42 protein-coding genes (1 of these 42 cut by a window edge) are annotated in these 45,163 nt (G+C 69.0%); 7 read left to right on the forward strand and 35 right to left on the reverse strand.

Annotated features, from left to right (window positions below):
- The 19 genes from FSY98_RS16320 to FSY98_RS16410 form a co-directional block, all read right to left on the reverse strand.
- Window positions 1–1,144, reverse strand: partial view of a dihydroorotase gene (locus tag FSY98_RS16320; protein ID WP_144877662.1) — the 5' portion only. Its footprint begins 161 nt before the window's first position; only the first 1,144 of its 1,305 coding nucleotides appear in the window; the start codon lies at window positions 1,142–1,144; the stop codon falls past the left edge of the window.
- Window positions 1,141–2,106, reverse strand: coding sequence for an aspartate carbamoyltransferase catalytic subunit (locus FSY98_RS16325; RefSeq protein WP_144877663.1), 966 nt, complete (start codon window positions 2,104–2,106; stop codon window positions 1,141–1,143). Before FSY98_RS16325 ends, FSY98_RS16320 begins: the two co-directional genes overlap by 4 nt.
- Window positions 2,103–2,633, reverse strand: a complete 531-nt coding sequence (gene pyrR / locus FSY98_RS16330; RefSeq protein WP_144877664.1) for a bifunctional pyr operon transcriptional regulator/uracil phosphoribosyltransferase PyrR — start codon at window positions 2,631–2,633, stop codon at window positions 2,103–2,105. Before pyrR ends, FSY98_RS16325 begins: the two co-directional genes overlap by 4 nt.
- An 82-nt stretch (window positions 2,634–2,715) precedes the next feature.
- A complete protein-coding gene (locus tag FSY98_RS16335; RefSeq protein ID WP_144877665.1) occupies window positions 2,716–4,293 on the reverse strand; it encodes a Rieske 2Fe-2S domain-containing protein in 1,578 nt (525 codons plus the stop codon).
- Between the two features lie 74 nt (window positions 4,294–4,367).
- Window positions 4,368–7,295: a DEAD/DEAH box helicase gene (locus FSY98_RS16340; protein WP_144877666.1), complete on the reverse strand. Its 2,928-nt coding sequence runs from the start codon at window positions 7,293–7,295 to the stop codon at window positions 4,368–4,370.
- Between the two features lie 55 nt (window positions 7,296–7,350).
- Window positions 7,351–7,761, reverse strand: coding sequence for a transcription antitermination factor NusB (gene nusB / locus FSY98_RS16345; RefSeq protein WP_144877667.1), 411 nt, complete (start codon window positions 7,759–7,761; stop codon window positions 7,351–7,353).
- A 3-nt stretch (window positions 7,762–7,764) separates the two neighbouring features.
- Window positions 7,765–8,325, reverse strand: a complete 561-nt coding sequence (efp, locus tag FSY98_RS16350) for an elongation factor P (RefSeq protein WP_144877668.1) — start codon at window positions 8,323–8,325, stop codon at window positions 7,765–7,767.
- 73 nt (window positions 8,326–8,398) lie between these two features.
- The gene (gene aroQ, locus FSY98_RS16355; RefSeq protein ID WP_144877669.1) at window positions 8,399–8,836 is read right to left on the reverse strand and encodes a type II 3-dehydroquinate dehydratase; all 438 of its coding nucleotides are present in this window, start codon (window positions 8,834–8,836) and stop codon (window positions 8,399–8,401) included.
- Window positions 8,833–9,921 (reverse strand): 3-dehydroquinate synthase, encoded by a 1,089-nt coding sequence (gene aroB, locus FSY98_RS16360; protein WP_144877670.1) that lies wholly within the window; start codon window positions 9,919–9,921, stop codon window positions 8,833–8,835. The genes aroQ and aroB overlap by 4 nt, the downstream gene beginning before the upstream one ends.
- Entirely contained in the window at window positions 9,918–10,436 is a 519-nt protein-coding gene (locus FSY98_RS16365; protein ID WP_144877671.1) for a shikimate kinase, read from the reverse strand. Before FSY98_RS16365 ends, aroB begins: the two co-directional genes overlap by 4 nt.
- A complete protein-coding gene (aroC, locus tag FSY98_RS16370) occupies window positions 10,420–11,649 on the reverse strand; it encodes a chorismate synthase (protein WP_144877672.1) in 1,230 nt (409 codons plus the stop codon). The genes FSY98_RS16365 and aroC overlap by 17 nt, the downstream gene beginning before the upstream one ends.
- A 48-nt stretch (window positions 11,650–11,697) precedes the next feature.
- Window positions 11,698–12,516: a shikimate dehydrogenase gene (locus FSY98_RS16375; protein WP_260857549.1), complete on the reverse strand. Its 819-nt coding sequence runs from the start codon at window positions 12,514–12,516 to the stop codon at window positions 11,698–11,700.
- 5 nt (window positions 12,517–12,521) lie between these two features.
- Complete coding sequence (gene mltG, locus FSY98_RS16380; RefSeq protein ID WP_144877673.1) at window positions 12,522–14,039, reverse strand: endolytic transglycosylase MltG; 1,518 nt, start codon at window positions 14,037–14,039, stop codon at window positions 12,522–12,524.
- A 2-nt stretch (window positions 14,040–14,041) separates the two neighbouring features.
- Window positions 14,042–14,515 carry a Holliday junction resolvase RuvX gene (gene ruvX / locus FSY98_RS16385; protein WP_144877674.1) on the reverse strand — a complete coding sequence of 158 codons (474 nt, stop codon included), beginning with the start codon at window positions 14,513–14,515 and terminating at the stop codon, window positions 14,042–14,044.
- The gene (gene alaS, locus FSY98_RS16390; protein WP_144877675.1) at window positions 14,512–17,172 is read right to left on the reverse strand and encodes an alanine--tRNA ligase; all 2,661 of its coding nucleotides are present in this window, start codon (window positions 17,170–17,172) and stop codon (window positions 14,512–14,514) included. Before alaS ends, ruvX begins: the two co-directional genes overlap by 4 nt.
- 73 nt (window positions 17,173–17,245) lie before the next feature.
- Entirely contained in the window at window positions 17,246–17,434 is a 189-nt protein-coding gene (locus FSY98_RS16395; RefSeq protein WP_144877676.1) for a hypothetical protein, read from the reverse strand.
- Window positions 17,435–17,540: 106 nt separating this feature from the next.
- Window positions 17,541–18,170 carry a 30S ribosomal protein S4 gene (gene rpsD, locus FSY98_RS16400; RefSeq protein ID WP_096716119.1) on the reverse strand — a complete coding sequence of 210 codons (630 nt, stop codon included), beginning with the start codon at window positions 18,168–18,170 and terminating at the stop codon, window positions 17,541–17,543.
- 160 nt (window positions 18,171–18,330) lie between these two features.
- Window positions 18,331–19,653, reverse strand: a complete 1,323-nt coding sequence (locus FSY98_RS16405; protein WP_144877787.1) for a replication-associated recombination protein A — start codon at window positions 19,651–19,653, stop codon at window positions 18,331–18,333.
- An 82-nt stretch (window positions 19,654–19,735) separates the two neighbouring features.
- Window positions 19,736–20,599: a CAP domain-containing protein gene (locus FSY98_RS16410; protein ID WP_144877677.1), complete on the reverse strand. Its 864-nt coding sequence runs from the start codon at window positions 20,597–20,599 to the stop codon at window positions 19,736–19,738.
- Between the two features lie 191 nt (window positions 20,600–20,790).
- Between FSY98_RS16410 and FSY98_RS16415 the strand changes: the two genes are divergently transcribed.
- From FSY98_RS16415 to FSY98_RS16425, 3 genes are all read left to right on the forward strand, one after another.
- Window positions 20,791–21,096 (forward strand): hypothetical protein, encoded by a 306-nt coding sequence (locus tag FSY98_RS16415; protein WP_144877678.1) that lies wholly within the window; start codon window positions 20,791–20,793, stop codon window positions 21,094–21,096.
- A 91-nt stretch (window positions 21,097–21,187) separates the two neighbouring features.
- Complete coding sequence (locus FSY98_RS16420) at window positions 21,188–22,543, forward strand: DUF349 domain-containing protein (protein ID WP_260857550.1); 1,356 nt, start codon at window positions 21,188–21,190, stop codon at window positions 22,541–22,543.
- A gap of 61 nt (window positions 22,544–22,604) precedes the next feature.
- Window positions 22,605–23,156, forward strand: coding sequence for a hypothetical protein (locus FSY98_RS16425; RefSeq protein ID WP_144877679.1), 552 nt, complete (start codon window positions 22,605–22,607; stop codon window positions 23,154–23,156).
- Here the strand turns inward: FSY98_RS16425 and FSY98_RS16430 are convergent.
- The 11 genes from FSY98_RS16430 to pdxS form a co-directional block, all read right to left on the reverse strand.
- On the reverse strand, window positions 23,143–25,392 hold the full coding sequence (locus FSY98_RS16430; RefSeq protein WP_144877680.1) for a bifunctional (p)ppGpp synthetase/guanosine-3',5'-bis(diphosphate) 3'-pyrophosphohydrolase: 2,250 nt from the start codon (window positions 25,390–25,392) through the stop codon (window positions 23,143–23,145). The genes FSY98_RS16425 and FSY98_RS16430 overlap by 14 nt on opposite strands.
- Before the next feature lie 68 nt (window positions 25,393–25,460).
- Window positions 25,461–26,450, reverse strand: a complete 990-nt coding sequence (gene secF, locus FSY98_RS16435) for a protein translocase subunit SecF (RefSeq protein ID WP_144877681.1) — start codon at window positions 26,448–26,450, stop codon at window positions 25,461–25,463.
- Entirely contained in the window at window positions 26,450–28,180 is a 1,731-nt protein-coding gene (gene secD / locus FSY98_RS16440; protein ID WP_144877682.1) for a protein translocase subunit SecD, read from the reverse strand. The genes secF and secD overlap by 1 nt, the downstream gene beginning before the upstream one ends.
- Before the next feature lie 52 nt (window positions 28,181–28,232).
- The gene (gene yajC / locus FSY98_RS16445; protein WP_313955887.1) at window positions 28,233–28,649 is read right to left on the reverse strand and encodes a preprotein translocase subunit YajC; all 417 of its coding nucleotides are present in this window, start codon (window positions 28,647–28,649) and stop codon (window positions 28,233–28,235) included.
- Window positions 28,650–28,722: 73 nt separating this feature from the next.
- Window positions 28,723–29,748 (reverse strand): Holliday junction branch migration DNA helicase RuvB, encoded by a 1,026-nt coding sequence (gene ruvB, locus FSY98_RS16450; protein WP_144877683.1) that lies wholly within the window; start codon window positions 29,746–29,748, stop codon window positions 28,723–28,725.
- Entirely contained in the window at window positions 29,741–30,346 is a 606-nt protein-coding gene (gene ruvA, locus FSY98_RS16455) for a Holliday junction branch migration protein RuvA (RefSeq protein ID WP_144877684.1), read from the reverse strand. Before ruvA ends, ruvB begins: the two co-directional genes overlap by 8 nt.
- A 9-nt stretch (window positions 30,347–30,355) precedes the next feature.
- Entirely contained in the window at window positions 30,356–30,937 is a 582-nt protein-coding gene (gene ruvC / locus FSY98_RS16460) for a crossover junction endodeoxyribonuclease RuvC (protein ID WP_144877685.1), read from the reverse strand.
- Window positions 30,938–30,982: 45 nt separating this feature from the next.
- A complete protein-coding gene (locus tag FSY98_RS16465) occupies window positions 30,983–31,744 on the reverse strand; it encodes a YebC/PmpR family DNA-binding transcriptional regulator (protein ID WP_144877686.1) in 762 nt (253 codons plus the stop codon).
- A 133-nt stretch (window positions 31,745–31,877) separates the two neighbouring features.
- Window positions 31,878–32,483, reverse strand: a complete 606-nt coding sequence (locus tag FSY98_RS16470) for a hypothetical protein (protein WP_144877687.1) — start codon at window positions 32,481–32,483, stop codon at window positions 31,878–31,880.
- A 32-nt stretch (window positions 32,484–32,515) separates the two neighbouring features.
- Window positions 32,516–33,109, reverse strand: a complete 594-nt coding sequence (gene pdxT / locus FSY98_RS16475) for a pyridoxal 5'-phosphate synthase glutaminase subunit PdxT (RefSeq protein ID WP_260857551.1) — start codon at window positions 33,107–33,109, stop codon at window positions 32,516–32,518.
- Window positions 33,099–33,992, reverse strand: coding sequence for a pyridoxal 5'-phosphate synthase lyase subunit PdxS (pdxS, locus tag FSY98_RS16480; RefSeq protein ID WP_144877689.1), 894 nt, complete (start codon window positions 33,990–33,992; stop codon window positions 33,099–33,101). Before pdxS ends, pdxT begins: the two co-directional genes overlap by 11 nt.
- Before the next feature lie 80 nt (window positions 33,993–34,072).
- On the opposite strand from pdxS, the gene FSY98_RS16485 reads away from it, so the two are divergent.
- Together FSY98_RS16485 and pdxY are read left to right on the forward strand one after the other, a co-directional pair.
- Window positions 34,073–35,380, forward strand: coding sequence for an aminotransferase class I/II-fold pyridoxal phosphate-dependent enzyme (locus tag FSY98_RS16485; RefSeq protein ID WP_144877690.1), 1,308 nt, complete (start codon window positions 34,073–34,075; stop codon window positions 35,378–35,380).
- 49 nt (window positions 35,381–35,429) lie between these two features.
- Window positions 35,430–36,281, forward strand: a complete 852-nt coding sequence (gene pdxY, locus FSY98_RS16490; RefSeq protein ID WP_144877691.1) for a pyridoxal kinase PdxY — start codon at window positions 35,430–35,432, stop codon at window positions 36,279–36,281.
- Between the two features lie 75 nt (window positions 36,282–36,356).
- Here the strand turns inward: pdxY and FSY98_RS16495 are convergent, their stop codons facing one another.
- From FSY98_RS16495 to FSY98_RS16505, 3 genes are all read right to left on the reverse strand, one after another.
- Window positions 36,357–36,905, reverse strand: a complete 549-nt coding sequence (locus FSY98_RS16495; RefSeq protein WP_144877692.1) for an HIT domain-containing protein — start codon at window positions 36,903–36,905, stop codon at window positions 36,357–36,359.
- On the reverse strand, window positions 36,902–38,830 hold the full coding sequence (thrS, locus tag FSY98_RS16500; protein WP_260857561.1) for a threonine--tRNA ligase: 1,929 nt from the start codon (window positions 38,828–38,830) through the stop codon (window positions 36,902–36,904). Before thrS ends, FSY98_RS16495 begins: the two co-directional genes overlap by 4 nt.
- Before the next feature lie 121 nt (window positions 38,831–38,951).
- Window positions 38,952–39,311, reverse strand: a complete 360-nt coding sequence (locus FSY98_RS16505; protein WP_144877694.1) for a YnfA family protein — start codon at window positions 39,309–39,311, stop codon at window positions 38,952–38,954.
- A gap of 22 nt (window positions 39,312–39,333) precedes the next feature.
- Between FSY98_RS16505 and FSY98_RS16510 the strand changes: the two genes are divergently transcribed.
- Together FSY98_RS16510 and FSY98_RS16515 are read left to right on the forward strand one after the other, a co-directional pair.
- Window positions 39,334–39,783, forward strand: coding sequence for a hypothetical protein (locus FSY98_RS16510; protein ID WP_260857552.1), 450 nt, complete (start codon window positions 39,334–39,336; stop codon window positions 39,781–39,783).
- A 12-nt stretch (window positions 39,784–39,795) separates the two neighbouring features.
- Window positions 39,796–41,142, forward strand: a complete 1,347-nt coding sequence (locus tag FSY98_RS16515) for a deoxyribodipyrimidine photo-lyase (RefSeq protein WP_144877695.1) — start codon at window positions 39,796–39,798, stop codon at window positions 41,140–41,142.
- Window positions 41,143–41,167: 25 nt separating this feature from the next.
- On the opposite strand, the gene FSY98_RS16520 is transcribed toward FSY98_RS16515, so the two are convergent.
- Together FSY98_RS16520 and FSY98_RS16525 are read right to left on the reverse strand one after the other, a co-directional pair.
- Window positions 41,168–41,650: a hypothetical protein gene (locus tag FSY98_RS16520; RefSeq protein WP_222119179.1), complete on the reverse strand. Its 483-nt coding sequence runs from the start codon at window positions 41,648–41,650 to the stop codon at window positions 41,168–41,170.
- Window positions 41,651–41,675: 25 nt separating this feature from the next.
- Complete coding sequence (locus tag FSY98_RS16525; RefSeq protein ID WP_222119180.1) at window positions 41,676–45,044, reverse strand: hypothetical protein; 3,369 nt, start codon at window positions 45,042–45,044, stop codon at window positions 41,676–41,678.
- Between the last annotated feature and the right edge of the window lie 119 nt (window positions 45,045–45,163).

The following is a 45,163-nucleotide window of genomic DNA, read 5'->3' on the forward strand; positions in this document are numbered from 1 at the left end:
CGTACAGGGTGATCTGTGCGGGTGCTCCCACCTCGAGCGGCGTGCCGTGTCCGGCGAGGCGGCCGATGCGGGCGGGCGCGGCGCTCATGACGCGCGCGACGTCGCTCCAGCCGATCAGTCCGGTCTGCACCATCGACTGGTGCACGACGCGCAGAGCGCTCTCGAGACCCACCATGCCGTTCGCCGCCGCCTGCCACTCGCACGCCTTGTGCTCGCTCGGATGCGGAGCGTGGTCGGTCGCGACGATGTCGATCGTGCCGTCGGCGAGTCCCTCGCGCACCGCGAGCACGTCCTCCTCGCGGCGGAGCGGCGGATTCACCTTGTACCGCGCGTCGTAGCCTCGCACCAGCTCGTCGGTGAGGAGCAGGTGGTGCGGCGTGACCTCGGCCGTCACCGCGATCCCCCGCTTCTTCGCCCACCGGATGATGTCGACGGATCCCGCTGTCGACAGGTGGCAGACGTGCAGCCTCGATCCGACGTGCTCGGCGAGCAGCACGTCGCGGGCGATGATCGACTCCTCCGCGACGGCCGGCCACCCGGCCAGTCCCAGTTCTGCGGAGACGGTGCCCTCGTTCATCTGGGCGCCCTCGGTCAGACGGGGGTCCTGCGCGTGCTGCGCGATCACGCCGTCGAACGACTTCACGTACTCGAGGGCGCGTCGCATGATGAGCGGGTCGAACACGCAGAAGCCGTCGTCGCTGAACACCCGCACCCTGGCGCGTGACGTCGCCATGGCTCCGAGCTCTGCGAGCCGCTCGCCCTTCTGCCCCACGGTGACCGCGCCGATGGGCTGCACTGTGGCGTAGCCGGCGGCCTCGCCGAGCGCGAGCTCCTGCTCGACGACGCCGGCCGTGTCGGCGACCGGCGAGGTGTTCGGCATCGCGAAGACGGCCGTGAACCCGCCGGCCGCAGCGGCCCGCGTGCCGGTGAGGATCGTCTCGGAGGCCTCGTAGCCCGGCTCACGGAGGTGGGTGTGCAGATCGACGAGGCCGGGCAGGGCGACCAGCCCGGACGCATCGATGACGCGAGCGCCCGAACGCTGCAGTCCGGAGCCGATCTCGGCGATCCGCCCGTCCTGCACGATGATGTCGGCGCTCTCGGCGCCGAGAAGTTCTGCGCCGGTGATGACGAGGGTCTCGCTCACAGGTCTCCCCCTCGTTCGTCGTCTCTTTCGCCCGCAAGGAGCAGGTACAGCACTGCCATCCGGATGGACACCCCGTTCGTGACCTGCTCCAGCACGGTGGAGCGCGGCGAATCGGCGGCCTCGGAGGAGATCTCCAACCCGCGGTTCATGGGTCCGGGATGCATGACAATGCTATCGTCCGGCAGAGCGGCAACGCGCCGTGCATCGAGCCCCCACCGGCGGGAATACTCCCGCTCAGTCGGGAAATACGCGGCATTCATCCGCTCCAGCTGGATTCGCAGCATCATGACCGCATCCGGCTCGGCGGCCAGCGCCTCGTCGAGGTCGTAGACGACCCGCACCGGCCACAACGACACGTTCTGCGGCACGAGAGTCGGGGGCGACACGAGCGTCACCTCGGCGCCGAGAGTTGTGAGCAGCCAGACGTTCGACCGTGCGACGCGGGAGTGCAGCACGTCGCCCACGATCACGACGTGGATGCCCGACAGATCGCGCCCGCGGCTCTCAGCGCCGAAACGGCGTTTGCGGATGGTGAACGCATCGAGCAGCGCCTGAGTCGGATGCTCGTGCGTGCCGTCGCCGGCGTTCACGACTCCGGCGGAGATCCAGCCGCTCGTCGCGAGCGTCTGCGGGGCGCCGGAGGCGTGGTGCCGGATGACGACGGCATCCGCGCCCATGGCCTGCAGCGTCTGCGCGGTGTCCTTCAGGCTCTCGCCCTTCGAGACGCTCGACCCCTTGGCGGCGAAGTTGATCACGTCGGCGGAGAGACGCTTGGCCGCAGCCTCGAACGAGATCCGGGTGCGGGTCGAGTCCTCGAAGAAGAGGTTCACGACGGTCTTGCCGCGCAGGGTCGGGAGCTTCTTGACTTCGCGCGACTGCGTGTCGGACATGTCCTCCGCGACGTCGAGGATGCGAAGGGCGGTCGCGCGGTCGAGGGTGCGGGTGTCGAGCAGATGCCTCATGCCTCGATCGTCACCTCCTCGGCGCCGTCGTATTCGCGCAGGCGCACGTTCACGCGCTCCTGACGCGACGACGGGATGTTCTTGCCGACGAAGTCCGGTCGGACGGGCAGCTCACGATGCCCGCGGTCCACGAGGATCGCGAGGCGGACGGCAGCCGGACGCCCGATCGACTGCAGGGCGTCGAGGGCGGCGCGGATGCTGCGGCCGGAGAACAGCACGTCGTCGACGAGCACGACGGTGCGGCCGTCGACGCCCCCGGCGGGGATGTCCGTCGGATGGGGAGACCGGGTCGGGTGCTTCGCCAGGTCGTCGCGGAACAGCGTGACGTCGAGAGCCCCGACGGGCACCGACGTCTGAGCGATCTCGTCGATCAGACGGGCGAGGCGCTGGGCGAGAGCCACCCCGCGGGTCGGAATGCCCAGCAGGACGAGGTCCTCCGCTCCCCGATTCGACTCGAGGATCTCATGCGCGATGCGGGTCAATGCCCGCGTGATATCGGCGTCGTGCAGCACGGTTCGTGCGCCCATCAGCCGCTCCCTTCTCCGCCTCACAGGACGGTGTTAAAGGTTGCTTGCCCCTCCACCCTATCGGAGGCGACGGGTCCGTCTCTCAGCTGGCCTCTCGATAGACGGCGTCGGTGACCTCGTCGATCTTCTTCGAACGGATCGGGTGACCGGTGGTCGAAAGGCACCGACCGGTCTTCAGGTCCCACTTCCAGTCGTGCATGCTGCACGTGAGGATGCCGTCCTCGTCGACCTTTCCGGTCTTCGTGAGGTCGGCCCGGAGATGCGGGCAGCGCCTCTGCACGACCCAGTCGCCGATCTCGGCGTCCTCCGTCTGATCGGTCTGCTCCTGGTACCAGTTCTCCACGTACTCGATGCGGTCGACCGACAGGCACTTGAGGAACGTCGTGAGGAACTCGTTGAACTTGCCGCTGCGCCCCACCTGGAACTGCATCGAGAGGAAGATCGAGTTCGACCAGTCGATCTCGCGGTCGCGGATGTTCGTCGAGACGAGGTCGGCGGGGATCGTGTACCAGTAGATGCACTCCTCGCCTGCGTACTCACGGACCTTGGCGCGCGGGAAGTCCACCACCATGTCGAGGTCGCCGATCCGGAATCGGACGTTCCCGCCGACCCCGAGCCGGATCGTGCGCGACTTCTTCAGCAGCGGCTCCCACCACGCCTTGAGCTCCTCCAGCATCTCCTGCGCCGGCATCACCTCCGCTCGGGAGGCCTCCTCGTCGCGGATCTCCTGCTGACGGGTGGCGCGCTGCTCCTCGAGGTAGTCCCACTTCTCATCGAAGATGTGCGCGAGCTCGGCCTCGGTGTAGAGGGTCTGCTCGGTCGTGACCGCGCCGTTCTCGACGGTCACGAGGGTGCCCGGCACGAAGAGCTGACCGTCGTACTGGGGCGTCAACTCGCGCATGTGGGCGAGGAACTGCTTCTGATCCGTGAAGATCGATTCGCCGTTGCGTCCGACCCCGTTGAAGTCGAACAGGTCGTCGCGCAGGAACATGGGCGGCCCGGCCATCGGGAAGACATGCGGGGCGTCGACCTTCTCGATGTAGTACATCGCCCGCTTGTTCTGCGCGTCGCGCTTCAGCTTCGCGAAGTTCTGCTTGGCGTCCATCGGCAGGTCGTAGACCATCGGCCACCAGATGGCGCCGGACACCTGGGTGAAGTACGCGTCCGGCTTGCCGAAGTGCAGCAGCTTCTCGAGGTCGAGCGGGTGCGAGTCGTTCTGGTTCAGCACCGACCCCGTACCGTCGTCGACGCTCAGCGAGGAGTCACCGATGGGCCCGTCGCTCGGGGCTCGGAGCGGCGTGATCATGATCTTCAGCTCACCGCGCTCGATGATCTCACCGGCCGGGGCATAGGTGATGTTCGTGTAGCCGAGGGCACGGATGTCGCGCTCGAGGTCGTCGATGGGGTACTCCGGAAGGAGTACCTCGATGTCTTTCCGGATGTACCGCTCGAGCAGCTTCGGGTCGAAGTGGTCACGGTGCCGGTGCGAGATGTAGAGGAAGTCGGCGTCGCGACCGAAGCGCTCCCAGTCGAGCCCCCGATTGTCGGGGAACGGGAACCACGAGCCGAAGAAGGAGGGTCCGAGCACGGGGTCGCAGATGATGTTCCCGCCCGCCGTCTCGATGAACATCCCGGCGTGGCCGAGTCCCGTGATCCGCATGCATTCCTCCTGAGGTCAACCGTTCGATTCTACCGAGAGCCTCCTGTACGACCGCGGTGACCGGCCGGAGGAAATCACGGAGCGTCGAAGAGACCGCGGATGTCGTCTGCGGTGAGGGTCTTCGCGAAGAGCTCGTCATCGTCGAGCACCGCTGAGAAGAGGCGGGCCTTGCGGCGCTGCAGTTCGAGCACCTTCTCCTCGATCGTGCCGGCCGAGATCATGCGGTAGACCATGACCTGCTCGGTCTGGCCGATGCGGTGCGTGCGGTCGATGGCCTGCTCCTCGGCAGCCGGGTTCCACCACGGGTCGAGCAGGAAGACGTAGTCGGCCTGGGTCAGGGTGAGGCCGAATCCCCCCGCCTTCAGGCTGATGAGGAACACCGGCTGATCCCCCGACGCGAATCCGTCGACGACCTCCTGCCTCCGGCGGGTCGATCCGTCCAGCCGTGCGAAGGGCACGGACTCCCGCTCGAGCCGGTCGGCGGCGAGATCGAGGAACGAGGTGAACTGGCTGAACACCAGCGCGCGGTGCCCCTCGGCCTGCAACTCCGCGATCCGTTCGACCAGCACGTCGAGCTTCGGTGAACCGATCCGGCTGTCCCTCTCATCGATCAGACCGGGAGCGAGGCTCAGCATGCGCAGGAGGGTGAGGGAGCGGAAGACGATGAATCGATTCCTGTCCAGGTCCTGCAGCAGACCGAGCACCTTCTGGCGCTCGCGCTGGAGCACGACGTCGTAGACCGCGCGGTGTGCGGGGCTGAGCTCGATCTCGAGCACCTGCTCCTGCTTCGCCGGGAGTTCGGGGGCGACGGACTCCTTGGTGCGGCGAAGCACGAGCGGCCGGATGCGCCTCCGCAGCTGATCCAGCCGGCGACGTCGGTAGTCGCCGCCCTCGGCGTTCTCCGGCACCTTGCCCTGTTCGATCGGCTGGATGTAGCGCTCCCGGAAGGCACGGGCCGACGCGAACAGACCCGGCGCGGTCAGCGCGAGCAGCGCCCACAGCTCCGACAGGCTGTTCTCCAGCGGCGTGCCGGTGACGGCGTACGTCACGTCCGCGCGGAATCCGGCCACAGCGCGATGCAGTCTGGTCGCCGGATTCTTCACGAACTGCGCTTCGTCGAGGACGAGCGCGGCCCAGCTGACCCCGCCGAACTGCTCCTCGTCGAGCCGCGCCACGGCGTACGAGGTCACGACGAGGTCGGCGGCGGCGGCGATCCGGTCGAGCGATCCTCCTCCGCGCGTCGCCGCTGTGGCCTCGACCGCGGCGACCCGCAGTTCCGGGGCGAAGCGCGACGCCTCGGAGCGCCAGGCGCCGATGACCGAGGTCGGCGCGATCACCAGGAAGGGACGCGTCTCCCCCGAATCCTTGGCATGCTGCACGAGCGACAGGATCTGCAGGGTCTTGCCGAGGCCCATGTCGTCGGCGAGGATTCCGCCGAGGCGATGCGCCCAGAGGAAGGCGAGCCACTCGAAGCCCTGCTGCTGGTACGGCCGGAGGGTCGCCGTCAGCGCTGCGGGCGCCGGCGCCGTGGGGACCCCGGCGGCGTCGCGGAGCGCCTCGGCGGCCGCCCGCCACGAGACGGCGGGGATCGCCTCGTCGGCGAGGTCCTCGAAGTCCTCCCAGAGGGCGAGCTGATGCCGGTTGATCCGCAGGCCCGTCTCCCACTCGTCGAGCTCGCTCGCCTCGTCGATCAGGTCGCGCAGGCGTCCCAGTGCGGGATGAGCGAGCGAGAAATAGCCGCCGTCGGCGAGCAGCAGCTTCTTCCGTCCCTTGCTGAGCGCCGAGAACAGCGGCTCGAAAGGGATGCTGCGGCCGTCGATGCGCACGAGCACACCCAGGTCGAACCAGTCGGCGTCCGTGGACTCCACCGTCGTGACGGTGATCTCCGGCTCGCCGCTCAACTCGTTGTAGGTCTTGCGGCGCCCGGACGACTCCGCGCGCACGCCGGCGGCTTCGAGAGCCGGAACGACGTGGGTGGCGAACTCCGCCGCATCGATGTCGTGCAGCGTCCCACTCGGGGCGAACGGGATCGCGGACGACGTCGACCACGCCGCGTCGATCGTGGCGAGGAGAAGCCGCTCGGCCTCGGGATCGCGCACGGCATCGGCAGTGGACGAGACCGGGAATCGTCCGAAGGCGGCGTAGTCCCACTCGACCGCGTAGCGGATGCTGTCCCCGCGGAGGTACGCGACGGTCACCACCGCGGCGGGTGCGGGCAACTCCGGCGGACTGAAACCTCCCTCACCGCGGACGTCGACGCTCCGGGCGAGCAGCGGATACGCGTCGCGGACGAACGCGCGCTCGTCCGCAGCAGGCACGACGAGCGCGCCCGTTGCTCCGAGCAGCGGGATCACGGAGGGTGCCAGCGTCGTGGCTCCGACGCGCACCGTCATCCGGCTGCCCACGACTGATGCTGTGTACACCCCCGTACGCCCGATCGCTCTGGCATCGGCCGCGGGGACGACGACATCGTCGAGAGAGACCTCGGCGTCGAGGCGCAGATCACCCGCCTCGTCTCGGCGGAGCCGAGCAGACACGGCGGCCCGCTCTGCGAGGTCGACCGTCACATCCTTCTGCGTCGAGACCAGCTCGATGCCGTGCGCTCCTGCCGCCCGCAGATGGGTCCACAGGAGCGGGGACTCGACGTGGTCGAGGATGAGCCAGTCCCCCGACGCACCCGACAGCAGGGAATCGCGAGAGATGTTGAGCAGATCGGCGAACCAGCGGGACGACGAGGCCGGGAACTGCGAGCCCGGTCGTCGGACCGCGTCCCACGAGGCCTGCCCCTGGATCCAGGCTCCGGTGGCCTCGCTGCGCACGAGGGGGCGGACACCGAGCAGGATCTCTCCCTCGCGCTTGACGACGTCGCGTGGTGTCGCCGCCCTCTGCGGGCGCGCCGACCATGTTCCGCGGGCGTCGCGCAGGCGCAGCTCGATCCCCAACGCGAGCGGGCTCCGGCCGCCGCTGTCCTTCGCGGGGAGAAGAGACCGCCAGTCGTTCATCGGGTCATCGTCTCCCAGGCCTCCGACACGGATGCCGCGGTGTGGCACAGCGCGCTCAGGCCGCGCGGGCCACCCGGGCGAGCACGCCGTGCACGAACGCTCCCGAATCGTCGGTCGAGAACTCCTTGGCGAGCTCCACGGCCTCGTCGATGGCTACGGCGGTGGGTACCTGGTCGTTGAACAGGATCTCCCAGACGCCGATCCGAAGCAGCGCACGATCGACGGCCGGCATCCGCTCCAGCTTCCAGTCGCGGCTGTGGGTGGTGATGTGCTCGTCGATCTCGTCGCGGTGATCGATGATGCCGTCGACGACCTCGCGGGCATAGAGCCATGACGCCTCACGCGCAGGCTCGCTGGCAGCGCGCGAGGCTTCGGCGGCGAGCGTCACGGCAAGATCGTCGCCGCGGACGTCGGACGAGAACAGGATGTCGAGTGCGCGCTTGCGCGCCTTCGTACGGGCGCTCACGCCTTACTTCTCGCGGCCGAGGTAGTCACCGGTACGGGTGTCGACCTTGACCTTCGTGCCGGCCTCGACGAAGAGCGGGACCTGGATCTCGTAGCCGGTCTCGAGCGTGGCCGGCTTGGTGCCCGCCGACGAGCGGTCGCCCTGCAGGCCCGGCTCCGTGTACGTGATCTCGAGGATCACCGAGGCAGGCAGGTCGAGGTAGAGCGGGTTGCCGTTGTTGAGCGCGATCGTGACCTGCTGGTTCTCGAGCAGGAAGTTCTTCGCGTCGCCGACCGTGGCCGAGCCGACCGTGATCTGGTCGAAGTCGGTCTGGTCCATGAAGACGTAGCCGTCGCCGTCGGTGTACAGGTACGTGTAGTCGCGGCGGTCGACGTTCTCGATCTCGATCTTCGCGCCGGCGTTGTACGTGCGGTCGACGACCTTTCCGGACACGACGTTCTTGAGCTTGGTGCGCACGAAGGCACCGCCCTTGCCCGGCTTCACGTGCTGGAACTCGATGACGCTCCAGAGCTGTCCATCGATGCTGAGGACGACGCCGTTCTTGATGTCTGCGGTAGATGCCATGCGCGGGAGTTCCGTTTCGTGAGTCCATGGGGCCGCTCACACCCGAGGAGACCGGGGCGGCCGACAGTCGATTCTACGGGATGAGCGCGGCGAGCTGTCGCACGGCGGTCTCGTAGCCCGACACCCCTTCCCCGATGACGCGCACGGCGGCCACGTCGTGGAGGTACGAGTGGTGACGGAACTCCTCCCTGGCGTACACGTCGGAGATGTGCACCTCGGCGAACGGGAGCGCCACGCCCGTGAGCGCGTCGCGCAGCGACACCGAGGTATGGGTGAGCCCGCCGGGGTTGATGACGATCGCTTCGCAGTCGTCCCGTGCGGCGTGGATCGCGTCGATCAGCACGCCCTCATGGTTGCTCTGGATCGAGCGGACATCGAAACCGTGGGCGGATGCCGCGTCCCGCGTGAGCGCGACGACGTCGGCGAGCGTCGCCGTGCCGTACACCTCGGGTTCCCGCGTGCCGAGCAGGTTCAGGTTCGGACCGTTGACCAGAAGGATGCGCCGGGTCACGCGCCGACCTCCTGATAGGCGGCGAACAGGAGCGACTCGTCCGGCGCCTGCAGCACGGTCGGCTTGGCGATGTCATCGAGCAGGATGAAGCGCAGCATCCCGCCCCGGCTCTTCTTGTCGCGCTGCATCGTCGCGAGCAGCTGCGACCAGGCGCCCGCGCGATAGGAGGTCGGGAGGCCCAGGGATTCGAGGACCGAGCGGTGGCGTTCGGCTGCCGCGTCGGACAGGCGACCGGCGAGGCGCGACAACTCGGCGGCGTACAGCATCCCGACCGAGATCGCCGCACCGTGACGCCAGCGGTAGCGCTCGGCGTGCTCGATCGCGTGGCCGAGCGTGTGGCCGTAGTTGAGGATCTCGCGCTGACCGGCCTCGCGGAAGTCGTCGGAGACGACCTGCGCCTTCATCCCGATCGCCAGCTCCACCGCGCGTCGGAACTCCTCGGTGGTGGTGTCGACGGCGCGCTGCGGGTCGGCCTCGACGATGTCCAGGATCTCCGGAGCCCAGATGAACCCGGCCTTCACCACCTCGGCGAATCCGGCGGTGGCTTCGTTGGGGCTCAGGCTCCCGAGCTCGTCGAGGTCTCCGATCACGGCACGCGGCGCCCAGAACGCTCCGACGAGGTTCTTGCCCTCGGCGGTGTTGATGCCGGTCTTTCCGCCGACCGACGCGTCGACCAGACCGAGCACGGTCGTCGGGACCTGCACGACCTGTACGCCGCGCAGCCAGGTGGCGGCGACGAATCCGGCCAGATCGGTCACCGCTCCACCGCCGTACCCGATCACGGCGTCGGTGCGTGTGAAGTCGGCCTGACCCATCACCTGCCAGCAGAACGCCGCGACCTCGATGCGCTTGCCCTGCTCGGCATCCGGCACCTCGGCGAGCAGCACCTCGCGCTGGCCGTTCGCGGTGTCGGCGAGCAGACGGTCGCGAAGGTCAGCCGCCCTTGCGGCGAGTGTCGGCGGGTGCACCACCAGCACCTTGCGCACGCCGGGCTCCAGAGCCTCCGACACCCGGTCGAGGATGCCGCGTCCGATCGCGATGTCGTACGGGGTCTCCCCCGTCACGCTGATGGTCGTCGTGCTCATTCCAGTCCTCTCCTCCACGCGGCGATCTCCTCCGCGATCCGCTGCATCGGTCGACGCGACGTGTCGAACGTCGCGGATGCCACTTCCTCGTACCAGCCCCGTCGTTCCTCGAAGATGCGCGACCATGCGCTCACGGGGTCTTCTCCCGCGAGCAGGGGGCGCCCTCCCCCGCCGAGCCGGTGCGCCACCGCCTCCGGCGACACCATCAGGAAGACCACCGGATGCTCCCGCAACAGCTCGCGCGTGTCGGCATCCGTGACAGCCCCGCCGCCGAGCGACACGACGCCGCCCTCGGCGAGGGCCGTCGCGACCGCGTCGCGTTCCACCTCGCGGAAACGGGACTCGCCGAACTGGGCGAAGATCTCCGGGATCGGACCGTGCGCACTCACGACGCGCTTGTCGGTGTCGACGAAGGGCACGCCCAGTATGCGCGCCGCCCGACGACCCACGCTGGTCTTGCCGGCGGCCATGGGGCCGACCAGCACCAGCGTCAGCGGATCAGCCTCGCTCGTCATGCGCGATGAGCGCCGCCTCGGATGCCGGAGACGTTCGGAGCTCAGAGGGGATGGCGGCGAGGTAGGACGCGAGGTTGCGACGGGTCTCGCCGACGCTGTCACCACCGAACTTCTCGAGCACGGCGCGGGCGATCTCGACCGCGACCATCGCCTCCGCGACGACCCCCGCGGCGGGGACCGCGCAGACGTCGGAACGCTGGTGGTGCGCCGTGGCGTCCTCTCCGGTGGCGACGTCGATCGTCCGCAGGGCGTGCGGCACGGTGGCGATCGGCTTCATGCCGGCGCGCACGCGCAGGACGGTGCCCGTCGACATGCCTCCCTCCGTACCGCCGGCGCGGTCGGAGCCACGGGTGATCCCGTCGCCGGTCGCGAACAGTTCGTCATGGGCGGCGGAACCGCGACGGCGGGTGGTCTCGAAGCCGTCCCCGACCTCGACCCCCTTTATCGCCTGGATGCTCATGAGCGCCTGCGCGAGGCGGGCGTCGAGGCGGCGGTCCCAGTGCACGTGCGACCCGAGCCCCGGCGGCAGACCGTAGGCGAGCACCTCGACGATGCCGCCGAGGGTGTCGCCGTCCTTCTTCGCGTCGTCGACCTCGGCGACCATGCGCTCCGAGGTGGCGGCGTCGAAGCAGCGGAGCGGGTCGGCGTCCAGTGCGTCGACGTCGTCCGGAGTGGGCAGGGCCGCGTCCTCGGGAACCCGCACCGGGCCGATCGACAGCGTGTGGCTGACGAGGCGGATGCCGAGCTCGCCGAGGAACGACCGGGCGATGGCGCCCAGCGCCACCCGGGCAGCCGTCTCACGCGCGCTGGCGCGCTCGAGGATCGGCCGCGCCTCGTCGAAGTCGTACTTCTGCATCCCCACCAGGTCGGCGTGACCCGGTCGCGGACGCGTGAGAGGGGCGCTGCGGCCGCGCGACCTGTCGGTGAGCTCGACCGGCTCGGGGTTCATGACCTCGATCCACTTCGGCCACTCCGTGTTGCCGATGCGCAGAGCGATCGGGCTGCCGAGGGTCTTGCCGTGCCGCACGCCGCCGGAGATGGAGAGGTCGTCCTGCTCGAACTTCATCCGCGAGCCGCGGCCATAGCCGAGTTTGCGTCGAGCGAGGTCGGCCTGGATGGCTTCGGACGACACCGGAACGCCGGAAGGGAGTCCCTCCATGACAGCAATGAGTTCTGGGCCGTGCGATTCGCCGGCCGTGAGCACGCGGAGCATTGCTCTAGTCTCCCATGCGCCGCGGCTCCGCTCGTGCCTCGTGTCGTCCTACGGCTCGATGACGGCGCGCATGGCGGAGACGACGGCGTCCTCGCCGGGTAGACGGGCGTCCTGGTCACCGTGGTGGAAGATGCGGATCTGTCGGACGGCCTGATGCAGCAGCATCCCCAGTCCGGAGATCGAGCGCTCTGGCCACTGTTCGGCGAGCGACGACGGCCACGGAGCGTAGGCGACGTCGAACAGCGCGCCGCCGTTCTGACTCAGCCGCTCCGCGGCGCGCCCGTCGAGCACCGTGCCACTGGGCAGGGTGGCGATGGAGAGGTCCACCGTCTCGACCGGCGCGTCGAACGTCTGCACCGATGCGATGAGACCGAGGCGCACAGCGAGCGCGAGCAGTCCCTCCGCGCGCTGCGGCCGACGTGCACGGAGATCGACTCGTCGCGCGCCCAGCTCTGCGACGGCGACGAGGGCTGATGCCGCGGTCGCGCCGGCGCCCAGGATGCGGACGGCATCCGCGTCGGCGATGCCCGCCTCGTCGAGCGCGTCGACGATGCCGCCCACGTCGGTGTTGAAGCCCCGCGGGCCCTCGTCCGTCAGGAGCAGGGTGTTCACCGCGCCCGTGAGCTCGGCGTGACGGTCACGCTCCACGGCTGCGCGGTGCGCTTGCTCCTTCAGCGGCATGGTCAATGACAGGCCTCGCCAGGATCCGTCGAGCGAGGCCAGGGCATCGCCGAACGCGACTCCGTCGACTCGGCGCCTGGTGTACTCCCAGTCGAGGCCCAGGGTGCGATAGGCCGCGGCGTGCAGCTGCGGAGACCGCGAGTGTGCGATCGGGTCGCCCCAGACCGCCAGCCTCGTCCTGGGCATCCCGCTCAGCATCCCCCATCGGGGTTCGCCTGGCACCACTGCTCCCACTTCTCGACACCCTGCAGATGCTCCTCGTAGGTCTCCGAGAACTGCGTCTCGCCCGTCGCGAGGTTGATGGTGACGAAGTAAAGCCAGGGCCCGTCCGCCGGGTTCATCGCCGCTTTGATGGCCGCGTCGCTCGGGCTGGCGATGGGTGTCACCGGGAGACCGACGTTGACGTAGGTGTTCCAGGGGTTGGGGTCTTCCAGCGCCTCCGCGGAGCTCGACACCACGCCCTCGTGCAGCGAGCCGTAGCCGTACTGTGCGGTCGAGTCCATCTGCAGCTTCATGTCGATGTCGAGGCGGTTCTCGATGACCCGGGCGACCTTCGCGAAATCGGCCGTCGCGCCCTCGCGCTGGATGATGGAGGCGATGGTGAGGACCCGCTGCGCGTCCTCCGCAGGCACACCGGCGGCATCGAGCGACTCGCGGGTGCGGTCGACCATGCGCTGGATCACCTGCTGCGGCGTGATGCCCGGATCGAAGGTGTACACCGCGGGGAAGAGCCACCCTTCGAGGCTCTGGGCGTCCACACCGTAGGCGGCCGGTCCGAGGTCGATCGCCGCCTGGAAGTCCTCCACCGGCATCCCGAGGGATTCGGCGATGGTGGGCAGCGACGACTCGATGGTGCCGCCCTCCGACACGCTCGCGGAGTTCTCCATCTTGTTCGCCGGATCCTGCAGCGCGGCGAGAGCCGCCTCAGCCGTCATCTTCTCCTGCAGGCGGTAGATGCCCGGGTAGAAGGTGACGGCGACGTTCTCGTCGACGAGATAGTCGTAGAAGACGGTCTCGGTCCGGGTGACGCCCGCCTCGAAGAGCGCCGTGGAGACGGGACTCCCTGTGTCGCCGTCCTTGATCGTGACGAGCACCTCGCCGGAGGCCTGTCCGGCATCCCAGTCGGCGGGCTCGCCCCAGCCGAGCGCGTCGCTGATCTTGTCGCCGTAGGTGTTCCAGGCCCAGACGCCACCCGCCACGATGCCGCCGATCACGGCGAGCACGATGACGAGCGCGACGAGGCAGCCGGTGCGGCGCTTCTTCTTCGGTGCGGCGGGCTTGTCGTGCTCGTGGGCGTCGTGGAACAGGTCGTCGAGGCTCCCTCCCCGCGCGACGGGCGCTGCCTCGGCGTCGGCCTCGACGTCGGTCTCGCGATGGCGCTCGGTGGCGGGAGCGTCGGACGACGTCGCCGGTGAGGCGGATGCCGCGGCGGCAACGGCGGAGTGCGCAGCCACCGGAACCGCACGGGTCGCTTCGGAATCGGGGACCGTCCGCGGGGCGCCGGTCTCGTGAGACCCCGCGACGCCGAGCTCGTCCCCCTGGCGCACACCGCGGGTGGCCGCCTCGCGCGCCGCACGGCGCGAACCGGGCGCCGGCGGCGTGTTGTCCACCGTCGGGCTCTGTCGCGACGGATCGGGAAGGTTCTCGAACAGGTCGCCCAGGCGGGCGTCCGGATCGTGCTGAGGGGAAGCACTCTCGCGTTCGGGCATCGTCAGGGGGACTCCTCGTCGAGCGGAATCGTGGCGCCGGGCGGGTTTCCGGTGCTCTTCTCCGTGTCTATGGCCTGCTGCAGCAAGACTACGGCGGCGACCTGATCCACAATGCTACGAGAGTTCTTCTGAGTTCTTCCCGAAGATCTCAACGCGGCGTGTGCGGTGACGGTGCTCAAGCGCTCGTCCACCAGGCGGATCGGAACGGTCAACCGACTCGCCAGCTGGGCGGCGAACTCGCGGGAGTCCGTCGTCGACGCCGTGTCGGCCCCCTGCAGGTTGACGGGGAGCCCGACCACGACCTCGATCGGCTCGTGCTCCGCGGCGATGGCCTCGATGCGGGCGATCGACGCGTCGTCGCGCTTCACCGTCTCGACGGGCACGGCGAGCATGCCGTCGGGATCGCACCGGGCGACTCCGATCCGCGCACGACCGACGTCGATCCCGATCCGCACTCCGCGACGGAAGCCCGTCACGCTGTCTGCAGCTCCTGCGAGACGGCCTCGAGTGCGGCGCCGAGCGCCGCGGCGTCGGTTCCTCCGCCCTGCGCGACGTCATCGCGCCCGCCGCCGCCGCCTCCGAGCACCGATGCGGCGCGCTTCGCGAGCAGGCCCGCCTTGGCGCCGGCCGTCCGCGCAGCGTCGTTCGTGGCGACGACGACCACGGGCCGGCCGTTGACCACCGCGCCCAGCGAGACCACCGCTGCATCGGATCCGAGGCGGTCGCGCACCCCGAGAACGATGTCGCGAAGATCGTCGGCGGACGCGAGGTCACCGAGCGATTGCGCGGCGACGCGGAAGGCACCGACGCGCGATGCGCCCTCCGCGATCGCGGGCACCTGACCGGCGCGCTCCTTCGCCTCGAACTGGGCGATACGCTTCTCGGCCGCCTTCAGACTCGACGACAGGTCGGCGACGCGCTCGATGAGCTGATCTCTCGGTGCCTTGAGAGACGCGGTGAGCTGCGAGACGAGAGCGCGCTCGGCCGCCAGCTCGCGGAAGGCGTCCTGGCCGACGAGCGCCTCGATCCGCCGGTTGGACGCGCCGACGGACGACTCCCCCACGAGGCTCACGAGACCGATCTCGGAACTGCTCGTGACGTGCGTACCGGCGCAGAGTTCGCGTGACCACGGTCCGCCGATGTCGACCATCCGCACCACGTCGCCGTACTTCTCGCCGAAGAGCGCCATGGCGCCCGCTTCCTTGGCCTCGTCGAGACTGACGATGCGCGTGGTGACCTCCAGCGCGTCATGGACGGCGCGATTGGTGATCTCCTCGATCTCAGTCTTGGTGTCCGCCGACAGCGCCTTCGACCAGGAGAAGTCGAAGCGCATGTAGCCCGCACGGTTCAGCGATCCGGCCTGCGTCGCCGTCGGACCGAGGGTGTCGCGCAGCGCGGCGTGCACGAGGTGCGTGGCCGAGTGCGCCTGTCGAGCGGCTCGACGGTTGGCCGCGTCGACCACGGTCGTCGCCGTGTCGTCCACGGCCACGGAGCCCCTGGTGACCTCCACCGTGTGGCTGATCAGCCCGGGGACCGGCTTCTGCACGTCGAGGACCTCGAGCTCGAAACCGGGTCCGACGATCACGCCCTTGTCGGCTACCTGGCCGCCCGACTCCGCATACAGCGTGGTCTCGGCGAGAACGACCTCGGCGATCTGCCCTTCGGATGCGCTGCGGACGACCTGGCCGTCGACGAGGATGCCGAGGACCCGCGAGTCGACCTCGAGCTCGGAGTATCCGTCGAATCCGGTCTCGCCGAGCGCTCGCAGATCGCGGTACACCGACACGTCGGCGAGCTGCCGCTTGCGGTTCCGCGCATCCGCCTTCGCGCGGTCCCGCTGCTCGGTCATCAGCGAATCGAAGGCCGCTCGGTCGACCTGGAGACCCGCCTCCTCGGCGACCTCGAGGGTGAGATCGATCGGGAAGCCGTAGGTGTCGTGGAGCAGGAACGCCTCGCGTCCGCTCAGCGCGCTGCCGCCGCCCTTCTTCGTCTCATCGAGCGCGAGATCGAGGATGGTCGAACCCTGCGCCAGAGTGCGTCGGAAGGTCTCCTCCTCGGCGAACGCGGCCGACGACAGCGTCGTCCAGTCGGACTCCAGCACCGGGTAGGCGGTCTTCATGGCGTCGCGCGAGGCGGCGAACAGCTCGGGGAAGGCCGGGGCGTCCACGCCGAGGAGGCGCATCGCGCGCACCGTGCGACGCATGAGACGACGCAGGATGTAGCCGCGGCCCTCGTTCGACGGGCGAACGCCGTCGGACAGCAGCATGAGCGATGAGCGCACGTGGTCGGCGACCACGCGGAAGCGGACGTCGTCTTCGTGCACGGCGCCGTAGCGCCTGCCGGAGAGCTCGACGGCGCGGTCGAGGACCGGACGTACCTGATCGGTCTCGTACATGTTCTCGACGCCCTGCTTGAGGAAGGCGACTCGCTCGAGCCCCATGCCGGTGTCGATGTTCTTCATCGGGAGTTCGCCGACGATGTCGAACTCCGTCTTGCCGCGGATGTTGTCGATGAAGTCCTGCATGAACACGAGGTTCCAGATCTCCAGGAACCGCGTGTCGTCGGCTGCGGGTCCGCCGTCCTTGCCGTACGCGGGTCCGCGGTCGAAGAAGATCTCGGAGTCCGGTCCGCCGGGGCCCGGCTGCCCCGTGTTCCAGTAGTTGTCCGCACGACCGAGCCGCTGGATGCGCTCAGGCTTCAGGCCGATGATGTCGCGCCAGATGGACTCGGCCTCGTCATCGGTCTCGTAGACGGTGACCCAGAGGTCCTTCTCGTCGAAACCGAGTCCTCCGTCCGACTCGGAACTCGTGAGCAGCTCCCACGCGTAGCGGATCGCGCCCTCTTTGAAGTAGTCGCCGAACGACCAGTTGCCGAGCATCTGGAAGAACGTGCCGTGACGAGCGGTGCGGCCGACCTCTTCGATGTCATTGGTGCGGATGCACTTCTGCACATCGGCGATGCGCGGGTGCGGAGCCGGGACGACGCCGGTGAGGTACGGGATCATCGGGACCATGCCGGCCACCGTGAACAGCAACGACGGATCGTCGCTGACCAGCGACGAGGACGGGACGATGAGGTGGTCGTTCTTCTCGAAGAAATCGAGATAGCGCTGCGCGATCTCCGCGGTGTTCATGGGTGTGGCGTGTGTCCTTGCGTACGGGATGGGGGATGCGTGTCGTCGAGACGCGCGTCGAGGCGAGGCCCGCTCAGTCGTCTGCGGGATCGGTGAGTCGTGCCTGCTGCTCGCGGTAGGCGTCGCCGATGATCCCGGTGAACTCGTTGATCCGGGCGTCGACCTCGGCGAGGATGTCATGGCCGCGGGGGTCCTTGTTCAGGAAATGCGCCGCGACGAAGCCGCCGATCACACCGATCAGGAACCACAGCACGTTCTTCATGTCGTCATCCTCGTGTCAGACCCGCGGGGGCGCGGTCTCTCCATCGTAAGCGGAAACGACGGAAGGCGCCGGGTGACCCCGACGCCTTCCGTTCGATCGTGATCGATCAGCGAGCTGCGTAGTACTCGACGACGAGCTGCACTTCACAGGTCACAGGGACCTCGGCGCGCTTCGGGCGACGGACCAGGCGAGCCTGGAGCTTGTCGAGCTCGACCTCGAGGTAGCCCGGAACGGGCGGCAGGACCTCGGCGTGACCGCCGGCGGCTGCGACCTGGAAGGGCTCGGTGCCCTCGCTCTTGGCCTTGACGTGGATGAGCTGACCCGGCTTCACGCGGAACGACGGGCGGTCGACGAGCTGGCCGTCGACGAGGATGTGACGGTGCACGACGAGCTGACGAGCCTGCGCGGTGGTGCGGGCGAAGCCCGAACGCAGCACGAGGGCGTCGAGACGCATCTCGAGGAGCTCGACGAGGTTCTCACCGGTCAGACCGTCCTGACGACGGGCCTCGTTGAAGGTGTTGCGCATCTGCTTCTCGCGGATGCCGTACTGCTCGCGAAGACGCTGCTTCTCACGCAGACGGACGGCGTAGTCGCTGTCTGCCTTGCGCTTGGTGCGGCCGTGCTCACCGGGAGCGTAGGGACGCTTCTCGAGGTAGCGGGCGGCCTTCGGGGTGAGGGCCACGCCGAGGGCGCGGCTGAGACGGACCTTGCGGCGGTCCTGGGACTTCGTGGTCACGAAGCTGTCCTTCCGATGACGCGGTCGCGGCTTTCGCGACTCGCGGACGTATCGCCGCGTTCTGCCTCGGAGCGCACGCCGGGGCGCTGTCGAGGTGGGGTGTGAACGAGGAGATGCCCGAAAACTCGGTTTCGAGCCGCTCGATCTTATCAGATCCGACTCAACGCCCGTCGAGGATCCGGCGGATGCGCTCGAGGCGGGCCGAGATGTCGCGCTCGGCACCGAGGTTCTTCGGCTCGTAGTAGCGACGGCCGCGCAGCTCGTCGGGCAGATACTGCTGCGGAAGGATGCCGAACTCGCTGTCGTGCGGGTACACATAGCCGCGTCCGTGACCCAGGCGCTTCGCACCCGGGTAGTGCGCGTCGCGCAGGTGCAGCGGCACCCGTCCGAAGCCTCCGGCGCGGATGTCGGCGATCGCGGCGTCGATGCCCGTGTAGGCGGCATTCGACTTCGCCGTCGTCGCGAGATACACGGTAGCCTCCGCCAGCGGGATCCGCCCCTCCGGCATCCCGATGAATGCCACGGCATCCGCCGCCGCGACGGCGATGGACAGCGCCTGCGGGTCGGCGAGACCGACGTCCTCCGAGGCCGAGATCACCAGTCTCCGGGCGATGAACCGCGGATCCTCCCCCGCCTCGATCATCCGGGCGAGGTAGTGGAGCGCGGCGTCGGGGTCGGAACCACGGATCGACTTGATGAAGGCGCTGATGACGTCGTAGTGCTCGTCGCCCTGACGGTCGTAGCGGAGCAGAGCCTTGTCGACGGCCTGCGCGACGTCGTCGGCGCTGACGGCCGGCGCGGCGGCACCCTTCGCCTCGTCCTCGCGGTCATCGTCATCGCCCTCGTCGCCGTCGGCGTGTGAGAGGGCCACCGCGGCAGCCGCCTCGAGACCGGTGAGGGCGCGACGCGCGTCGCCGGACGCGAGACGGACCAGGGCCGAGCGCGCGTCGTCGGCAAGCGAGACGGCGCCGTTCAGGCCGCGCGCATCCGACACGGCCCTGTCGACGAGCACACCGATGTCGTCGTCGGTGAGGGGCTGCAGGGTGAGCAGCAACGAGCGCGACAGTAGCGGGGAGATGACCGAGAACGACGGGTTCTCGGTGGTCGCCGCGATGAGGATCACCCAGCCGTTCTCGACGCCGGGCAGGAGGGCGTCCTGCTGGGCCTTCGTGAACCGATGGATCTCGTCGAGGAAGAGGATGGTGGTCTGGCCGTACAGGTCGCGCTGCGTGATCGCCTCCTGCATGACCTCGCGCACGTCTTTCACACCCGCCGTGATCGCGGACAGTTCGACGAATCGACGGCCCGATGACCGCGCGATCGCCTGCGCCAAAGTCGTCTTGCCGGTGCCGGGGGGACCCCACAGGATGATCGACACCGCGCCCGGCGAGGACGCCGCCGGATCAGCCAGGGCCACGATGGGCGACCCCGCCCGGAGAAGATGCCTCTGACCAGCGACCTCGTCGAGCGAGACGGGGCGCATGCGCACCGCGAGGGGCGTAGCCCCGGAGAGCAGCGCGGAGGGATTCACCTTCCCAGGCTACCCGGGGCCGCCGACACGGGTATCACTTGAAGAGTTCGGCGAACTCCAGCTGCAGCGACCGTCCCGTGGTGCCGATGGAGATCTGGGCGCCCGCCTTCGTCGACACCACCCGCCCCTGCCAGCCGATGTTCGACACGTGTCCCCGACCCGAGACGATGTTGTTCGGGCTCCAGATGCGCAATGCCTCCATGCGGAGCGAGCGACCGGTCGTGCCGACCACCGCCTCGGTTCCCGAGCCGGTCGTGCACACCGGCGTCATCCAGCCCACGTTCTGCACATGAGCCTGCAGGCAGATCGTCCTGCCGGCCTGCTGCTGTCGAACAGCGATGGCCTCCAGCCCCAGCCCCTGGCCGGTCGTACCGCCTCCGGCGATCCAGCCCTTGTTCGCCACATGCGACCTCACCGTGAAGTCCTTCGGCACGACGGTCGGGGTGGGTGCGGTGACGGGGTACTTCGCGAACACCTGAGTCGCGTAGCCGTCGACGTATCCGATGCCGATCGTCGTGAAGTCGCCGAGGATGTTGGCGCGGTGCCCCGGGGAGTTCATCCACCCCTTCACCACCGCGGCCGGGGCGTATCCGGATGCGACGTTCTCCCCTGCGCGGCTCCACCCCGCGGGTATCTGCGACGAGTACTGCGGGTTGTGGTACATCCGACGTTCGCGCGCCTGCGTCGCCGACCAGTTCCGGGCCACCGTCGTCATCGACCCGTCGAGGATCAGCGGCGGGAGCCCGTTCGCGGCCCGCGCCGCGTTCGTGTCCTGCAGGATGCGAGCCACGTCGTTGTTGGGCGGAGCGATCTCGGCGGCCCGGGCCGGAGCGACGACGCCCGCGGCGATCATGATGCTGACGGCGAGAGCCGCGAGGATATGGCGCGTCCACTTCATGGTGGCTCCTGTCGGACCGGGGGCAGGCGATGCGCCTCAAGGTATCCGGTTTGCTCGGAAATGGCGATATTCCGATCAACGTCATCCGCGGAGTCAGGCGCGGGCCGCCGGGCTGTGTCTCGGTCCACTCCGTACGACGACGATAGGCTCTGAGTCGACGTCGCCCCTGCGCGTCGGAGAGGGAGCATGGCATGGCCGCACGCGGGTCCAGGAACTCACAGCGCGCACGGACCGAGGCGGAACGAGCGAGACTCCACCACGCCCGCCGCGAGTGGCACGCCGGTCAGATCGCCCGCCGAGGGCGCGACAACGTCATCGCCGTGATCGTGGGCGTGCTCATCGTCGCCGGCGCCGTGGTCAGCCAGGTGGTGCACGCCCAGGTCACCGCGCCGGAGCCGACCCCGACCCCCACTCCGAGCGTGGAGCCGAGCGATGAACTGCCGCCGAGCGAGACGCCGGCGCCCGAGCCGCTCCCGACCGATACTCCGAGCGAGTGAGCTCGGACGACCACACGGTCCGACCCACCTCGTACTAGGCTGAGGCTCGTCCTTTCCGCCTCCCGCGGTACGACCGCGCAAGGAGAATCACGTGTCTGCCAACGAGCCCGCGAAGCCGACTCCCCCCGTTCCCGCTCCCCCGGCGAAGCCCATGCCGCGGAAGCTCCCCACGCCCGCAGCCGTCGCGCCGGCCTCCGCCGCGACCCCGACGCCGTCGACCGATGCCGCCGAGTGGGGCCGGGTCGCTGACGACGGCACGGTCGAGGTGCGCGAAGGCGAGACATGGCGGGTCGTCGGTCAGTACCCAGACGGCACTCCCGACGAGGCGCTCGCCTATTTCGCTCGTAAGTACGACGACATCGCGTTCAAGGTCGTCGCCCTCGAACAGCGCCATCAGGCCGGCGGCGCCGCGGCGTCCGACCTCGTGAAGCAGGCCGCCCATCTCATCGAGGAGGCGACGGACGCTGCGGCCGTCGGCGACCTCGCAGGTCTGCGCGATCGCCTGAACGCGTTGACATCGTCTCTCTCCGAGGCCACCGCGCAGGAGGCGCAGCAGGCGAAGGAGCTCGTCGAGCAGGCCGTCGCCGAGCGCACTGCGCTGGTCGAACGCGCGGAGGCCATCGCGGCACGCGACCTCTCGAAGGTGCAGTGGAAGCAGGTCACCGCCGACCTGAACGAGCTCTTCGAGACCTGGCAGGCGCAGCAGCAGAACGGCCCTCGCCTGTCGAAGGGCATCTCGCAGCAGCTGTGGAAGCGTTTCCGCGACGCCCGCTCGACCGTCGACAAGGCACGCCGCGCGTTCTACTCCGAGCTCGACGACTCGCACAAGACCGCGCGCGACGCGAAGACACGGCTCGTCGAGCGTGCCGAAGCCCTCGCGCCGCGCGGAGTGGACGGCATCCCCTCGTATCGCAGTCTTCTCGACGAGTGGAAGAACGCCGGACGTGCCGGACGCAAGGCCGACGACGCACTGTGGGCGCGTTTCAAGGCTGCAGGCGATGCGCTCTATGCCGCGCGTGCCGAGCAGGCGGCCGCCGAGGAGGCGGACTCCGCTCCCAAGATCGAGGCACGCCAGGCCCTCCTCGAAGAGGCCAAGGCCGTGGCCGACGAACGCGACATCAAGCGGGCTCGGGCCCTGCTGACCCGCATCCAGCGCCAGTGGGACGAGGTCGGGCGCGTCTTCCCGCGCGACAAGGAGCGAGCTCTCGACGACCGCCTGCGCGTAGTCGAGCAGGCGCTCAAGGCGCGCGAGGACGTGGACTGGAAGAAGAACAACCCCGAGACGAAGGCCCGAGCCAACGACATGAGCTCGCAGCTCCTCGAGGCGATCGAGAAGCTCGAGTCGGAGTTGGCGGCGGCCGAGAAGTCCGGCGACAAGCGGGCGGTCAAGGCCGCTTCCGAGGCGCTGGAGGCACGTCGCACCTGGCTCAGCGCCCTGGGCGGCTGATCTCTCCACAGACTGACCCCGACGAACGGATGAGCGGGATGCGGTGCGCCACACTGGCGTGATGCATCCCGCTCTCCTGTATCTGCCGGGCGGCCGGCTCACTCTCTCCGAACTGTCCGCCGCCCGCCTCGACGGGCATCTGGTGGAGCTCGGCGAGGGCTACGTCCCCGCGGATCTCGTGGACTCGCCGTCGGCGCGAGCCGCGGCCATCGCCGAGCTCGTCCCGACGAACACGGCGGCATCCGGCCCCACCGCCGCGTGGGTGCACGGCGCCGGTGCGACTCCCCCAGCACGTCACCACATCAGGCGGGCCGTCACGCGGCGCCTTCGTCTCGACGTGCCCCCGCGGGTCGTCCTGCACGACACCGCCCTGCCGGATGATCACGTGGTGAGCCTGGGAGGCATCCTCGTCATGACGCCGTTGCGGACAATGGTCGATCTGGCGCTCGTCCTGCATCGTGAGCCTCTGCGATTGCCATGGATCGAGCTCCTCGCAGACACCGACCCTGCATTGCTCGTCGAAGCGGTGGCGACGATCGACCGCATGCGACGCGTGCCAGGCGCCAGAGCCGGACGGGCGGCCCTGCAGAGAGCGATGCTCAGGACGAGGTGACGCGGTACACGTCGTACACCGCATCGATGCGCCGGACCGCGTTGAGGACGCGGTCGAGGTGCACCGCGTCACCCATCTCGAACACGAACCGACTGAGAGCGAGGCGCTCGTCCGTCGTGCTCACGGTCGCAGACAGGATGTTCACGTGGTGCTCGCTGAGAACGCGGGTGACGTCCGACAGCAGTCCCGATCGATCGAGCGCCTCGACCTGGATCTGCACGCGGAAGACGCTCTTCGTCGTCGGAGCCCAGGAGACTTCGACGAAACGGTCCTCCTCGCTCGACAGCGCCTTCACGTTCACGCAGTCGGAGCGGTGCACCGAGACGCCGCTCCCGCGCGTCACGAAGCCCACGATGTCATCACCCGGCACCGGGGTGCAGCACTTCGCCACCTTCACCAGGATGTCGGATGCGCCCCGGACCAGCACTCCGGAGTCCCCCGCGCGCGGCTCTCGCGAGGGCATCGAGCCGGGAAGATCGATCGGCCCGGTCGCCGGGTCGTCGGTCGCGACGAGTGCGGTGACCTTCTCGAGGACGGACTGCGTCGAGACGTGTCCTTCGCCGACGGCGGCATAGAGACCGGAGACGTCTTCGTAGTGGAGCTGATGCGCGACCTCTGCGAAGGAGTCCTGGTTCATCAGGCGCTGCAGCGGCAGGTTCTGACGGCGCATCGCCCGTGCGATGGACTCCTTCCCCTGCTCGATCGCCTCTTCGCGGCGCTCCTTCGTGAACCAGCCACGGATCTTGTTCCGGGCACGAGTGCTCTTGACGAAGCCGAGCCAGTCCTGGCTCGGACCCGCGTCGGGGTTCTTCGACGTGAACACCTCGACGACATCGCCGCTCTTCAGCTCGGACTCGAGGGGCACGAGGCGACCGTTGACCTTCGAGCCCATCGTGCGATGGCCGATCTCGGTGTGCACCGCGTACGCGAAGTCGACCGGAGTGGCACCGGCGGGGAGCCCGACCACGCGCCCCTTGGGGGTGAAGACGTAGACCTCCTTCGCGCCGATCTCGAAGCGCAAGGAGTCGAGGAACTCGCCCGGGTCGGCCGTCTCGGCCTGCCAGTCGGAGATGTGCGCCAGCCAGGCCATGTCGCGGTCGGCAGCACGGACCTCCGCCTTGCCGCCGTTCATCCGCTCCTTGTACATCCAGTGCGCCGCGACGCCGTACTCGGCCTGCTGGTGCATCTCGTGCGTGCGGATCTGGATCTCGACAGTGCGGCCGGCCGGACCGATCACCGTCGTGTGGAGAGACTGGTACAGGTTGAACTTCGGCGTCGCGATGTAGTCCTTGAAGCGACCGGGAAGCGGCGTCCACCGCGCATGGATCGCGCCGAGGACGGCGTAGCAGTCGCGCACGGATGCCACGAGGACGCGGATCCCGATGAGGTCGTAGATGTCGTCGAACTCACGACCACGGACGACCATCTTCTGGTACACCGAGTAGAGCTGCTTGGGTCGCCCGACGACCTTGCCGCGGATGCGGAGATCGCGCAGATCCTCGTCGATCTCCTCGACGACCTGACCGAGGTACTTCTCGCGCTGCGGCGTGCGCTGAGCGATCAGGTTGTGGATCTCGTTGTAGATCTTCGGATGCAGGACGGCGAACGACAGATCCTCGAGCTCGGACTTGATGGCCTGGATGCCGAGTCGGTTCGCGAGCGGCGCGTAGATCTCGAGCGTTTCCTTGGCCTTCTTCGCCGCCTTCTCGGGGGGAACGAAACCCCAGGTCCGGGCGTTGTGCAGCCGGTCTGCGAGCTTGATCAGCAGTACGCGGATGTCCTTCGACATCGCGACGATCATCTTGCGGACGGTCTCGGCCTGAGCGCTCTCGCCGTACTTGACCTTGTCGAGCTTCGTGACGCCGTCCACGAGCATCGCGACTTCGTCGCCGAACTCGGCGGTGAGGTCGGTGAGCGCGTAGCCGGTGTCCTCGACGGTGTCGTGGAGCAGTGCAGCGGCGATGGCCCGCGGGCCGAGGCCCATCTCGCCGAGGATCTGGGCGACGGCGAGCGGATGGGTGATGTACGGCTCGCCGCTCTGGCGCTTCTGCCCCTCGTGCTTCTCCTTGGCGACCGCGTACGCCCGCTCGATCACCGCGAGGTCGCCCTTGGGGTGATTCGCTCGGACGGTACGGATCAGGTTGTCGAGGTCGTTGACGCGGGGCGCACGGGAGAAGATACGGGGAACCAGTCGCCTCAGGCTCGATCCCTGCGACGTCGTCTGCGGTTCCGCCATCCGCTCACCTCCCCAATCTCACCAGTTTACGCGTGCTCAGCGGGGTGCGGCCCCGCCGAGCGGGACGATCAGACCTCGACGGCCGCGCGTTCGCGCGACTCGCGCACTCGCGCGTCGCGCGCCTTGATCTGCGGCTCGTTCTCGCGGAACAGCGAGTACAGCGGCGCCGCGACGAACAGCGTCGAATAGGTCGCGACCAGGATGCCGACGAAGATCGACAGCGAGATGTCGGTGAGCGTCTCTGCGCCGAGCCAGAACGACCCGATGAAGAGGATCGCCCCCACGGGCAGCGCAGCGACGACCGACGTGTTGATCGAGCGGACGAGCGTCTGGTTCACGGCGAGGTTGACCGATTCGCCGAACAGCCTCGAGGACTTCTCGCCGTCCTCCGTCGTGTTCTCACGGATCTTGTCGAAGACGACCGTCGTGTCGTACAGCGAGTACGCGAGGATGGTCAGGAATCCGATGACTGCGGCCGGCGAGATCTCGAAGCCCGCCAGCGCGTAGACGCCGACGGTGATCACGAGCACGTCGAGCAGACCGAGGATGGCGGCGGCGGACATCTTCCACGTGCGGAAGTAGATGGCGAGGATGAGGAACGTCAGCGCCAGGAAGATCGCCAGGCCCCACAGCGACTGCTTGGTGACGTTCTCACCCCAGGCCGGTCCGATGAAGGAAGAGGTGACGGCATCGGCGTCGACCTTGTACGACTCGGCGAGAGCCGCGGAAACCTGCTGGGTCTCCGCCGCGCTCATCTGATCGGTCTGGACGCGGATGTCGGATCCGTTGACGACGACCACCTTGGTGGCCGCCTCGGGGACGACGGTCTGCACGGCATCCGTCGCGGTTTGCTGGTCGGTCGTGTCGGGGGCCTGCACCGTGAACTGCGAGCCGCCGGTGAACTCGATCGAGAACTGGATCGGACGGATCAGGGGCACGAGGGCGGACCCCACAACGAGGGCGATCGCGATGATGAACCAGAGGCGGCGCCTGCCGACGAACGGGAAGGACGTCTTACCCGTGTAGAGGTTGTTTCCGAACTCGTTCATGGAAGCCATCACGCGTCCCCCTCACTTCCGCTGCTGGTGCGTTTCTCACCGGCGAGTGCCTCGGCGCGCTTGCGCTCTGCGATGGTCTGACGGCGCTCGGCCTCTCCCCGCGAACGGGCGTTCTTCGCGGTGCGGCCCGTCGAGGTGGTCGCGACCTCGCGGAACTGCGACCGGCTGCGGTACACGGCTCCGAGGGACTCGGGGTCGAGCCCCGACAGCCTGTGTCCGCCACCGAAGAACTTCGTGCGGGCGAGGATCTGCATCACCGGGTGCGTGAAGATCACGAAGATCAACACGTCGATGACGGTCGTGAGACCGAGAGTGAAGGCGAAGCCCTTCACGGTGGCGTCGGCGAGGATGTAGAGCACCACGGCGGCGAGGATGTTGATCGACTTCGAGATGTAGATCGTGCGCTTCGCTCGACCCCATCCGTCTTCGACGGCGGCGGTGATCGATTTGCCGTCTCGCAGCTCGTCTCGGATGCGCTCGAAGTACACGATGAACGAGTCGGCCGTGAATCCGATCGAGACGATCAATCCGGCGACGCCCGCGAGCGAGAGCCGGAAGCCGAGGCGCCAGGCGAGGATGCAGATGACGACGTAGGTCAGCACCGCCATCACCGCGATCGAGGCGATGATCACCGTGCCGAGTGCGCGGTAGGAGAACAGCGAGTAGAGGGCGACGAGCGCGAGGCCGATGAGTCCGGCGATCAGACCGATCTGCAGCTGCTGCGTGCCGAGCGTGGCCGACACGGTGTCGGAGCTCTGCACCTCGAAGCTGAGCGGCAGGGCGCCGAACTTGAGCTGATCGGCGAGAGTGGTCGCGGTCTCCTGCGTGAAGCTCCCCGAGATGCTGGGGCGACCGTCGAGGATCTGACCGTTCATGACCGGCGCACTGATGACGGAGCCGTCGAGCACGAACGCGAACTGGTCGCGCGGCGAGAGGTTCGCGATGCGGTTCTGGTTCAGACGCGTGCTCACCTTGCCGAAGGCGTCGGTTCCGTCGGCGTTCATCGTCAGCTGCACGATCCACGCGCCCGAGCGCGGGTCGCGTCCGGCCGCGGCATCGGTGATCGCCTGACCGGTGAGCTCGGTCGGGCCGAGGATGTACTTGGCCTGACCGGTCGGGTCGCAGGCGATCAGCGGCTGATCGGCCGGCTCGCGGGACGGATCGTTCTCAGGATTGGTGCAGTCGTACGCCTGGAACTCCGCCGCCAGCTTCTCGCTCACCCAGGACAGGTCGCTCGGGTCAGTCGGCTCGGCGGTCGGGGTGTCGCTGAGGGAGTCGTCGGGCGTGGGGTACGGCGTCTCGTTGCCGTCCTCTCCGATGAACGTGTTGGTCCCGGCGGTGGTGGCGAGCACCGGGCGGAACTGCAGCTGCGCGCTCGACTGGATGCGCTCACGGGTCTGCTCGTCGGCCGCACCGGGGATCTGCACCACGATGTTGCGGCCGCCCTCGGTCGTGATGTCGGCCTCGGCGACGCCCGACGCGTCGACACGCTGGCGGATGATCGCGGCGGCCTGGTCGAGCTGCTCGGACGACGGCGCTGCACCGTCTTCGGTCTCGGCGCTGAGGATGATCTGCGTGCCGCCCTGCAGATCGAGGGCGAGCTCAGGTGCCCACGAGCTCTTCTGGAAGCCGTAGACGCCGATCGCATTGATGCCGAACAGGACGCCCGTCACCAGGAGGAGTCCGAGGAGGACCCGCCAGGCGTGACGGACCGGGGAGGAAGTGGCCACGTGTGATCAGCTTTCTGAGATGCCGGAGTGCCGAGTGCTGCGCAGAGCGGTCTTACTTGTCGTCGGCGTCCCGCTCGAGACGACGGCGCGTCTCCTCGGGGGTCTCGACGGCCGAAGTCTCCTCGATGACCGGGGTCTCCTCGACGACGACGGGAGCCTCGTCGCCCACGACGTCCACGCCGTCGGTGAGGTCCTTGGGCTCGACGATGCGGAGGATCGCCTGGCTGTGCACCTCGATGACGGTGCCGGGGGCGATCTCGACGAGCGCGGGCGAGTCGAGGTCGTCGTGGTCGTACGCCACGATCGTGCCGTAGATGCCACCCTGCAGGAGCACCTTCACGCCGGGAACCGTCTTGGTCGCCTTCTCCTCCTGCTCCGCCTTCATCTGCTTCTGACGGCGACGGCCGTTGACGAACATGAAGACGACGAGGACGGCGAGGAGGCCGAAGAGGAGGATTTCCATGGGCATGAGGGCAAGCGCCTTTCTCAGGTGCACGCACCAGCCATGGGCGCACAGTTCTATCGGGGGAAGTCTTCAGCGATTATAGGTCATCGAGGCGAAGCACCCCGTCGGGGTGTGCGACGCCCAGATGCGCGTACGCCTCCGGCATCGCGACGCGGCCGCGCGGGGTGCGGCCGAGGAAGCCGATCCGCACGAGATACGGCTCGACGACGCTCTCGACCGTCTCCCCCTCCTCGCCGACGGCGACCGCGAGCGTACTCAGCCCCACCGGGCCTCCGCGGAAACGACGGACGAGCGCCTCGAGCACGGCGCGGTCGAGCCGGTCGAGGCCGATCGGATCGACGTCGTACAGCTCGAGCGCGGCGCGGACGTCGTCGAGAGAGGCTGCTCCCCCGCCGTGCACCAGTGCATAGTCGCGCACCCGGCGCAGAAGCCGGTTCGCGATGCGAGGCGTACCGCGCGAGCGGCGGGCGATCTCTGCGAGCGAGTCGCCGGGGAGGTCGACGCCGAGGACGAGCGCCGACCGCGCGATCACCTGCTCCAGCTCGGCCTCGTCGTAGAACTCCAGGTGGCCGGTGAAGCCGAAGCGATCTCGTAGCGGGTTGGGGAGCAGGCCCGACCTGGTCGTCGCGCCCACGAGCGTGAACGGTGCCAGGTCGAGCGGGATGCTCGTAGCACCCGCGCCCTTGCCGACCATGATGTCGATGCGGAAGTCCTCCATGGCGAGGTAGAGCATCTCTTCGGCGGAGCGCGCCATGCGGTGGATCTCGTCGATGAAGAGGACCTCGCCGGGCACGAGGCTCGACAGGAGCGCCGCGAGATCGCCCGCATGCTGGATCGCCGGGCCGCTGGAGAGACGCAGCGGCCTCTCGCTCTCGTGCGCCACGATCATCGCCAGCGTGGTCTTGCCGAGCCCGGGAGGACCGGCGAGGAGGATGTGGTCGGGTGGCCGGTTCTGGATCCGGGCCGCGTCGAGCAGGAGCTGCAGCTGCCCTCTGACCTTCTGCTGCCCCACGAAGTCGCCGAGGCTGGTCGGCCGGAGCGCCCCCTCGATGGCGAGTTCGGTCTCGTCGACCGGCTCGGCGGCGTCGCGAGCGTCAGACACGCGCCGGCCCCAGCAGCGCGAGGGTGCGGCGCAGCAGCGGGGCGACCGCTGCGCGCTCGGCCTCCGAGGCCTCCTCGGCAGTCTGCGCCGCGGCCTCGGCGGCGACCTTCTCCGACCACCCGAGACCGACGAGCGCAGCGGTCACCTGGGCGACGACGTCCGACCCCGTGCCGGCCGCGGGCTTCGACACCGGACCGGTCGGCTGCACCTTACCCGCGAGCTGCACGACGATCAGTTTGGCCGTCTTGGGACCGATGCCCGAGACCCGACGGAACGGTGCGTCGTCTTCTGCGGTCACGGCCTCGGCGATCTGATCCACCGTCAGGTGCGACAGCACCCCGAGCGCCGATTTGGGGCCGACGCCCGTCACGCTGATGAGCAGACCGAAGATCTCGAGTTCATCGCGCTGCGCGAACCCGTAGAGCGACAACGCGTCCTCGCGGACGATCAGACTCGTGTGCAGCTGCACACGCTCCCCCACGGTCGCCGTGTGCGCCACATCGGTCGGCACCGCCACCGAGAAGCCGACGCCCCCGACGTCGACGACGACGTGATCGGGTGACGCGTGCAGCACGGTTCCGTGCAGGGAGGAGATCATGCCCTCAGCCTAGACGCGCGATCGTACGTATGTTCGAGCGACACGCTCGGCGTCCGCCCAGGCCCGCTGCGCCGGCGTAAGGGCGTCGCCTCCGGGGGCGGATGCCGCGCCGCGGCGCCACGCGTGGCACAGGGCGATCGCGAGGGCGTCGGCGGCGTCGGCCGGCTGCGGCGGCTCGTCAAGGCGCAGGATGCGCGCGATCATCGCCTGCACCTGCTTCTTGTCGGCGGAGCCGTAGCCGGTCACTGCCGCCTTGACCTCGCTCGGCGTGTGCGTGGCGGCCGGGAGGCCGGCCTCGGCGGCGAGGAGCAGCGCGACGCCGCTCGCCTGCGCCGTCCCCATCACGGTGTGGGTGTTCTGCTGCGCGAAGACGCGCTCGACCGCCACGGCATCCGGCCGATGAGCCGCCAGCACCTCGCGGATGCCGGCGGCGACGGCTGCGAGACGCTCGCCGATCGGCGCATCCGGCGACGAGCGGATGACCCCTACGTGCACGAGCGTGCCGCGGCGCGCGCGGTCGACGTCGACGACTCCCACGCCGCAGCGGGTCAGGCCGGGGTCGATGCCGAGGACGCGGAGTGAGGAGGTCACTCCCCCAGGCTATGTCTCGCGGCCGCGGACCCGGATCCGGCGCGCCTACTCCTCGTCGTTCTCGAGCTCGGCCTGCACCTCGGCGGTGAGGTCGAAGTTCGTGAAGACGTTCTGCACGTCTTCACTGTCTTCGAGGGCGTCGATGAGGCGGAACACCTTGCGCGCGGTGTCGGCGTCGATCTCGACCTTGAGGGTGGGGACGAACTCCACGTCCGCCGACTCGTAGTCGATCCCGGCGTCCTGCAGGGCCGAGCGCACGGTGACGAGGTCGGTCGCCTCGGTGACGATCTCGAAGCCCTCGGCGTGCGGTTCGATCTCTTCGGCACCGGCCTCCAGCGCCGCCATCATGACGTCATCCTCGGTCGTCCCTTCCGAGTTCACGACGATGACGCCCTTGCGGCTGAAGTTGTACGCGACGCTGCCGGGGTCGGCGAGCGTGCCGCCGTTGCGGCTGAGCGCCGTGCGGACCTCTGCGGCCGCGCGGTTCTTGTTGTCCGTCAGACACTCGATCATGAGCGCCACGCCGTTCGGTCCGTAGCCTTCGTACATGATCGAGGTGTACTCGACGGCTTCGCCGCCGATACCCGCACCGCGCTTCACCGCGCGGTCGATGTTGTCCTTCGGGACGGAGGTCTTCTTCGCCTTCTGCACGGCGTCGAACAGGGTGGGGTTACCCGCCAGATCGGCGCCGCCCAGCTTGGCGGCGACCTCGATGTTCTTGATGAGCTTCGCCCACGACTTCGCACGACGCGCGTCGATGACGGCCTTCTTGTGCTTGGTCGTGGCCCACTTGGAATGCCCGGACATAAGTCTCCGCTCGTCGTATCCGCCCGGGTGCCTGCCCAGGGCGTCGTCCAGTCTATCGAAAGGCGCCGCAGCCCGTTCGGACACCGACGCGGGGCGGTCGCGGCTGCCGAGATCGAGGGACCGCTGACGGCGGTCAGTCGCGCGGATCGCGTCCGGCGAGCATCACCGGGATCGCCCCGACCTGCAGCATCACCCGCGCGCGGTCGCTCAGCGCGACCCGAACGTGCTCCGCGATGAAGCCCTGCTCCTGCTCCCCCGGCTCGCCCTGCGCGCTCTCGCCGACCGCGGCATTCGCCTGCTGCACGAGGGTCATCATCATCGGGGCGTACTGGCGCAGGCGGTCGGCCTCGCGCTCGTCGCCGACCGCTTCGGCCGTCTGCCGCTCGCCCTTGGTCTGCGCGTCCGCGGCGTAGACGTGCGCCGCGCCGAACGCTGCCTGATCCCGCGGCGGGGCGGCGGGATCGTGGGTCTCGTAGTAGCGCTCCACCTCGGCGGTGAGCCACGGTACGAGGGGCAGGAGCGCGTGCTGCTCGCCCGCGTCGAGCTCCCGGCCGTCGAGGGTGACGCCGAAGGCGCGACCGACGGCATCCATCCATCCCGCCAGCGCTGCCGTGCGCGCCTCGTCCGGAGCCTCGCCCGCGATCATCGCCTTCGACCGATCGAACACGAAGAGCCGCTGGAGGTTCATGTGCATGGTGTTGAGGGCGATCATCTGCCATTCACGCGCGGAGGAGGTCATCCGACGAGCCTAACGACCGGCGGACCTCGGCCTCAGCGCGCCAGGACGGTGTCGAGGAATCGCTCGTGGAACCGTGTCTCCCCGGTGATCTCCGGGTGGAAGCTGAGTCCGAGCAGCGAATCCTGTTCGACCGCGACGACGCGGCCGTCGTCGAGAGAGGCGAGTACGGATGCCGCGGGCCCGACGCTCTCGACGACCGGGCCCCGGATGAATGCGGCGCGCACCGGCCCGCCCGGGAGTGCCGGCACCGCGAGCTCCGCCTCGAAGGACTCGACCTGGCGTCCGAACGCGTTGCGGCGCACCGTCACGTCGAGACCGCCGAACGACTCCTGCCCCGGGATCGCGTCCACGAGCCGGTCGGCGAGCATGATGAGCCCAGCGCACGTGCCCAGGACCGGCATGCCGTCGCGGATCGCGTCTCGGATCGGCGCCTGCATGCCGAAGAGGCGCGACAGCTTGTCGATGACGGTGGACTCGCCACCAGGTATCACCAGACCGTCGACCCCCGCCAGCTCTCCGGGACGGCGCACGAGAGAGACCTCGGCGCCGAGTCCGTCGAGCAAAGCGGCGTGCTCGCGCACATCGCCCTGGAGTGCCAGGACTCCGACGCGAGGGTTACCAGCCACGCTCGGCGAGACGATGCGGCGCAGGGAGGTCGGAGACGTTGATGCCGACCATGGCCTCCCCGAGACCCCGCGACACCTCGGCGATGACCTTCGCATCGTCGTAGAAGGTCGTGGCCTTGACGATCGCCTTGGCGCGCTCGGCCGGGTTCCCCGACTTGAAGATGCCCGACCCCACGAACACGCCGTCGGCGCCGAGCTGCATCATCATCGCGGCATCCGCCGGCGTCGCGACGCCACCGGCGACGAAGAGCACGACGGGGAGGGCGCCCGTCTCGGCGATCTCGGCCACGAGCTCGTACGGCGCCTGGAGCTCCTTCGCTGCGACGAACAGCTCGTCCTTGGGCAGCGCCGTCAGCGCGGCGATCTCGCCGCGGATCTTCCGGATGTGCTTCATCGCCTCCGACACGTCACCGGTGCCGGCCTCGCCCTTCGAGCGGATCATCGCCGCGCCCTCGTTGATGCGACGCAGCGCCTCCCCGAGGTTGGTCGCACCGCACACGAACGGCACCGTGAAGCCGAACTTGTCGATGTGGTTCACGTAGTCGGCCGGCGACAGCACCTCGGACTCGTCGATGTAGTCGACGCCGAGCTCCTGCAGCACCTGCGCCTCGACGAAGTGACCGATACGCGCCTTCGCCATGACCGGGATCGAGACGGCGTCGATGATGCTGTCGATCATGTCCGGGTCGCTCATGCGCGAGACGCCGCCCTGCGCGCGGATGTCGGCGGGGACGCGCTCGAGCGCCATGACGGCGACGGCTCCGGCGTCCTCCGCGATCTTCGCCTGCTCGGCCGTGACGACGTCCATGATGACGCCGCCCTTGAGCATCTCGGCGAGGCCGCGCTTGACGCGCGAGGATCCGGTTGTGGTCTGTTCAGCCATGACTGACTCCTGTCGGGATTTGATCTAGGCCAAACGATAGCACTGTCCGGAACGACCTAGAATCGACGTAAGGACACACTATGAGCGACCAGATCATCGGAGCGACGGCGGCCGACATCGCCGACAGCGTGCGCGACCTGCGCGACCGCGGCGTACTCGGCGTCGGCAGCCCGCTCCCCCCGGTACGGGAGCTCGCGGCGATGCTCGGTGTGAATCGCAACACCGCGGTCGCCGCCTACCGTCAGCTCGCTCAGGCAGGACTCGTCGTCTCTCGCGGGCGTGCGGGGACAGTGATCGCCGGTCACGAGTCGGTCGCCCAGGAGGGCTTCGCCGCCGACACCGTGCTCCGCGACGTCGGCACCGGAAACCCCGACCCCCGCCTCATCCCCGACCCGTCCGCCGCTCTTGCGACGGTAGCCGGGCGCCCCGTGCTCTACGGCGAGCCGGTGATCGACCGCGGACTGGAAGACTGGGCGCGGGAGTGGATGGCGAACGACCTCGGTGCTACCGACTTCCGCATCACGATCACGAGTGGTGCCGTCGACGCGGTCGAACGACTGCTGGCACAGGCACTGATGCGCGATGACGCCGTGGCGCTGGAGGACCCGTGCTTCCTCGCCAGCATCCACACCGTCCGCCTCGGCGGGTACCGCGCCGTCCCCGTGGCGGTCGACGACGAGGGAATGACGGTCGATGGGCTTCGCGCCGCCCTCGACGCGGGAGTGCGCGCGGTGATCTGCACCCCGCGCGCGCAGAACCCGACCGGCACCAGCCTCTCGGCACGGCGCGCCGCGGACCTGCGTGCCGTGCTCGCGGACCATCCCTACGTGCTGCTCATCGAAGACGACCACTTCTCGATGCTCTCGCAGCGGAAGTACGAGACGCTGATCGGGTCGGGTCATCGACGCTTCGCACTCGTGCGCTCGGTATCGAAGTTCCTGGGGCCCGACATGTGCCTGGCGCTCGCCGCGACCGATCCGACCACGGCAGAGCGCCTCGCGATGCGACTCAGCCCCGGCACCACATGGGTCAGCCACCTGCTGCAGCGGCTCACGCTGGCGCAGCTCACGGATGCCGATGCCACCGGCCGCATCGCCGCGGCGCGGCAGCACTACGCCGCGCGCAACGAGTCGTTCGCGGCACGGCTCCGCGACGCGGGGCTCGACTCACCGTCCACGGACGGCCTGAGCCTGTGGGTCCGGCTGCCGAAACCCGCGCGCGCCGTCTCGGAGCACCTGATGCGCCGCGGCTGGCTCGCGCGGACGGGTGACGAGTTCGCCCTCGACGACCGCGCCGGACCGTCGCAACACCTGAGACTCACCGTGCACGACCTGTCCGACGAGGATGCCGCCGCGCTCGTCGCCGATCTCGTCGCCGCGGCCCGATGACCACCGACCACCGCGGGCACCGGCCCGCCCCGCACGAAGGGATCGAGGAATGAAGATCCTCTCCATCCAGTCAGCCGTCGCCTACGGACACGTCGGCAACTCCGCCGCCGTGTTCCCGCTGCAGCGAATCGGCGTCGAGGTGCTGCCCGTCTACACCGTGAACTTCTCCAACCACACCGGATACGGCACGTGGCGCGGTCCGCTCATCTCCCCCGACGACGTGCGCGAGGTCATCACCGGCATCGAGGAACGCGGCGTCTTCGGCGAGATCGACGCCGTGCTCAGCGGCTACCAGGGCGGTGAGGGGATCGGCGACGTTATCATCGACGCCGTCGCTCGCGTCAAGGCGGCGAACCCCGATGCCGTGTACGCCTGCGACCCCGTGATGGGCAACGCCAAGTCGGGATGCTTCGTCGCTCCGGCGATCCCTGTCCTGCTGCGCGAGAAGGTGGTGCCCGCCGCCGACATCATCACGCCCAACCAGTTCGAGCTCGGCTTCCTCACCGGGACCGAGCCCGACACGCTGGATTCCACGCTCGCCTCGGTGGACCTCGCCATGGCGATGGGACCGAGCACGGTTCTCGTCACGAGCGTCGAGCGGCCCGACCGCGAGGAGGACACCATCGAGATGCTGGTGGCCGACGCGAAGGGCGCCTGGATCGTGCAGACACCGCGGCTGCCGATGAAGGCGAACGGTTCGGGAGACGTCACCGCAGCGCTGTTCACCGCGCACTACGTGGAGACCGGCGATGCGAAGGTCGCGCTCGAGCGCACCGCGTCGAGCGTGTTCGACCTGCTGAGCCTCACCCTGGAGTCGGAAGCACGCGAGCTGCAGCTCGTCGAGGCACAGGAGTTCTACGCGAACCCGCGGATGCAGTTCACCGCCCGACAGGTGCGCTGAGGCGCGGCACGTTTCGTCTCGCTCCGCTCGCTCAACGACCTGGGATTTGCGGGCTCGCTCAACGATCCGGGGCGGTCAGGCGGAGGGCCAGGCGGCGGAGACCGCTTCGCGCACCTCGCCGAGCAGCTGCGGCAGTGCCTTCGTCTTCGCGATGATCGGGAAGAAGTTGGCATCGGAGGTCCACCGCGGCACCACGTGCTGGTGGAGGTGCGCGTCGACGCCCGCGCCGGCGACGGCGCCCTGGTTCATCCCGAGGTTGAAGCCGTCGCACCGCGACACCTCGCGCAGGACGCGCATGGCGATCTGCGTCAGATCACCGATCTCGGCGACCTCCTCGGGAGTCGCCTGATCGTACGTCGCGATGTGCCGGTACGGGCACACGAGCAGGTGACCGGAGTTGTACGGGAACAGGTTCAGCAGCACGTAGGCCGTCTCGCCGCGCGCGACGATGAGCCTCTCGGCATCCGGATACTTCGGGGCCTCGCAGAACGGGCACTCCTCGCGCAACGGCTCGGGCCCCGCCTGGATGTACGCCATCCGATGCGGGGTCCACAGCCGCTGGAACTCGTCGGGGACGCCGGCCAGCAGACCGGCGTCCTCGACGGAGGAGTGCTCGTCGGTCACGCCAGATCCCCCGCCTTGAGCACCAGCGCATGGGTCTCGATCGCGGAGCGGATGCGGCGGACGGCATCCGCCACCGGCACGCCGTTCTCCTGCGTGCCGTCGCGGAAGCGGAACGACACGGTCCCGGCGGCACGGTCCTGCTCGCCGACGATGAGGATGACCGGCACCTTGGCGGTGGTGTGGTTGCGGATCTTCTTCTGCATCCGGTCGTCGGAGTGGTCGACGTCGGCGCGCACGCCGGCCGCTCGGAGCTGACCGATCACGTCGTCGAGGTACTCGCCGTACTGTTCGGCGACCGGGACGCCGACGACCTGACTGGGCGCCAGCCACAGCGGGAAGTCGCCCGCATAGTGCTCGAGGAGGATCGCGAAGAAGCGCTCTACCGATCCGAGCAGCGCGCGGTGGATCATCACCGGGCGATGCTTCTGCCCATCCGAGCCGGTGTACTCGAGCTCGAAGCGGTCGGGCTGGTTGAAGTCGAGCTGGATCGTCGACATCTGCCACGTACGGCCGATCGCGTCGCGGGCCTGCACCGAGATCTTCGGACCGTAGAACGCCGCGCCTCCCGGGTCGGCGACGAGTTCCAGCCCCGACTCGACCGCCACCTCGCGCAGCGTGTCGATCGCGGTCGACCACTGCTCCGGCTCGCCGAGGAACTTCGGGTTGCCCTCCTCGTTGGTCGACAGCTCGAGGTAGAAGTCGTTCAGACCGTAGTCGCGCAGCAGGTCGAGCACGAGGTTCAGGTTGGTGGTGAGCTCCTCCTTCACCTGATCCTGGGCGACGTAGATGTGCGCGTCGTCCTGTGTCAGGCCGCGGACTCGGGTGAGACCGGAGAGCGTACCGCTCTTCTCGTAGCGGTAGACGGTTCCGAACTCCGCGAGGCGGAGGGGCAGCTCGCGGTACGAGCGCCCGCGCGACCGGAAGATGAGGTTGTGGAACGGGCAGTTCATGGGCTTGAGGTAGTAGTCCTGGCCCTGACGCGTGACGTTGCCCTCGTCGTCGGTCGCCTCGTCGAGGTGCATCGGCGGGAACATGCCGTCGGCGTAGGTCTGCAGGTGCCCCGACGTCATGAAGAGATCCTTCTTCGTGATGTGCGGGCTGTTTACGAGGTCGTAGCCGTTGCGCAGCAGGTGCTTGCGCAGGTTCTCCTCGATCTCGTAGCGGATGATCCCGCCCTTGGGATGGAAGACCGCGAGCCCCGAGCCGATCTCGTCCGGGAACGAGAACAGGTCCATCTCGCTGCCGAGCTTGCGGTGATCGCGACGCTCCGCCTCGGCGAGACGCTCCTTGTAAGCGCGCAGCTCGTCCTTCGAGGGCCACGCCGTGCCGTAGATGCGCTGCAGCTGCGGGTTCTTCTCGCTGCCGCGCCAGTACGCCGCGGCGATGCGCGTGAGGTCCCATCCGTTGCCGATCATGCGCGTGCTCGGCAGGTGCGGACCGCGGCAGAGGTCCTTCCAGACCACCTCGCCGTCGCGGGTGGTGTTGTCGTAGATCGTGAGTTCGCCCTCGCCGACCTCGACCGAGGCGCCCTCAGCCGCCTCGCTGCCGCCGCCTTTCAACCCGATCAGCTCGAGCTTGAACGGCTCGTCGGCGAGCTCGGCGCGCGCCTCCTCGTCGGTGACGACCCGGCGGACGAAGCGCTGACCATCGCGGACGATGCGCTGCATCTCCTTCGCGATGGCCTTGAGGTCTTCGGGTGTGAAGGGCTCGTCAACGCCGAAGTCGTAGTAGAAGCCGTCGGTGACGGGCGGCCCGATGCCCAGGTTGGCCTGCGGGTTGATGCGCTGCACGGCCTGCGCGAGCACGTGCGCGGTGGAGTGGCGCAGAATACCGAGGCCGTCCGGGCTGTCGATCGTGACGGCCTCGACCTCGTCGGCATCGGTCACGGTGGCGGCGAGGTCTTTCAGCACGCCGCCTACGCGCATCGCGACGACGGATCGATCGGAGAACAGGGCGAAGCCGTCTTTCGGCTGGGCATCTTCAGGCACGTAATACTCCATCTGGGTCTCGATCTAGGCTACTCGCATGCCCGGTGCGCGCCGACCGCTACAGCGCCCCCTGCGCGTCGGCGGACGAGCCGGCCGGCGCGAGGATGATGATCGCCGCGCCGACGAGGGCGACGGCTGATCCGATCCAGTCCCACGTGGTCGGCCTGAACCCGTCGACGATGATCCCCCACGCCAGCGACCCGGCGATGAACACACCGCCGTACGAGGCGAGGACGCGCCCGAAGTTCGCGTCGGGCTGCAGGGCGGCGAGGAACCCGTAGGCGCCGAGCGCCATGACCCCGAGCACCGCGAACATCCATCCGCGGTCCTCCTTGACGGACTGCCAGATGAGCCATGCGCCGCCGATCTCGGCCACTGCGGCGAGCACGAAGAGGATGCTGATGCGGAGCACGGTCATAGGGCCACGGTAGCGTGGGCCCATGCTCAAAGACGTCGCACGCTGGTCGCTCGCTCTCCTGCTCGCGGCAGCCGGGGTGATGCACTTCGTGGGCACCCGGGGATTCCGGATCGTCGTGCCGGACTGGGCCACGAAAGCCACACGGCTCGACAAGGATGCGATAGTCGTGGCGTCCGGCGCGGTGGAGATCGGCCTCGGCGCCGCACTCGTGGCGCTGCCTCGCGAGCGGCGGCGGGTGGGTATCGCGACCGCCGCGTTCTTCGTCGCCGTCTTCCCCGGCAACGTGCACCAGTGGCGGACGGGCCGCTCCGCGCCGGGTCTCGACACCGACCGCCGACGTTTCGGACGTCTCTTCCTGCAGCCCGTCCTCGTGGCGTGGGCCCTCTGGGCCACGAGCGAGCCGAAGCCTACCGTGCGAGAGTCCCGGCGTCGAGGTCGGAGACGACACCGCTCGACCGCGCACCGGCGGTAAGACAATAGGGGCATGTCCTCCCCCTCGATCGTCTGGCTCCGCGACGACCTGCGTGTCGCCGACAACCCGGCATTGCGTACCGCGATCGATCGTGACGAACCGCTCGTCGTCCTCTACGTGCTCGACGAGGAGTCACCCGGTATCCGCCCTCTCGGTGGCGCCGCGCGATGGTGGCTGCATCATTCGCTGGCCTCGCTGCGCGACCACATCGCCGACCTCGGCGCGCGACTGATCCTTCGTCGGGGGCCTGCCGACAAGGTCGTGCGGAGCGTGGTCGACGACATCGGTGCGTCAGCGGTCTTCTGGAACCGCCGATACGGCGGCCCCGAGCGCGAGATCGACGCCGCACTCAAGTCGTCGCTGCGGGAGGACGGCATCGAAGTGGCCTCATTCGCAGGCTCGCTGCTTCACGAACCGTGGACGGTCAAGACCGGGAGCGGAACCCACTTCTCGGTCTTCACCCCGTTCTGGCGCGCGGCCCGAGCGCTTCCCGCGCCCCGCGCACCGCTTCCCGCGCCACGGAGCCTCGACGGGGTCGGCCGCCCGCCCGCATCCGATGACCTGGACGACTGGCAGCTGCTGCCGACGCGTCCGGACTGGGCGGGTGGGCTGCGCGACACCTGGGAGCCGGGCGAGAAGGCCGCCCGGGCGCGACTGCGTTCGTTCCTGCGCGAGGATCTCGGGTCCTACGATCGCGCTCGCGACGAGCCGTCGGCCGGCGCGACCTCGCAGCTCTCCCCCAGGCTCCGCTGGGGGGAACTCAGTCCGTTCACCGTCTGGCACGAGGCGGTCGAGACGGAGGGCGCAGCGGGCTTCCTCTCCGAGCTCGGCTGGCGCGAGTTCGCCTGGCACACCCTCTTCCACTTCCCCGACCTCGCGACGAAGAACCTCCGGGGCGAGTTCGATGCCTTCCCCTGGCCGCGTCTGCGCCCGTCGCACCTCACGGCGTGGGAACGGGGCGAGACGGGGATCCCGCTCGTGGATGCAGGGATGCGCGAGCTCTGGCACACCGGCTACATGCACAACCGCGTGCGCATGGTCACGGCTTCCTTCCTCATCAAGAACCTCATGATCGACTGGCGTCTCGGCGAGGAGTGGTTCTGGGACACGCTCGTCGACGCCGACGGCGCGAACAACCCCTTCAACTGGCAGTGGGTCGCGGGGTCGGGAGCGGATGCCGCGCCCTACTTCCGGATCTTCAACCCCGAGCTGCAGGCGAAGAAGTTCGACCAGCGCGGTCTCTACATCTCGCAGTGGGCGTCGGATGCGCCGAAGGAGCCCATCGTGGACCTCGGTGAGACGCGGAAGGCCGCACTCGCCGCGTACGACGAGCTGAGGCGCTCGTCACGCACGACGTGACGAGCGCCTCGACAGGGCAGTCAGCTCAGGACGCGTAGCGCTCGACCCGCAGGACGCAGTCCAGCGTCTCGTCCTGTACGGCGACGGACGTCTCCCAGTCGGCGCTCGCGCCGGCGTCGATGGGCTCGACGTTCACCTGGGTCAGCGATCGCGTGTCGCCGCCCTCGGTGAGCAGCGAGACGTAGATCCGGTACGACGCCGCCGCTGCGCTGGAGTTGGTCACGGTACCCGCGACCTCCCAGTGGTCGCCCGCGAGCTCGCAGGTCTTGACCTCGGCATCGGCCAGAGCTCCTTCGAGTCCCTCGCCCGAGCCCGGGGTGTCGACGATGTCTGTGACGCCGGCCTGTGCCTCTTCGGAGGCTGTGGGCGTGGGCGTCGGTTCGGGCGCCGAGTCGGTGCAACCGGCGAGCACCAGGCCGAGAGCGACGGCGATGCCCGCCGCGAGCACCCCCTTGGCAGCCGTGCGGCGGCCTGCGGTGTGCTGCGGGAAGGTCCGGTGGTTCTGCATCGTGTCGCCTTTCAGTGCGGTATCGCTAGGAGGAGAGATTCTGGGAGTCGTCGCGGCGACGGCGTCGGCCGATCAGGAGGAGGACGAGCCCGCCGAGGAGGATGACGGCCGCTCCGCCGATGAGCGGGGTGGGGTCGCCGCCGCCGGTGAAGGGCAGGAAACCTGTCTGATCCGGACCGGCGGTCGGAGCAGGAGCCGGAGCAGGCGACGGGCCCGCGGTGGGTTGCGGAGCAGGCGTCGGCGACGGGTCAGGCGTCGGCGACGGATCAGGAGTCGGCGACGGGTCAGGCGTCGGCGTCGGGTCGGGCGTCGGCGTCGGGTCAGGCGTCGGCGTCGGGTCAGGCGTCGGCGACGGGTCAGGAGTCGGCGACGGGTCAGGCGTCGGCGACGGGTCAGGCGTCGGCGACGGATCAGGCGTCGGAGTCGGGTCAGGCGTCGGAGTCGGTGTGGGCACGCGGCCGGGTAGCTGCACCGCGTCGTCGGCGACGTCGGTCACCGGCACCCCGGAGTCGGCCTCCACGCTCATCACCTCGGCTCGCGACGTTACCACGGTGCCTTCCATCGCCGGCGTGATGATCACGGTGGCCACGGCGGTCACGCTCTGTCCGGGGAGGAGCACTCCCGGCTCGCCGGGCCACACGTAGGTGAGGCCGGACAGCCCGGGGTACGGATCGGTGATCGAGACCCCGGTGAGGATCGTGGTGCCCGTGTTCGTAGCGGTGTAGCGGAAGACCAGGGTGTCTCCGGCGTAGCCCCTCTGGCCGTCCTGGACCGCGATGTTCATCGCGAGACCGATCCGAGGCTCGTTCGGCACCTGGATGCGCACACTGTCGCTCCCGCCTACGGACGCCCCGCCGGGCGCAGTGCCACTTGCTGAGGCCGTGTTGTCGATGTGACCACGGGTCACGTCGGCGAGCGTGATGACGTAGTCCGCCGAGACCGTCGCCGACTGCCCCGCCGCGAGCACCCCTGGGACTCCGGGCCATGTCACCGTCGGGTTGCCCAGGCCGGGGAGATCGTCGCTGACCGTGACGCCGCCGAGGGAGACGTTCCCCGTGTTGGTGACGGTCACGAGGTAGCGCACCGTCGCACCCTGCTGCGCAGTGGTGAGCAGCGTCGCCGACTTCTGCACCGTGAGCGCGGGCGCGGAGGCGATCAGGTTCTCGCCCGTGTCCTCGTCCGTCACGATCACGCCGCCGCCGTCACCGGCCGTCGTCGCGATGGAGCCGATGCGACCGGCATCCACGTCCTGCTGGGTGAGGGTGTAGGTCGCGACAGCGGTCGCCGTGGCTCCGGGCAGCAGCACGCCGTCCGCGCCCGGCCAGGTGATCCGCAGCCCCGTGAGACCGGGCTGACCGTCCGCGAGCGTGACGCCGCGGAGCGTCACATTGCCGGAGTTCACGATCGTGAAGGTGTAGTCGACCCGATCGCCCGGGCGCCCGGTGGCGCCGGCCGCGAGAGTCTGCGTCTTCGTGATGTCGATCGCGGGCACGGCACCCGCGGTCGGCACGAGGGATTCGTTCGAGTCAGCGGTCACCGCGTCGCCACCGGGAGTGAAGCCGCCCGCGGTGGCGGTGTTGCGCACCGAACCGGCATCGATGTCGTCCTGGGTGAGTACGTAGGTGGCGCTCGCCTGCACGGCTTCTCCCGGCGCGAGGCTGTTCGCCGTCGTGGGCCAGGTGCCGTAGGAGATCCCGGACAGCCCCTGCAGCGGATCGTTCAGCGCCACCGAGGTGAGCGTCAGCGTCCCGGTGTTCCTGATCTCGAAGTCGTAGCGCACCTCGGATCCGACTCCGCCGGCACCCGCCCTCGTACCGATCTTGCTCACCGCGAGCGATCCCGTACCGCCGACGAGCGGAACGATAGTCACCGGCGAGCGATGCGTCACGGTGACACCGGCCGGCGTCGTGCCTGTGCCGGTCGTGACGTTGCGCACCGTCCCGGCGTCCACATCCGCCTGGTTGACGAGATGAGACGCGGTGATGGTGACCGTCTGCCCCGGCAGCAGTCGACCCGGCTCGGCCGGCGACGGCCACGTGTAGACGAACCCGGCGAGAGCGTCGACGGTGTTGCCGAGCGTGACCCCGGTGAGCGTCGTGTTCCCGGTGTTCTGAATCGTGAACGTGTACTCGATCGTGTCTCCGCGGACGCCGGTGTCGCCGGCGGCGAGGCTGGCGGTCTGGGTCGTGCGGATCGCCTGAGAGGGGTTCGTCGGATCCGCCGTCGTGATGGTGAACGGCTCCGAACTGTCGGAGACCACGACCCCTCGAGGAGACGTGCCGAACGACGTCGCCACGTTGGTGATGGATCCTGCGTCCACATCGGCCTGGGTCACCGTGTACCGGGCGACGCCGCTCGCCGTGCCGCCGGGCGGCAGGATTCCGGTCGTCGCAGGGAACTCGATCTGCGGGATGCTCAGCCCCTGCAGGTCGTCCTGCAGACGGATCAGGCGCAGCGTCACGTTGCCCGTGTTGGTGATGTCGAAGCTGTACTCGACGATGCTGCCCACTTCGCCGGCACCGCTCACGAAGGAGCCGCCCTTGACCGTGCGGATCGCCGGCGTCTGCGCTGCGGTCGGTACGGTCGGCGCCGTCGCCCGGGCTGTCAGCTCTTCTCCGGCGGGCGTCGTCGCGCGCACCGTCGCGGTGTTCTGCACCGAGCCGCGGTCGACGTCGTCCTGACTGATGGCATACGGAGCACGGCCGACGGCGAACTGTCCTGGTGCGAGCACTCCGGCAGCGCCTGGCCAGTCGATCGTGATGGCGCCCACGCCCGCGAGCTCGTCGGTGATGCCGATGCCCGAGAGGGTCACGGTGCCCGTATTCGCGATGCGGAACCCGAAGGTGACGCTGTCGCCGGTGGCATTCGCCCCCGGGGTCGTCAGCGCCGCGGTCTTCGTGAATTCGAGTCCGGGTGCGGGAACCAGCGACACCGTCGCCGGAGCGGATGCCGTGGCGGGGGCGCCGCCGTTGGGCGGCGTGCCCGTACCGGTCACGACACTGCTGACGCTGCCGGCGTCGACGTCGGACTGCGTGAGGGTGTAGGTCGCCGTCGCCCTGACCGACTCGCCGGGTACCAGTACGCCCGGAGTGCCCTGCCACACGTAGTCGGGAGCGTCTGCTCCGGCGAGAGCATCGCTGAGCGCCGCCCCGCTGAGGGTCACGTTCCCCTCGTTGGTGAAGAGATAGTTCCAGGTGACGAGGTCGCCGGCACGACCGGTCGCTCCGGGTGCGAGTGCACCCGAGTTCCGCACAGAGACCGCCGGGGCGATGGCCTGGGTGGGGACGATGCTCTCGGGCGAGGTCGCGGTGATCGGGCCGCTGCGCGCGGGCGTACCCGTCGCGGTCGCCGTGTTCACCACACGCCCCGCATCCACATCCGCCTGCGTGATCACATACGACCCCACAGCCGTCGCCGTCTCCCCCGGAGCGATCACACCAGGAGCACCAACCACCGGCCACACCACATCCGACAACACCACCCCCGGCACCGCATCCGACAACACCACACCCG

The organism is Microbacterium sp. 1.5R (assembly GCF_007667425.1).
GTDB lineage: Bacteria > Actinomycetota > Actinomycetes > Actinomycetales > Microbacteriaceae > Microbacterium.

Excerpts from the sequence above, each read along its gene's own strand:
- FSY98_RS16325 (WP_144877663.1), bottom strand. The coding sequence starts at position 2,106 with ATGAGGCATCTGCTCGACACCCGCACCCTCGACCGCGCGACCGCCCTT.
- pyrR (WP_144877664.1), bottom strand. The coding sequence starts at position 2,633 with ATGGGCGCACGAACCGTGCTGCACGACGCCGATATCACGCGGGCATTG.
- FSY98_RS16335 (WP_144877665.1), bottom strand. The coding sequence starts at position 4,293 with ATGCGGATCACGGGACTCGGCCACGCCGGGATGTTCATCGAGACGGCG.
- FSY98_RS16340 (WP_144877666.1), bottom strand. The coding sequence starts at position 7,295 with ATGAACGACTGGCGGTCTCTTCTCCCCGCGAAGGACAGCGGCGGCCGG.
- efp (WP_144877668.1), bottom strand. The coding sequence starts at position 8,325 with ATGGCATCTACCGCAGACATCAAGAACGGCGTCGTCCTCAGCATCGAT.
- aroB (WP_144877670.1), bottom strand. The coding sequence starts at position 9,921 with ATGAGCACGACGACCATCAGCGTGACGGGGGAGACCCCGTACGACATC.
- FSY98_RS16365 (WP_144877671.1), bottom strand. The coding sequence starts at position 10,436 with ATGACGAGCGAGGCTGATCCGCTGACGCTGGTGCTGGTCGGCCCCATG.
- aroC (WP_144877672.1), bottom strand. The coding sequence starts at position 11,649 with ATGCTCCGCGTGCTCACGGCCGGCGAATCGCACGGCCCAGAACTCATT.
- FSY98_RS16375 (WP_260857549.1), bottom strand. The coding sequence starts at position 12,516 with ATGCCCAGGACGAGGCTGGCGGTCTGGGGCGACCCGATCGCACACTCG.
- mltG (WP_144877673.1), bottom strand. The coding sequence starts at position 14,039 with ATGCCCGAACGCGAGAGTGCTTCCCCTCAGCACGATCCGGACGCCCGC.
- alaS (WP_144877675.1), bottom strand. The coding sequence starts at position 17,172 with ATGAACACCGCGGAGATCGCGCAGCGCTATCTCGATTTCTTCGAGAAG.
- FSY98_RS16395 (WP_144877676.1), bottom strand. The coding sequence starts at position 17,434 with ATGAAGAACGTGCTGTGGTTCCTGATCGGTGTGATCGGCGGCTTCGTC.
- FSY98_RS16405 (WP_144877787.1), bottom strand. The coding sequence starts at position 19,653 with ATGCGCCCCGTCTCGCTCGACGAGGTCGCTGGTCAGAGGCATCTTCTC.
- FSY98_RS16410 (WP_144877677.1), bottom strand. The coding sequence starts at position 20,599 with ATGAAGTGGACGCGCCATATCCTCGCGGCTCTCGCCGTCAGCATCATG.
- FSY98_RS16415 (WP_144877678.1), top strand. The coding sequence starts at position 20,791 with ATGGCCGCACGCGGGTCCAGGAACTCACAGCGCGCACGGACCGAGGCG.
- FSY98_RS16425 (WP_144877679.1), top strand. The coding sequence starts at position 22,605 with ATGCATCCCGCTCTCCTGTATCTGCCGGGCGGCCGGCTCACTCTCTCC.
- FSY98_RS16430 (WP_144877680.1), bottom strand. The coding sequence starts at position 25,392 with ATGGCGGAACCGCAGACGACGTCGCAGGGATCGAGCCTGAGGCGACTG.
- secF (WP_144877681.1), bottom strand. The coding sequence starts at position 26,450 with ATGGCTTCCATGAACGAGTTCGGAAACAACCTCTACACGGGTAAGACG.
- yajC (WP_313955887.1), bottom strand. The coding sequence starts at position 28,649 with ATGCCCATGGAAATCCTCCTCTTCGGCCTCCTCGCCGTCCTCGTCGTC.
- ruvA (WP_144877684.1), bottom strand. The coding sequence starts at position 30,346 with ATGATCTCCTCCCTGCACGGAACCGTGCTGCACGCGTCACCCGATCAC.
- FSY98_RS16465 (WP_144877686.1), bottom strand. The coding sequence starts at position 31,744 with ATGTCCGGGCATTCCAAGTGGGCCACGACCAAGCACAAGAAGGCCGTC.
- FSY98_RS16470 (WP_144877687.1), bottom strand. The coding sequence starts at position 32,483 with ATGACCTCCTCCGCGCGTGAATGGCAGATGATCGCCCTCAACACCATG.
- pdxS (WP_144877689.1), bottom strand. The coding sequence starts at position 33,992 with ATGGCTGAACAGACCACAACCGGATCCTCGCGCGTCAAGCGCGGCCTC.
- FSY98_RS16485 (WP_144877690.1), top strand. The coding sequence starts at position 34,073 with ATGAGCGACCAGATCATCGGAGCGACGGCGGCCGACATCGCCGACAGC.
- pdxY (WP_144877691.1), top strand. The coding sequence starts at position 35,430 with ATGAAGATCCTCTCCATCCAGTCAGCCGTCGCCTACGGACACGTCGGC.
- thrS (WP_260857561.1), bottom strand. The coding sequence starts at position 38,830 with ATGCGCGTAGGCGGCGTGCTGAAAGACCTCGCCGCCACCGTGACCGAT.
- FSY98_RS16505 (WP_144877694.1), bottom strand. The coding sequence starts at position 39,311 with ATGACCGTGCTCCGCATCAGCATCCTCTTCGTGCTCGCCGCAGTGGCC.
- FSY98_RS16510 (WP_260857552.1), top strand. The coding sequence starts at position 39,334 with ATGCTCAAAGACGTCGCACGCTGGTCGCTCGCTCTCCTGCTCGCGGCA.
- FSY98_RS16515 (WP_144877695.1), top strand. The coding sequence starts at position 39,796 with ATGTCCTCCCCCTCGATCGTCTGGCTCCGCGACGACCTGCGTGTCGCC.
- FSY98_RS16520 (WP_222119179.1), bottom strand. The coding sequence starts at position 41,650 with ATGCAGAACCACCGGACCTTCCCGCAGCACACCGCAGGCCGCCGCACG.